The sequence below is a fragment of the Pseudogulbenkiania subflava DSM 22618 genome, from assembly GCF_900177275.1.
Taxonomy (GTDB): domain Bacteria; phylum Pseudomonadota; class Gammaproteobacteria; order Burkholderiales; family Chromobacteriaceae; genus Pseudogulbenkiania; species Pseudogulbenkiania subflava.
This window is the reverse complement of record NZ_FXAG01000006.1, coordinates 114,896-171,090: the sequence shown is the minus strand read 5'-3', so window position 1 is coordinate 171,090 and position 56,195 is coordinate 114,896. Positions and strand designations below refer to the sequence as shown.

53 protein-coding genes, 1 tRNA gene and 4 pseudogenes (2 of these 58 running past the window's edge) are annotated in these 56,195 nt (G+C 60.0%); 31 read left to right on the top strand and 27 right to left on the bottom strand.

Annotation, left to right across the window (positions count from 1 at the left end; translation table 11 throughout):
* Positions 1-465 carry the final stretch of an ADP-forming succinate--CoA ligase subunit beta gene (gene sucC, locus B9N72_RS07905; protein WP_085275877.1) on the top strand. It extends 705 nt beyond the left edge of the window, so the window shows 465 of its 1,170 coding nt (coding positions 706-1,170); the start codon falls outside the window, past its left edge; it ends in the stop codon at positions 463-465.
* A gap of 27 nt (positions 466-492) precedes the next feature.
* On the top strand, positions 493-1,377 hold the full coding sequence (sucD, locus tag B9N72_RS07900) for a succinate--CoA ligase subunit alpha (RefSeq protein ID WP_085275876.1): 885 nt from the start codon (positions 493-495) through the stop codon (positions 1,375-1,377).
* Positions 1,378-1,586: 209 nt separating this feature from the next.
* Here the strand turns inward: sucD and B9N72_RS07895 are convergent, their stop codons facing one another.
* A complete protein-coding gene (locus tag B9N72_RS07895) occupies positions 1,587-2,348 on the bottom strand; it encodes a sulfite exporter TauE/SafE family protein (protein WP_085275875.1) in 762 nt (253 codons plus the stop codon).
* 145 nt (positions 2,349-2,493) lie between these two features.
* Here B9N72_RS07895 and B9N72_RS07890 point away from each other — a divergent pair, with 145 nt between their 5' ends.
* Positions 2,494-3,399, top strand: coding sequence for a LysR family transcriptional regulator (locus tag B9N72_RS07890; RefSeq protein ID WP_234985919.1), 906 nt, complete (start codon positions 2,494-2,496; stop codon positions 3,397-3,399).
* 99 nt (positions 3,400-3,498) lie between these two features.
* Here B9N72_RS07890 and B9N72_RS07885 read toward each other — a convergent pair whose 3' ends face one another.
* The 4 genes from B9N72_RS07885 to B9N72_RS07870 all read right to left on the bottom strand — a co-directional run bounded on the left by B9N72_RS07885 (position 3,499) and on the right by B9N72_RS07870 (position 8,032).
* Positions 3,499-3,942, bottom strand: a complete 444-nt coding sequence (locus B9N72_RS07885; RefSeq protein WP_085275873.1) for an LEA/WHy family protein — start codon at positions 3,940-3,942, stop codon at positions 3,499-3,501.
* A gap of 13 nt (positions 3,943-3,955) precedes the next feature.
* Positions 3,956-4,846, bottom strand: a complete 891-nt coding sequence (locus B9N72_RS07880) for a LysR family transcriptional regulator (protein ID WP_085275872.1) — start codon at positions 4,844-4,846, stop codon at positions 3,956-3,958.
* Positions 4,847-5,343: 497 nt separating this feature from the next.
* Positions 5,344-6,000 (bottom strand): YiaD family glycine zipper/OmpA-like lipoprotein, encoded by a 657-nt coding sequence (locus B9N72_RS07875; protein WP_085275871.1) that lies wholly within the window; start codon positions 5,998-6,000, stop codon positions 5,344-5,346.
* A 247-nt stretch (positions 6,001-6,247) separates the two neighbouring features.
* Positions 6,248-8,032, bottom strand: a complete 1,785-nt coding sequence (locus tag B9N72_RS07870; RefSeq protein WP_085275870.1) for an ABC transporter ATP-binding protein — start codon at positions 8,030-8,032, stop codon at positions 6,248-6,250.
* 78 nt (positions 8,033-8,110) lie between these two features.
* On the opposite strand from B9N72_RS07870, the gene B9N72_RS07865 reads away from it, so the two are divergent.
* A complete protein-coding gene (locus B9N72_RS07865; protein WP_008953125.1) occupies positions 8,111-8,599 on the top strand; it encodes an acyl-CoA thioesterase in 489 nt (162 codons plus the stop codon).
* 65 nt (positions 8,600-8,664) lie between these two features.
* Positions 8,665-9,354 (top strand): TIGR01621 family pseudouridine synthase, encoded by a 690-nt coding sequence (locus B9N72_RS07860; RefSeq protein WP_085275869.1) that lies wholly within the window; start codon positions 8,665-8,667, stop codon positions 9,352-9,354.
* Here the strand turns inward: B9N72_RS07860 and B9N72_RS07855 are convergent.
* Genes B9N72_RS07855 through B9N72_RS20710 form a run of 5 tightly spaced genes read right to left on the bottom strand, consistent with a single transcriptional unit; the run spans position 9,338 to position 13,271 of the window.
* Positions 9,338-10,150 (bottom strand): ChbG/HpnK family deacetylase, encoded by an 813-nt coding sequence (locus B9N72_RS07855; RefSeq protein ID WP_085275868.1) that lies wholly within the window; start codon positions 10,148-10,150, stop codon positions 9,338-9,340. The two genes, B9N72_RS07860 and B9N72_RS07855, sit on opposite strands and share 17 nt — an antisense overlap.
* Positions 10,147-10,533 carry a GtrA family protein gene (locus B9N72_RS07850; RefSeq protein ID WP_085275867.1) on the bottom strand — a complete coding sequence of 129 codons (387 nt, stop codon included), beginning with the start codon at positions 10,531-10,533 and terminating at the stop codon, positions 10,147-10,149. Before B9N72_RS07850 ends, B9N72_RS07855 begins: the two co-directional genes overlap by 4 nt.
* Positions 10,523-11,539, bottom strand: coding sequence for a glycosyltransferase family 2 protein (locus tag B9N72_RS07845; protein ID WP_085275866.1), 1,017 nt, complete (start codon positions 11,537-11,539; stop codon positions 10,523-10,525). The genes B9N72_RS07850 and B9N72_RS07845 overlap by 11 nt, the downstream gene beginning before the upstream one ends.
* Positions 11,536-13,041, bottom strand: a complete 1,506-nt coding sequence (locus B9N72_RS07840; protein ID WP_085275865.1) for an ArnT family glycosyltransferase — start codon at positions 13,039-13,041, stop codon at positions 11,536-11,538. The genes B9N72_RS07845 and B9N72_RS07840 overlap by 4 nt, the downstream gene beginning before the upstream one ends.
* Positions 13,038-13,271 carry a hypothetical protein gene (locus B9N72_RS20710; RefSeq protein ID WP_143477776.1) on the bottom strand — a complete coding sequence of 78 codons (234 nt, stop codon included), beginning with the start codon at positions 13,269-13,271 and terminating at the stop codon, positions 13,038-13,040. Before B9N72_RS20710 ends, B9N72_RS07840 begins: the two co-directional genes overlap by 4 nt.
* A gap of 249 nt (positions 13,272-13,520) precedes the next feature.
* On the opposite strand from B9N72_RS20710, the gene B9N72_RS07835 reads away from it, so the two are divergent.
* Positions 13,521-14,909, top strand: a complete 1,389-nt coding sequence (locus tag B9N72_RS07835) for a tryptophanase (protein ID WP_085275864.1) — start codon at positions 13,521-13,523, stop codon at positions 14,907-14,909.
* 168 nt (positions 14,910-15,077) lie between these two features.
* Here B9N72_RS07835 and B9N72_RS07830 read toward each other — a convergent pair whose 3' ends face one another.
* Complete coding sequence (locus tag B9N72_RS07830; RefSeq protein ID WP_234985918.1) at positions 15,078-17,060, bottom strand: diguanylate cyclase; 1,983 nt, start codon at positions 17,058-17,060, stop codon at positions 15,078-15,080.
* A gap of 240 nt (positions 17,061-17,300) precedes the next feature.
* Between B9N72_RS07830 and B9N72_RS20705 the strand changes: the two are divergent.
* A pseudogene (locus B9N72_RS20705) lies at positions 17,301-17,501 on the top strand (IS3 family transposase); the annotation flags it as partial.
* 3 nt (positions 17,502-17,504) lie between these two features.
* On the opposite strand, the gene B9N72_RS07820 reads toward B9N72_RS20705, so the two are convergent.
* The 7 genes from B9N72_RS07820 to ccoN form a co-directional block, all read right to left on the bottom strand.
* Positions 17,505-17,906, bottom strand: a complete 402-nt coding sequence (locus tag B9N72_RS07820; protein WP_085275862.1) for a YbaY family lipoprotein — start codon at positions 17,904-17,906, stop codon at positions 17,505-17,507.
* Position 17,907: 1 nt separating this feature from the next.
* Entirely contained in the window at positions 17,908-18,432 is a 525-nt protein-coding gene (locus B9N72_RS07815; protein ID WP_085275861.1) for a FixH family protein, read from the bottom strand.
* A 3-nt stretch (positions 18,433-18,435) separates the two neighbouring features.
* Positions 18,436-19,887 (bottom strand): cytochrome c oxidase accessory protein CcoG, encoded by a 1,452-nt coding sequence (gene ccoG, locus B9N72_RS07810; protein WP_085275860.1) that lies wholly within the window; start codon positions 19,885-19,887, stop codon positions 18,436-18,438.
* A gap of 148 nt (positions 19,888-20,035) precedes the next feature.
* Complete coding sequence (gene ccoP / locus B9N72_RS07805) at positions 20,036-20,950, bottom strand: cytochrome-c oxidase, cbb3-type subunit III (protein WP_085275859.1); 915 nt, start codon at positions 20,948-20,950, stop codon at positions 20,036-20,038.
* Entirely contained in the window at positions 20,947-21,141 is a 195-nt protein-coding gene (locus tag B9N72_RS07800; protein ID WP_085275858.1) for a cbb3-type cytochrome oxidase subunit 3, read from the bottom strand. The genes ccoP and B9N72_RS07800 overlap by 4 nt, the downstream gene beginning before the upstream one ends.
* 3 nt (positions 21,142-21,144) lie before the next feature.
* Positions 21,145-21,759 carry a cytochrome-c oxidase, cbb3-type subunit II gene (gene ccoO, locus B9N72_RS07795; protein ID WP_008953112.1) on the bottom strand — a complete coding sequence of 205 codons (615 nt, stop codon included), beginning with the start codon at positions 21,757-21,759 and terminating at the stop codon, positions 21,145-21,147.
* Between the two features lie 20 nt (positions 21,760-21,779).
* Entirely contained in the window at positions 21,780-23,207 is a 1,428-nt protein-coding gene (gene ccoN / locus B9N72_RS07790; RefSeq protein WP_085275857.1) for a cytochrome-c oxidase, cbb3-type subunit I, read from the bottom strand.
* A 132-nt stretch (positions 23,208-23,339) separates the two neighbouring features.
* On the opposite strand from ccoN, the gene B9N72_RS20700 reads away from it, so the two are divergent.
* The 7 genes from B9N72_RS20700 (at position 23,340) to B9N72_RS07760 (ending at position 32,833) form a co-directional block, all read left to right on the top strand.
* On the top strand, positions 23,340-23,657 hold the full coding sequence (locus tag B9N72_RS20700) for a hypothetical protein (protein ID WP_143477775.1): 318 nt from the start codon (positions 23,340-23,342) through the stop codon (positions 23,655-23,657).
* Positions 23,654-25,438, top strand: coding sequence for a M61 family metallopeptidase (locus B9N72_RS07785; RefSeq protein WP_085275856.1), 1,785 nt, complete (start codon positions 23,654-23,656; stop codon positions 25,436-25,438). Before B9N72_RS20700 ends, B9N72_RS07785 begins: the two co-directional genes overlap by 4 nt.
* Before the next feature lie 149 nt (positions 25,439-25,587).
* Complete coding sequence (gene pepN, locus B9N72_RS07780) at positions 25,588-28,209, top strand: aminopeptidase N (protein WP_085275855.1); 2,622 nt, start codon at positions 25,588-25,590, stop codon at positions 28,207-28,209.
* A gap of 179 nt (positions 28,210-28,388) precedes the next feature.
* Positions 28,389-29,345, top strand: a complete 957-nt coding sequence (gene rlmF, locus B9N72_RS07775; RefSeq protein WP_085275894.1) for a 23S rRNA (adenine(1618)-N(6))-methyltransferase RlmF — start codon at positions 28,389-28,391, stop codon at positions 29,343-29,345.
* A 180-nt stretch (positions 29,346-29,525) separates the two neighbouring features.
* Complete coding sequence (locus tag B9N72_RS07770; RefSeq protein WP_085275854.1) at positions 29,526-30,155, top strand: 2OG-Fe(II) oxygenase; 630 nt, start codon at positions 29,526-29,528, stop codon at positions 30,153-30,155.
* Between the two features lie 103 nt (positions 30,156-30,258).
* On the top strand, positions 30,259-31,359 hold the full coding sequence (gene aroC / locus B9N72_RS07765) for a chorismate synthase (protein WP_085275853.1): 1,101 nt from the start codon (positions 30,259-30,261) through the stop codon (positions 31,357-31,359).
* A 58-nt stretch (positions 31,360-31,417) separates the two neighbouring features.
* Positions 31,418-32,833: an EAL and HDOD domain-containing protein gene (locus tag B9N72_RS07760; protein WP_085275852.1), complete on the top strand. Its 1,416-nt coding sequence runs from the start codon at positions 31,418-31,420 to the stop codon at positions 32,831-32,833.
* 79 nt (positions 32,834-32,912) lie between these two features.
* Here B9N72_RS07760 and galE read toward each other — a convergent pair whose 3' ends face one another.
* Entirely contained in the window at positions 32,913-33,938 is a 1,026-nt protein-coding gene (gene galE, locus B9N72_RS07755) for a UDP-glucose 4-epimerase GalE (RefSeq protein WP_085275851.1), read from the bottom strand.
* A gap of 226 nt (positions 33,939-34,164) precedes the next feature.
* Between galE and B9N72_RS21425 the strand changes: the two are divergent.
* A pseudogene (locus tag B9N72_RS21425) lies at positions 34,165-34,296 on the top strand (IS3 family transposase); the annotation flags it as partial.
* Positions 34,297-34,900: 604 nt separating this feature from the next.
* Here B9N72_RS21425 and B9N72_RS07750 read toward each other — a convergent pair.
* On the bottom strand, positions 34,901-35,815 hold the full coding sequence (locus B9N72_RS07750; protein ID WP_085275893.1) for a LysR family transcriptional regulator: 915 nt from the start codon (positions 35,813-35,815) through the stop codon (positions 34,901-34,903).
* A 631-nt stretch (positions 35,816-36,446) separates the two neighbouring features.
* Positions 36,447-36,536, bottom strand: a tRNA-Ser gene (locus B9N72_RS07745).
* Positions 36,537-36,712: 176 nt separating this feature from the next.
* On the opposite strand from B9N72_RS07745, the gene B9N72_RS07740 reads away from it, so the two are divergent.
* Positions 36,713-37,102: an aminotransferase class I/II-fold pyridoxal phosphate-dependent enzyme gene (locus B9N72_RS07740; RefSeq protein ID WP_234985917.1), complete on the top strand. Its 390-nt coding sequence runs from the start codon at positions 36,713-36,715 to the stop codon at positions 37,100-37,102.
* A gap of 104 nt (positions 37,103-37,206) precedes the next feature.
* Here B9N72_RS07740 and B9N72_RS21420 read toward each other — a convergent pair.
* Positions 37,207-37,599, bottom strand: a pseudogene (locus B9N72_RS21420) (transposase); the annotation flags it as partial.
* A gap of 220 nt (positions 37,600-37,819) precedes the next feature.
* Here B9N72_RS21420 and B9N72_RS07730 point away from each other — a divergent pair.
* Entirely contained in the window at positions 37,820-38,998 is a 1,179-nt protein-coding gene (locus B9N72_RS07730; RefSeq protein WP_085275848.1) for a pyridoxal phosphate-dependent aminotransferase, read from the top strand.
* A 189-nt stretch (positions 38,999-39,187) separates the two neighbouring features.
* Positions 39,188-39,379, top strand: coding sequence for a hypothetical protein (locus B9N72_RS07725; protein WP_143477774.1), 192 nt, complete (start codon positions 39,188-39,190; stop codon positions 39,377-39,379).
* A gap of 294 nt (positions 39,380-39,673) precedes the next feature.
* Here the strand turns inward: B9N72_RS07725 and B9N72_RS07720 are convergent, their stop codons facing one another.
* A complete protein-coding gene (locus B9N72_RS07720; RefSeq protein ID WP_085275846.1) occupies positions 39,674-39,997 on the bottom strand; it encodes a helix-turn-helix domain-containing protein in 324 nt (107 codons plus the stop codon).
* Between the two features lie 164 nt (positions 39,998-40,161).
* Complete coding sequence (locus B9N72_RS07715; RefSeq protein WP_085275845.1) at positions 40,162-40,500, bottom strand: hypothetical protein; 339 nt, start codon at positions 40,498-40,500, stop codon at positions 40,162-40,164.
* A 343-nt stretch (positions 40,501-40,843) separates the two neighbouring features.
* Here B9N72_RS07715 and B9N72_RS07710 point away from each other — a divergent pair, with 343 nt between their 5' ends.
* Together B9N72_RS07710 and B9N72_RS07705 are read left to right on the top strand one after the other, a co-directional pair.
* Positions 40,844-41,155: a helix-turn-helix domain-containing protein gene (locus tag B9N72_RS07710; protein ID WP_085275844.1), complete on the top strand. Its 312-nt coding sequence runs from the start codon at positions 40,844-40,846 to the stop codon at positions 41,153-41,155.
* A gap of 147 nt (positions 41,156-41,302) precedes the next feature.
* On the top strand, positions 41,303-42,142 hold the full coding sequence (locus B9N72_RS07705) for an endonuclease (protein WP_085275843.1): 840 nt from the start codon (positions 41,303-41,305) through the stop codon (positions 42,140-42,142).
* An 88-nt stretch (positions 42,143-42,230) separates the two neighbouring features.
* Here the strand turns inward: B9N72_RS07705 and B9N72_RS07700 are convergent.
* Positions 42,231-42,386: pseudogene (locus B9N72_RS07700) on the bottom strand (transposase domain-containing protein); the annotation flags it as partial.
* A 213-nt stretch (positions 42,387-42,599) separates the two neighbouring features.
* Between B9N72_RS07700 and B9N72_RS07695 the strand changes: the two are divergent.
* Positions 42,600-43,271, top strand: coding sequence for an SOS response-associated peptidase (locus B9N72_RS07695; protein WP_085275841.1), 672 nt, complete (start codon positions 42,600-42,602; stop codon positions 43,269-43,271).
* Between the two features lie 4 nt (positions 43,272-43,275).
* Here B9N72_RS07695 and B9N72_RS07690 read toward each other — a convergent pair whose 3' ends face one another.
* Positions 43,276-43,725, bottom strand: a complete 450-nt coding sequence (locus B9N72_RS07690) for a recombination protein NinB (protein WP_159453030.1) — start codon at positions 43,723-43,725, stop codon at positions 43,276-43,278.
* A gap of 334 nt (positions 43,726-44,059) precedes the next feature.
* Here B9N72_RS07690 and B9N72_RS07685 point away from each other — a divergent pair, with 334 nt between their 5' ends.
* The 10 genes from B9N72_RS07685 (at position 44,060) to B9N72_RS07640 (ending at position 55,686) form a co-directional block, all read left to right on the top strand.
* The gene (locus B9N72_RS07685; protein ID WP_159453029.1) at positions 44,060-44,455 is read left to right on the top strand and encodes a LexA family protein; all 396 of its coding nucleotides are present in this window, start codon (positions 44,060-44,062) and stop codon (positions 44,453-44,455) included.
* Complete coding sequence (locus tag B9N72_RS07680; RefSeq protein ID WP_085275838.1) at positions 44,452-44,976, top strand: Y-family DNA polymerase; 525 nt, start codon at positions 44,452-44,454, stop codon at positions 44,974-44,976. The genes B9N72_RS07685 and B9N72_RS07680 overlap by 4 nt, the downstream gene beginning before the upstream one ends.
* Before the next feature lie 43 nt (positions 44,977-45,019).
* A complete protein-coding gene (locus B9N72_RS07675) occupies positions 45,020-46,276 on the top strand; it encodes an IS256 family transposase (protein ID WP_143477780.1) in 1,257 nt (418 codons plus the stop codon).
* Between the two features lie 198 nt (positions 46,277-46,474).
* Entirely contained in the window at positions 46,475-46,666 is a 192-nt protein-coding gene (locus tag B9N72_RS07670; RefSeq protein ID WP_085275836.1) for a hypothetical protein, read from the top strand.
* Positions 46,663-49,053, top strand: a complete 2,391-nt coding sequence (gene hsdR, locus B9N72_RS07665) for an EcoAI/FtnUII family type I restriction enzme subunit R (RefSeq protein ID WP_085275835.1) — start codon at positions 46,663-46,665, stop codon at positions 49,051-49,053. The genes B9N72_RS07670 and hsdR overlap by 4 nt, the downstream gene beginning before the upstream one ends.
* A gap of 25 nt (positions 49,054-49,078) precedes the next feature.
* Positions 49,079-50,563, top strand: coding sequence for a type I restriction-modification system subunit M (locus B9N72_RS07660; RefSeq protein ID WP_085275834.1), 1,485 nt, complete (start codon positions 49,079-49,081; stop codon positions 50,561-50,563).
* On the top strand, positions 50,560-50,817 hold the full coding sequence (locus tag B9N72_RS21230) for a hypothetical protein (protein WP_085275833.1): 258 nt from the start codon (positions 50,560-50,562) through the stop codon (positions 50,815-50,817). Before B9N72_RS07660 ends, B9N72_RS21230 begins: the two co-directional genes overlap by 4 nt.
* Positions 50,810-52,534 (top strand): restriction endonuclease subunit S, encoded by a 1,725-nt coding sequence (locus B9N72_RS07650; protein WP_085275832.1) that lies wholly within the window; start codon positions 50,810-50,812, stop codon positions 52,532-52,534. The genes B9N72_RS21230 and B9N72_RS07650 overlap by 8 nt, the downstream gene beginning before the upstream one ends.
* A gap of 9 nt (positions 52,535-52,543) precedes the next feature.
* Positions 52,544-54,472, top strand: coding sequence for an AAA family ATPase (locus B9N72_RS07645; protein WP_085275831.1), 1,929 nt, complete (start codon positions 52,544-52,546; stop codon positions 54,470-54,472).
* A 239-nt stretch (positions 54,473-54,711) separates the two neighbouring features.
* Positions 54,712-55,686 (top strand): hypothetical protein, encoded by a 975-nt coding sequence (locus B9N72_RS07640; protein ID WP_085275830.1) that lies wholly within the window; start codon positions 54,712-54,714, stop codon positions 55,684-55,686.
* Positions 55,687-56,135: 449 nt separating this feature from the next.
* On the opposite strand, the gene B9N72_RS07635 is transcribed toward B9N72_RS07640, so the two are convergent.
* On the bottom strand, positions 56,136-56,195 hold the final stretch of the coding sequence (locus B9N72_RS07635; RefSeq protein WP_085275829.1) for a HigA family addiction module antitoxin. The gene runs 1,050 nt beyond the window's last position; the window shows 60 of its 1,110 coding nt (coding positions 1,051-1,110); the start codon falls outside the window, past its right edge; the stop codon is at positions 56,136-56,138.

Here is a 56,195-nt window from a genome sequence, read left to right as displayed (position 1 = left end):
AAGTCGCAGGAAAACGAGCGTGAAGTGAAGGCTTCCGAGTTCGACCTGAACTACGTGGCTCTGGAAGGCAACATCGGCTGCATGGTGAACGGCGCCGGTCTGGCGATGGCCACCATGGACATCATCAAGCTGAAGGGTGGCCAGCCGGCCAACTTCCTGGACGTGGGCGGCGGCGCCACCAAGGAGCGCGTGATCGAAGCGTTCAAGCTGATCCTGGCCGATACCTCGGTGAAGGGCGTGCTGATCAACATCTTCGGCGGCATCGTGCGCTGCGACATGATTGCCGAGGCGATCATCGCCGCCGTGAAGGAAGTGAACGTGACCGTGCCGGTCGTTGTGCGCCTGGAAGGCAACAACGCCGAGCTGGGCGCCAAGATTCTGGACGAATCCGGTCTGAAGCTGACCTCCGCCCAGGGCCTGAACGACGCAGCCGAGAAGATCGTTGCTGCCGTTGCCGCTCTCTAATCACCTGCACCGCATAAGGATTTCAAAATGAGCGTATTGGTCAACAAAGATACGAAAGTGCTGGTGCAAGGTTTCACCGGCAAGAACGGTACCTTCCACGCCGAACAGGCGCTGAAGGTCGGCACCAAGGTCGTCGGTGGCGTGACCCCGGGCAAGGGCGGTTCCGAGCATCTGGGCCTGCCGGTGTTCAACACCATGAAGGACGCCGTGCGTCAGACCCAGGCCGATGCCTCGGTGATCTACGTACCGGCAGCGTTTGCCAAGGACTCCATCCTGGAAGCCGTGGACGCCGGCGTGAAGCTGATCGTCTGCATCACCGAAGGCGTGCCGACCCTCGACATGCTGTACGTGAAGAAGGCCGTAGACGAAGCCGGCATCCGCCTGATCGGCCCGAACTGCCCCGGCATCATCACCCCGGGCGAGTGCAAGATCGGCATCATGCCGTGGCACATCCACAATCCGGGCCGCATCGGTATCGTGTCCCGTTCGGGCACCCTGACCTACGAAGCCGTGGCGCAAACCACCGCTCTGGGTCTGGGCCAGTCCACGTGTATCGGTATCGGCGGCGACCCGATCCCGGGTACCAGCCACATCGACGCCCTGAAGCTGTTCCAGGACGATCCGGACACCGACGCCATCGTGATGATCGGTGAAATCGGCGGTACCGCTGAAGAAGAAGCGGCCGAGTTCGCCAAGCAGTACGTGACGAAGCCGGTAGTCGGCTACATCGCCGGCGTTACTGCGCCGAAGGGCAAGCGCATGGGCCACGCTGGCGCCATCATCTCCGGCGGCAAGGGCACGGCCGAAGAGAAGTTCAAGGCCTTCGAGCGTGCAGGCATCGCCTACACCCGCAGCCCGGCCGAAATCGGCAAGACCATGTTCGAACTGCTGAAAAGCAAGGGCATGATCTAAGTCGTCAAGACTGGCTGATCCAAGCAAAACGCCACCGGAAACGGTGGCGTTTTTTTTATGGAAAACGAGGCCGGCGGGTTGACCGCTGGTTCTTCTTCAGATGGCTTTTCCGGCCCTGCCGTGTGTGCCTCCGCAGGATGCCTACCCGCTTGCTGGGAGGCTGCGTGGCCAGGAGCCGGTGAGGTCATGGCAAGGGCCGGATGCAGGGGTCAAGCCTTGATCATGTCGTAGCCGAGCTTGACGATCAGGATGGCCAGCAGGCACAGGAACAGCATGCGGATGAACGCGGTGCCGCGTTTCATGGCGATGCGGGTCCCGACCCAGGCCCCCAACATGTTGCTGAGTGCCATCGGAGCGGCGACGCCATACAGCACCTTGCCGGTGGGGACGAAAAAGCACAGCGCTGCAATGTTGGTGGCCAGGTTCACCAGTTTGGCAGAGGCGGAAGCCTGCAGGAAATCGAAGGCAAAGCAGCGGATGAAGAGAAAGATCAGGAAGCTGCCGGTGCCAGGGCCGAACAGCCCGTCATAAAAGCCGATCGCCCCACCGACCAGCAGCGACAGCAGGCGCTCGCGCCAGCCCACCGAGAGCGGGCGCCGCACCGCGCCGAAGTCCTTCTTGAAAAAGGTATAGAGCGCCATGGCGACGATGAGCACCAGTACCAGCGGACGCAGCACCGCCGTCGGTACCGCCGACACGGCGGCGGCGCCCAGGAACGCCATGGCAAAGGCACTGAAGGCGGCTGGCAGCACCAGGCTCCAGGGAATTGCCACTCTGCCGATGAAGGAACGGGCCGCAAGCGAGGTGCCGCAGGCCGACGCGAGCTTGTTGGTGCCGAGCAGTGTGGCGGACGGTACGGCAGGCAGAATGTTGAATAGCGCCGGAATCTGGATCAGCCCGCCACCGCCGACGGCGGCATCGATCAGTCCGGCACAGAAAGCAAAACCGCATAGCAAGGTCAAGGTCAGCATGGAGTCGCTCAGAACGGGGAAATGGCATGGCCCCGGCAGCAGAAGGCCGGGAACCGATTGACGGCGAGTATAGAAGAGCCGGATGGATTGTGTTGCAATATGGTGTTGCGTTAATTGCAATATGAGAGAGCCGATGCAGTTACCCTTGCTGTGGGAAATCAGTGTGTTCTGTGCCGTGGCAGAAAAGCGCAGCTTTGTCGCCGCCGCCCGGCTGTTGGGGCGCTCTCCCAGCGCCGTGACGCGGGCGATCCAGGCCTTGGAATACGAGGTTGGCAGTACTCTGTTGCAGCGCTCGCAGAAATTGGTGAGCCTGACCGCAGCGGGAGAGAGCTATTACGCCTACGCCAGGCAGATGCTGGATCTGCAGGCGGATGCTCAGGAGGAACTGGCCGGCCTCGGCGCGGCGGCGCAGGGCTGGATACGTTTTGCCGCACCGGAAAACCTCGCCATCGGCGTGTTGCCGGAGGTGATCGCCGAGTTCGCCATCCTGCACCCCGATGTGCGCATCGATGTGCGTTTCACTGACGAAATGCTGGACCCGATTCGGGAAAAGCTGGATTTTGCGATACGCGGGGCATTTCCCCAGGACAGCGAGCTGATCGGTTTCCCCTTGTGGGATTACCGCCGTCATCTGTTTGCCAGCCCGGACTACATTCGTCGGCGTGGGCTACCCGCGTTGCCCGAAGAGCTGGTGGAGCACGAGCTCATCGTGCATACGGCGCCTCGCATCCTGAAAGACTGGTATTTCGTGTCGGACGGGCGGCAGTTCCGCAGTAAGGTACAGCCCCGCTACCGCTTCAATTCGGGCGTGGCGGTGTATCAGGCGGCGCGGCATGGGGTGGGGATTGCCCGATTGGCCAGCTGGCTGGCGGCACCGGCGGTAAGGGAGGGGGCCCTCGTCAAAGTCTGCCCGGATTATCGGGTGACCTCTTCCCGTGGCCAGGATCCGCAAATGCACGCCGTCTATGCGACCAGCGGGCAGCCCAGGCGGGTTCGGCTGTTTCTGGAGCGGTTGCGTGCTTGGGCAAGCAAGGCCGACTCTCTCTTGTAAGGCTGGGCTTGCCCGGTGCTCGAGGCTAGGCGCTAGACAGGAGGGCGATAGCGCCGCCGCCAGGGAGGGCGCCCCCCGGCCACCTGGCGCCAACCTTGTTCAATGCGGGCGGCTCCATTCGCCCTTGCTGCTGAACGGCAGCGTGCCCAGGCCGTTGATATCTTGCAGCTGGCCGTTGATTTCGTAGTCCAGCGTGCTGTCCGGGTGTTCCAGCAGGCGGCCGACCTGTTTCAGCCAGTGGCGGGTGCTGGTGTGCAGTTCGACCTTGACCAGGCTTTCGCTCAGCGCCGCGACCTGGATCGCCTGGGGGCTGACCCCGCGCGCCAGTTTCTCGCCGCCGACGGCGACGTCGAATACCAGTCCCTTCGCCGAGAGGGCGTAGTTGTTCGGGTTTTGTAGCCGCAGCGTGAGGGTGAAGGTCTGCTCGAACAGCGTGCTCTTACCGGGCTCGATATCGGCGATCGACACCTGCGGCTTTTGCCAGGAGAGGGTCGAGCAGGCGGTCAGCAGCAGGCTGAGCAGCAGTAGTTTCAGGGTTTTCATCGTGCTTCCTTGTCTATTCCAGGCTACCCAGCATGTCGCGCGACATCTGGATCCAGGCACGCGCGGCGTGTGAGAGATAGACCTCCTTTTGCCAGATCAGTGCCAGATGCCAGATGATCTCCTTCTCGTCGAGCGGGATGACGTCGAAGGGGCGCCCGTACAACCGGGCCGCCACGCTTTCCGGCAGCAGCGCGATGCCGAGGCGGGCTTCCACCATGGCGGCGATGAAGTCCCAGTGGGCGCTGCGTCCGGCGATATGAATGGTTTTGCCCAAGCGGCGAAAGCCTTGGCTGACCAGGGTGGAGAGCGAGAAGTCCTCGGGGTAGAACACGATCGGTTCGTCGACGATGTCGGCGAGCTTGACGCTGCGCTTGCCGTGCCAGCGCGACTGGTCCGGGGCCACCAGGCACAGGCGGTCACGCACGAAGCTGAAAGTGTTGAACACCTGGCGATCGACCGGCAGCACCGCTACGCCGATTTCCAGCTGCCCGGAACGGATGTTGCTCTCGATCGAGCGCGCACCGTATTCGACCATCTTCAGTTCGACGTTGGGGTAGTGGGCCCGGAACGAGCTGACCACCGGCGCGAAGAAGGCGCCGCCGACCATCGGCGGTAGGCCGACGATCAGCTCGCCGCGGGTCAGGGCCGACAGGTCGGTCAGCTCGGTTTTCAGGCGGGCCATCGCGGCCAGCACGTCCTGCCCGCGCTCGTAGGCGACCTTGCCGGCATCGCTCAACTGGAAGCTGCGGCCTTCACGGATGATCAGTTGCGTGCCCAGTTCTTCTTCCAGTTGCTTGACCATCTTGCTGATGGTGGGCTGGGTCACGAACAGGGCATCGGCGGCGCGTGTAAAGCTTTGACGGCGCACTACTTCAATGAAATAACGCAGCGCTTTGACGTCCATGTTGGTGCATTCCAAAAGTGAATGGTAAGGATAATTTTAATTCATTTCTAGAATGAATTCGGGCTCACTATACTACGAGCTCTCCCTGTGTGTTGTGTGTGTTGTGCAGCAGGAGGGTGTGTGGGGTCGGTGCGGAAGACTGTCGCTGATCTTCCTCCTTGCTGTGAGTCGATACCTGCCAGCGCTGTTGCCCTTCTGGGGCATGCTTTAGCCGGGCACAGCCTGGCAAGGTTAGACTTGAACGAATTGTGTTCTGGCCCCATGTCTGGGGATAGGACGGGTGGCATGGCCACCCTGGATCTGCACATTGCCGCCTTGCGGTAGTGTGGTCAGGTTCCGCAAGGCGCTGCTTTGCGGGCGTGTTATTGTAGTTCCTCCATTACTGAGCGTTGTTAAGGCCGACTATTCGTCGGCCTTTTTTTTTTACACCCGCCGCGGTCGCAAACAAAAAACCGGAGGGCTCGCCTCCGGTTGGATTGTCATGCCGGGTGGGGTGATCAGCTGGCTTTCGGGTTGATCAGGATTTCCACGCGGCGGTTCTTGGCGCGGCCTTCGGCCGTGGCGTTGCTGGCGATCGGCTGGTTCTGGCCGTAGCCGACGGGGTTGATACGGCTGCCGGCGACGCCACGCGATTGCAGGAAGCCCGCGACGGACTGGGCACGGCGTTGCGACAGCGTCTGGTTGTAGGCCACGTTGCCGGTGTTGTCGGTATGCCCGGCGACGGTGATGGTGGTATCCGGGTACTGGGTCAGCACGTTGGAGACATCGGTCAGTGCCGTGCGTACGGAGGGCTGCAGGTCGGCGCTGTTGACGGCGAAGGTGACGTTGTCCGGCATGGTCAGCTTGATTTGGTCGCCGACGCGGTCGACGCCGACCTGGGTGTTGGCCAGCTTGTCGCGCAGCTGTTTTTCCTGGTAGTCCATGTAGGCGCCCACGCCGGCCCCGACGATGCCACAGCCCAGCGCCGCGTTGCGTGCGCCCTTGCTGCCGTGGGTGGCGGCACCGGCAATGCCGCAGGCGGCGGCGGCACCGAGGCCGTACATGGCGGTCTTGCTCATCTGGCTTTGGCCGGTTTGCGGGTTGGTGGTGCAGGCGGCGAGGCCGACGCTCAGGGCGACGGCGGCGGTGAGCAGGGTTTTCGAGTGTTTGAACATGAGTGCCTCCACGGAGTAACAGTCGGGAATCGGGACAGGTGTGCGCGTGGCCTTACCTGGGGATGATGGCAGGGTGGATGCAGCCGCGAGCACCGGACGGCCGGTCTGCGCGCGGCGCTGCCCGGGGCCAACTTGGGCAGGATTATAGACGCAGGGTTGCCGTGAATCCCGCCGTCTTAACAATTGTTAAACAATCACTTGATTCGCGTAACGCGGGCACGAGCCGTGCCTGAGCCCTGGCCGGGGCTCAGACCAGGCTCGGCGGACTGTCGAGAACGGGGCGTTCGCCGGTCTGCAGCCGCCACAGCGCGGCGTAGCTGCCGTTCTGTACCAGCAGGCTGTCGTGGGTGCCGGACTCGACGATGGTGCCGTGCTCCATGACGTGGATGCAGTGGGCGTGGCGTACCGTGGACAGGCGGTGGGCGATGACCAAGGTGGTGCGGTTGCGCGAGATGACGTCGAGCGAACGCTGGATAGCGGCTTCGGTTTCGTTGTCGACCGCGCTGGTGGCTTCGTCCAGCACTAAGAGCGGTGGGTTCTTCAGGATGGCGCGTGCCAGCGCCAGGCGCTGGCGCTGGCCGCCCGACAGTTTCTGGCCGCGCTCGCCGATCGGGGTGTCGTAGCCCTGTGGCAGGCGGACGATGTAGTCGTGCGCTTCGGCTGCCTTGGCGGCGGCCACGATCGCCGCGCGGCTGACTTGGCCCAGCCCGTAGGCGATGTTGTCGGCCACGCTACCGTCGGTGAGGAACACGTCCTGGCTGACGTAGCCGATGGCGCGGCGCAGGTCGGTAAGATCGAGCTGCTGGATGTCGTGGCCGTCGAGGCGGATTTGTCCGGTCTGGGGCTGGTAGAAGCGTAGCAGCAGTTTCACCAGCGTGCTCTTGCCGGAGCCGGTGGCACCGACGAAGGCGACGGTCTGGCCGGGCTCGATGGTGAGCGTGACGTCCTGCAGCGTGGGGGCGTCGGCGTAGGCGAAGGACAGTGCGTCGAACTCCAGCCGTCCGGCGACGTGTGCCGCCGGAAGATGACGGCCCTCGTAGGGGATGGTCTGAGGCGTGGCCAGCACCCCCAGTACGCGCTCGATCGAGGCCATCGAGCGCTGGTACAGGTCGGCGATGTCGGCAAGGCCGGTGAGCGGCCACAGCAGGCGCTGGGTCAGGTAGACCAGCACCGAGTAGCTGCCGACACCGATTTCGCCGTGGGTTGCCATCCAGCCGCCGTAGACCAGGGTGGCGACGAAGCCCGCCAGGATGGCCATGCGGATCACCGGGGTGATGGCGGCCGAGAGCTGGATGGCGCGCGCGTTGGTGCTGCGGTAGTGCTCGCTGGCGTCGTGGATGTGACCGGCTTCGAACTCTTCGGCGGTGAAGGCCTTGATGGTGGCGATGCCGAGCAGGTTGTTGTTGAGGCGGCCGTTGATCACCCCGGCGGCCTCGCGCACCTCGGCGTAGCGCGGCGCGAGGCGGCGCTGGAACCAGAAGGTGCCGTACAGGATCAGCGGCACCGGCAAGAGCGAGATCAGCGCCAGTTTGGGCGCCAGCAGGAAGAACACCGCGCCGACCATCAGCGAGGAGCAGAACACCTGGATGATGCTGTTGGCGCCACCGTTGAGGAAGCGCTCCATCTGGTTGATGTCGTCGTTGAGGATGGCCATCAGCTTGCCGATGCTCTTGTTCTCGAAGTAGGCGAGCGGCAGCTTTTGCACATGGCGGTAGGCGTCCAGCCGCAGTTCGTGTTGCAGGCTTTGCGCCAGGTTGCGCCACTTGACCTCGTAGAGGAACTGGAACAACGATTCTCCACCCCAGATCAGCACCGTGAGCAGGCCCAGCAGCAGCAACTGCTGCATGGTGTCGGTGATGCCGAAGCGTGCCAGGAACGAAGCTTGCTTGTTGACCACCACGTCGACGGCGACGCCGATCAGCACCTCGGGCAGGATGTCGAAGAACTTGTTGAGCACCGAGTACAGCGCGGCGAGGCGGGCGTCCCGCCGGTACTGGCGCGCATAGTCGAACAGTCGCGAAAGGGCGTTCATGGTATCGTCCGGGTAGCGGTAGACAGCGATTCTACTGCAGTACATAACAGATAGATAATGACCCAGGGAACACAGAAAATGACTGAAACGAGCAATCATCCGACGCAGCGCGAGCTGGTGATGTCGGTACTGATGATGCCCGATATGGCGAACTTCTCCGGCAATGTGCACGGCGGGGTGCTGCTGAAGTTGCTGGACCAGGTGGCCTACGCCTGCGCCAGCCGCTACGCCGGCTGCTACGTGGTGACGCTGTCGGTGGACCAGGTGCTGTTCAAGCAGCCGATCCACGTCGGCGAACTGGTGACGTTCTACGCCAGCGTCAACCACGTCGGCCGGACCTCGATGGAAGTCGGCATCAAGGTGGTGGCCGAAGACATCCAGCAGCGTACGGTGCGTCACACCAACAGCTGCTACTTCACCATGGTGGCGATGGAGCAGGGCAAGCCGGCGGCAGTGCCGGCGCTGTCGCTCGACACCGAGACCCATCGCAAGCGCTTCCGCGACGCGGAGATCCGCAAGCGCATGCGCATGGAGGCCGAGGCGCGCATGAACGAGGCGCTGTCCTGAGCAAGACTGAGAACCAGAGGCCGCTTCGCTGTTAGAATCGGCCTCTTTTTCATGGTGAGTGCGCCGTGTTCGACCTGATTGCCACCGATCCCCGTTTCTACGTCATCGCCAAGCATCCCGGCGTGAGTTTTCATCGTCAGGGCGACGAGGCCGGGCTGATGGAGGCGCTGCGCGCGCAACTGGCCGACGACGCCTTGTGGCCGGTGCACCGTCTTGACCGGCTGACCTCGGGGCTGTTGCTGGTGGCGCGCTCGGCCGAGGTGGCGTCAAGGTTGGCCGAAGCCTTCGCCGCACGCGAGATCGAGAAATACTACCTGGCGCTGTCGGATCGCAAGCCGCAGAAGAAACAGGGACTGGTGCGGGGCGACATGGTGAAGGGGCGTGGCGGTGCTTGGCGCCTGCTGCCGTCTTCGGCCAACCCCGCCATCACCCAGTTCTTCAGCTTCTCGCTGGCCCCGGGGCTGCGACTGTTCATCCTGCGTCCGCACAGCGGCAAGACGCACCAGCTGCGCGTGGCGTTGAAAAGCCTGTCGGTGCCGATTCTGGGCGACGAGCTATACGGCGGCACCCCGTCCGACCGGGGCTACCTGCACGCCTACTCGCTGGCGTTCCGCTTGGACGGCGAGCGCTTCCACTTCGTCTGCCCGCCCCGACACGGTGCGCAGTTCCTCTCCGTGGCGTTGCTGGCTGCACTGCAAAAACCGGAGTGGCAGCCCGAGGCGCTGCCCTGGCCGGTTCTCAACTTCCCAGCCTGAGCGGTTGGGCGAAGCGTTCCAGAACGACGCCGTTGCGCTGGCAGTCTTCCACGAAGGCGGCGCTGGCCAGATAGCGGTATTCCTGCTGCCGCGCCGCGCCGATCGGGTCACTGCTGTCCTCTGCCGGCAGTCCTGGGTGGCACATGATCAGGCCGCCGTCTTGGCAGCGCTGCAGCCAGCGCCGCATCAGACCGGGAAAATCCGCTTCCGCGGTCAAGGAGTACAGCCCGCCGAACCAGTCTGGAGTGCACAGGCCGCGATGGCGGGCCTTGCCGGCGAAGCCGGCGCACAGCGCCTTGAGCACCATCCCCTTGCCCTGGCTGTCTCCGCTGTCGCCGAGCCGATCCGGCGCCCGCAGATAGGGTTGAGCCCGCCCCCTCCAGCGCAGCGCCACGGCCTCGAGCAGAGCGTCGCGCACCACCGGCAGGGCATGCACATGCTGGTGTCCGTCGAGGTAGTCCGGGAGCCGGCCAAAATGCTCGGCGAAGGCGTCGATCTGGCGCAGCAGCGTGTCGCGCAAGGCCGGCCGCGACAGCAGACGGAGCCGGCTGTAGAGCAGCCAGTGGCCGAGCGGCCGGGCGCTGTCGTCGAACGGGTGGGTCAGGTTGCAGTGCAGGCCGATGTCGGCATGGGGGGCTCGTTGTGCCAGTTCACCGGCCAGCGCCGGCCACAGCGGCGAGAGGCTGAACACGCTGGTGGCGCTCAGGCGGCGCCGTTCCAGCAGGGTCAGGATGCCCTCGCTGATGGCGGGCGACTGCGCGAAATCGTCGGCGCACAGGGTCAGGCGGCGGCTCATGCCGGATGCTTCCCGGCAAAGGCCCATAGTTTGCTCAGCGCGAAGGTGAACACGGCCACCAGCACCAGCACCAGCAGCAGGGCGCTGCGGTAATCCAGCGCGGTGAAGCGCAACAGCACGAAGTACAGTGCCTCGTTCAGTCCAAAACTCAGGCTGGCCACGCCGAAAAAGCGGGGCAGCGACTGGCGGTGCGGGACATGGTGGGCCTGAAAGGTCAGCCGGCGGTGCCCCCAGTAGCTGATCTGGAACGCCAGCAGGAAGGCGGCGACGTTGGCCGCCAGCGGCGGCAGGCCCATCGGCACCAGCCACAGGCTGACGATGACGAAGTGCGCCAGCATGGCGCTGACGCCGACGCAGCCGAATACCAGCAGTTCACGTTTCATGGCGCGGGGCGTGTTCCTTGTCGGCCGGGGAGACAATACGGCTGATCAGGTAATTCGGGCGCTGCTTCACCTCGTCGAAAATCCGTCCGACGTATTCGCCGAGGATGCCGATCGAGAGCAACTGGATGCCGCCGAGGAAGGTCACCGCGACCGCCAGCGTCGGCCAGCCGTGCAGCGGGTTGCCAAAGACCAGGGTGCGGAACGCCTCATAGAAGGCATAGCCGATCGCCACCAGCGAAATGGCGCTGCCGACCAGGGTCCAGATGCGCAGCGGCATGGTGGAGAACGAGGTCAGGCCGGTCAGCCCGAGATCGAGCAGGCGCTTGAAGTTGAAGCTGCTCTGGCCCGAACGGCGGACGTTGGTATGGGTCTCCAGCCCGAGCCGGGTGAAGCCGACCCAGTTGTACAGGCCCTTCATGAAGCGGTCGCGCTCCGGCATGGCGCGCAGGGCGTCGAGGATGTTGCGGTCGAGCACGCGGAAGTCCTGGGTGTTTTCCGGAATCTTCAAGCGCGCCCCGGTATTCAGCAGGGTGTAGAACACGCGGGTGAAGCAGCGCTTCGCCAGGCTCTCGCCTTCGCGGCTGGAGCGCACGCTGTACACCATGTCGTAGCCGCGGCGCCACTGCGCCAGAAATTCCGGCACCAGCTCGGGCGGATGCTGGAAGTCCCCATCGATCAGCACCGCCACATCCCCCCCGGCCTGGTTCACCCCGGCGGTCAGCGCGATCTCCTTGCCGAAGTTGCGCGACAGCTGCACCAGGGTCACCGGTAGCGGGGCCGTTTCGCTCAGTACTTTCTCCACGGTGGCATCGCGGCTGCCGTCGTCGACCACGATCAGCTCGTGGCGGTAGCCATGCTCCTTGAGCAGGCCGTGCAGCGTCTGCAACAGCGGCACGATGTTCTCGGCCTCGTTGTAGGCCGGGATGATGCAGCTTACCAACGGATCGGCGGGACGCTCGGCCGCGTGCAGGCCAAGCAGGTAGGGAGGAACGATCTCTTCCTTCATGTCGGGCTCCGGAGAGGCTCAGTGGCTGGCGCAGCGGGGCGTGGTGGCTGGTGTTCACGCAGCAGCAGGGTAACGTCTTTCATGTTGCGGAAGCGGCCGACTTCTTCGAAGCCGGCCCGTACTACCGGCGGCAGTTCGGCGACTTCCTTGGCATCGACGGCGATGTAGTCGCGCGTCGTATTATGCAGCAGCGCCTCGAAACGTGCCGAGTCGGTACTGCTGCGGGCGCGGCCAGCAGAATAAAACTCCGCCGAAAACTCGCGGCGGCGGTCCCAGTACAGCAACTGGCTGTCCGAACTCGGCTGTTCGTGCTGCCATGCGTCGATCAACCGTTTCTGGCTGCGTCCGACCGCCTCGGGCCGCAGCACGAAGGCGGCGGTGGCTGCCAGTGCGATCACGGCGCTGACCAGCCCCAGGGCCGGCAGCCAGCGGCCGCGCTGCGGCAGGTCCGCACGCTGCCACAACTCGGCAAACAGCAAGGCGAAGCCCGGCAGCATCGGCATCGAATAGGGCCAGATGATGTTGCCGGAGAGGCTGAAGAACAGCAGCGTCATCAAGGTCCACAGGGCGATGTACAGCAACCAGCCGTCCTGGTCGCGACACAGGGCAGGCAGGCGACGGCGCTGGCGTGCCAACCAAGGCAGCATCGCCAGCGACCACGGCAGCAGGGCGGCCACGGTATAGGGCCAGATCATGCCGTGCGGGGTGGCATGGGCGAAGCCGTAGCGGTCGCCTTTCCAGCCCGGATCGAGGAAGCGGGAGACGTGCTCGCCCATGATGAAGTAATTGAGGAAGCCTGGGGTGCGGTGTTCTGCCAGCAGGTACCAGGGGGCGGCGATCAGCAGCGTGACGACGAGACCGCCGAACCAGGGCAGGTGCTGCCACAAAGGCTTCCATTGCTTGCGGGCGATCACCCACAGCCCGATCGGCATCGCCGCCAGCACGATGGCGACCGGCCCCTTGGCCAAGAGGCCGACCCCCATGCCGACGAAGAACGCATAGCCCCAACGCCGGCTACGTTGAGCCAACGCATGCCAGAAAGCAGTCTGGATCAGGGTGACGGAAAACATCAGCGCCGGGTCGGTCATTACTGTGCCGGCCGCGAGGTAGAACAGCAGGCCGCCGGACAGGACCAGCACGCAGGCCAGGGCGGCATCGCGACCGCTGCGTGCGGCGGCCAGCGAGGCGGTCAGCGCCACGGTACCGACGGAGAGCAGCAGGGCCGGCAGGCGTGCCGCCAGTTCGTTCACCCCGAATGCCCCCATGAACGCGGCAGACAGCCAGGTGGAGAGCGGCGGCTTGGCCCAGAACGGGATTTGGTAGTCGTGCCACAGTGTCACCCAGTTGCCGGTTTCCAGCATCTTGCGGGCAATCTCGGCGTAACGGGCTTCGGTAGTGTCATTGAGCGGGATCAGGGCCATGGCCAGCAGGCGCACCACGATCAGCGCCAGCAGCACAAAAACGGCTTGGCGCTGCCAGCCGGGTCGAGAAGAGGGTTTCATCCTGTATTTCTGGTGTCGTCCGGGTACTGCCTGGGCAGGTCCGCCCGGCAGGATTTGTCTGTTTTTAGAAAGCGCAATTCTACCGATGTTGGCGTCATTCCCTTAAGGAATCCTGACGACGGCACACTGCCCACCAGTATCGATGGCAAGGTGCTGCCGTTTTCCTGCAAAGCTTGCTGGCGCGGATGGAGTGGAGTAGTCTCGCCAAGCCATCCGGCAATGCTTTTCAAGGTGCTATTTTCATGAACACGTTGGCTTGCTTGACCCGGGCAGGGGCCAACCGCAGTCGCCTGCCCATGAACTGGTACACCCTCGACGTCGTCCTCGCTGACGACTTCCCCCGCGCCTGAGTTTCTCCGCCGCCGCTCGGTGGCATCCGTCTTTTTCCTGCATACCGTTTAAACTGAAGACAGAGGCTGTCGCTCTCGTCGCGTCTGGCGTTGTTGCGCCCGCGGCCGGCCGACAGCCGGGAGATTCTCATGGCACGTCGTATTCCCGAACCGTTCCGCATCAAGATGGTGGAGCCGATCAAGCAAACCACCCCCGAACAACGCCATCAAGCACTCGAGCAGGCCGGCTGGAACCCGTTCTTGCTGCGCGCCGAAGACGTCTATATCGATCTTCTGACCGACAGCGGCACCGGTGCGATGAGCGACCGGCAATGGGCCGGCCTGATGATGGGCGACGAAGCCTATGCCGGCAGCCGCAATTTTTACCACCTGGCCGATACGGTCAGGGAGGTGTTCGGCTACGCGCATACCATCCCGACCCACCAGGGGCGCGGGGCCGAGCAGATTTTGTTCCCGGAACTGGTCAAGCGCACCAAGGGCAAGTCGCCGGTGTTCCTGTCCAACTACCACTTCGACACCACCAAGGCGCATGTCGAAATCGCCGGTGCCCGCGCCATCAATGTGCTGACGCCACAGGCCTTCGATACCGAGACCGCTTACAACTGGAAGGGCGATTTTGACCTGCCGAGGTTGGCCGAAACGATCGCCGACGTCGGCGCCGACAACGTGGCCGGGCTGATCGTCACCATCACCTGCAACAGCGCCGGCGGCCAGCCGATGTCGATGCACAGCATCCGTGAAGCCAGCACGCTGGCGCGTGCCCACGGCATCCCGGTGATCATCGACGCTGCGCGCTTCGCCGAGAACGCCTGGTTCATCCAGCAGCGCGACCCGGATTACGCCGGCCATGCCATTGCCGATATCGTGCGCGAGATGTTCAGCCATGGCGACATGTTCACCATGTCGTCGAAGAAAGACGCACTGGTCAATATCGGCGGTCTGTGCTGCTTCAAAGACGATATCGAGCTGTTCCACGCGGTGCAGGTGCGCTGTGTGCCCATGGAAGGTTTCGTCACCTACGGTGGCTTGGCCGGTCGTGACATGGAGGCCATGGCGTTGGGGTTGAAGGAGGGCATGGACCAGGATTACCTGAGCTACCGGATCGGCCAGGTGGCCTACCTGGGCGAGCGGCTACGCGCGGGCGGTGTGCCGATCCAGACCCCGACCGGCGGACACGCGGTGTTCGTCGACGCGAAAAAGCTGTTGCCGCACATCCCGGCCGATCAGTTCCCCGCCCACGCGCTGGCGTGCGAGCTGTATCTGGAGGGCGGCATCCGCGGTGTCGAGATTGGCTCGCTGCTGCTCGGGCGCAATCCCCAGACCGGCGCCCAGGAGCCGTCGCCGTTCGAGCTGCTGCGTCTGACCATTCCGCGCCGGGTGTATACCAACGACCACATGGACTACATCGCCGACTGCCTGATCGACGTCAAACGGCGTGCCGCCTCGATCCGTGGCTTGCGCTTCGATTACGAACCGCCGATTCTGCGCCACTTCACCGCACGGCTGCGGCCCGTTTAAGGCTGGAATGAAAACGGGGAGCCAGGCTCCCCGAGGAAGTGAATGGGAGATTGGCTTGGAAGCCAAGAACGAAGGGCCTTGCAGCGATGTTAGGCCCTTTTTCTTTTGGAGCTGGGGTTACATGGAGGGGCAGCAGGGAGGGAGTGCAAACGCACTATCGAACCCTTCTTACGGAAATACACTACTTGTCACAACACAGTTCCTGCCCAGGTGCTTCGCTTCATAAAGCGCGGCATCACAGCGATTGTAGATGGTCGTGAAGTCATCCTCGGCCGCCAGTTCTGCAACACCGATGCTGATGGTGACGTGAATCTGTCCGCTCAGTGCTTGAATCGTACACTCTTCGACTTCGCGGCGAAGTCGCTCAGCCACCTCTTGTGCTTCGGGTTCAGGGGTATTGGGCAGCAGAACGGCGAACTCCTCCCCGCCAAGGCGGCCGATAGTGTCGCAGTTCCTGAGAGCCTGCTGAAAAACAACGGCGACGCGCTTCAGTGTTTCATCGCCACCGTGGTGGCCGAAGCTGTCATTGATGCGTTTAAAGTAGTCGAGGTCTATCAGGAACATGGACAGTCGGCCCCCATAGCGCTTCGCCCGACTGAATTCTTTCTCTGCAATCTCGGTAAAGTGGCCACGGCGCAGTACGCCAGTCAGTTCATCGGTTGTCGCTAGCGCTCTCAGCTTGCTGAGTGACCTTTCCTCGGCAATGACGCTGCCCACCCAGCGCCCCAGCAACCGCACGAACTCGATATCGCTACGATCGAACGTTCGGCCATAGGGTCTGGCCGAGGAAAAATTGACGGTGCCATAGAGTTGGCCACCAACCAGAACCGGGCTGCCGATATAACACTCCAGTTTGAAGGCATCGAAACAGGGGTGGCCGGCATAGTCGGAATCGCTCATGTGGTGGATCGCCACCACATCCGCGTTATTAAGCGTTATTGAACAGTAGGTCTGCGCGAGCTCGAATTCATCGCCCGCCTTCAGGTTGGTCGCCGGCGGCGTACAGCAGCTTTCGACTTGGTAGCAGTCACCAATCACATGGCTGACAATGCCAAATTCAACCCCTAGATGGCGGCATCCGAGTTCCAGTGCTTTCTGTAGCTGCTCTTGCAGGGTGTCGCTCGACTGGGTGGCGATATCGTTCAGAGTGCGCAGGCTGTCGTTGACGAACAGTAACCGGCTGCGGAATTGATGTTGTACGTGCAGGGCTCGCGCCAGCAACGCTCCGCCCAGTACCATAAGCAACGAGATGACCCCCGCGAGCAGGCGGTACCGGAACCAGCGCCGTTCATGCGCGGCGAAAATGTCCTCGACGGGTTGGGTGATCGACACGACCATCGGATAGCCATCCAAGCGTCGATATGTCACCAGCCGGTTGATCCCATCAATCACACTTTTCGCTTCAAAGCTCCCTTGCTGTGGAGCACTTGGGCGCAAGAACGGACGATCAGACGGTACCGCCGTGCCGATAGCCTGGGCATCGAGTTTCCGGCTGCTTCCGCGTGCTCGGAAAATCCCGTCCGTTCCGATCAGCCCGAGAGTGCCACGTGCGCCGAGGTCAATGGATTCAATAAATTGTCCAAAGTAATCGGGACTGAGCGAAATGACCAGGACGCCTTCAAAGCGGCCACCCTCGCCCAGGATGGGGCGTGTCATCTGAATGCTGTAGCGGCTGGAAACGCGCCCCTTTACGGGTTTGCTGATATGGAGCCTATCCTGGCGGCTGTCCCGATGCACCCGGAAATGCTCGCGGTCGCTCAGGTCGACCGGTTTCGCGTTTGGGTCGAGAGTGGAGTACGCGAGCTTCCCATCGGAACTGATGACCGAGACCTGGACCAAAAGTGACTTGGGATAGGCCGACTGGAGAAACTGGACTTTCCGATCGAAATCGGATCGATCGTCAAGCCATGCCTGGCGCAGAATCAGCAGCGCTTCGTCGACCTCATCGAAGGTTCGAGCGACGTGTTCCCCGAAGGCCCTGACAAGATTGGCCGACTCGGTCTTGGCATTGCGCTCGACAGCGGCGTGATTACGACCTTGTTCCACGCTTAGAACAAACCAGAGCGACACGACCATGAGCCCCACGATGGTCAGGATCGAAAGCGGGTGGGAGATGGTCCGGGTGGAACGTAATCGGCGTTCATATGGCATTGATGAGACCGCCAATTGATAAGATAGAAAATCAAGAGATTAAACGCTAGTTTGCTTCATCAAACAAGTAGAGTCCATGCATCTTTATGCATAAAGAATGGCTGAAGGCTCACAAACCCCGGCACCGACCGGGATTTTTCTACTCTGATGGTGCACCGATTTGCTCTTTGCTGGGTGCTTGATAAGTTCACGCTAAGGAATGCACCGCCATGGACATGTCCACCGAAGCCGTTGAAGACTTCAATCCGTACCCGCGAAGACCAACGCTTGCTGGGGCAAATCAAGCAGGCCTGGCTCGAGAGTGGCGGTGTCTATGGATACCGCAAGGTGTATGACGACCTGCAGGCACAGGGAGAGCGTTGCGGCAAACAGCGTGTGGCACAGCTGATGAGACAGGGGGGGCTGCGTTCGCAGACGGGCTACCATCGTCGCCCGGGGCATTGCTCAGCGTGCCACCGGCTCGGCGCTGATTTCCACCGTGGCACTGGAGCCGTCCAATACCCGGCGTGGCTCGCGGCTGGCCAGGCGCAGTTCGCCATCGACGAAGACCCGTGCTTCCACAACGTAGCGTCCATCGGCCTGGATGGCGTGGCGGTCATAGCACAGCGAGAATCCGGCGGGGAAGGCGGGCGGCTGTTCCAGGTATTGTTCCGCTAGAACGCGCGGCGGAGCATCGCTGTGGCTGACATCGAGCAGGCTGACCCGCACCATGCTGCCAGCGCGCTCGAGCGGACTGCCCGCCAGCGACACGGTGCCGTTGAGGTAGGCGGGGGTATAGCCGCCCTGGGTGGCGCAGCCGCTCAACACCAGTGCGGCCAGTCCCAACAGGGCGTATCGGCGCTTCATCTCAGTTCTCCACCGGGGTGAGGGCCGGGGTGCCGAGCAGAACCTGGTTGCCTTCGGCCGAGCGCCAATCGCCTTGCACTCGCCATTGCTTGTTCTTGTCTTCCAGATGCAGATACCAGTGGTTGGCCGGAGCAGGCTTGACCGTGCCCTGGTAGACGTTGTCGCTGGTGCGGTGCAGTGTGATGTGCTGGTCGAAATCGTCCTGGGCAGGGTGCAGGAGCTGCAGCTCCAGCTCGGCCGGCAGCGGCTGCTTGCTGCTGGTGATGACGCGCACCTGGCGCATGTCGTCACTGAACAGAACCTGGGCCGACAGCCCCATGGCTTGGGCCACCTCGTCACGATGCAGCTGCTTGTTGATCTCCTTGCCTTGCTGGTAGTAGTCGTCCACCACCATGCCGTCGTCGCTCTTGACCGCGATGCCGAAGGTGACGAAGGCCGCGATCACGACAATGATGGGACCTGCCATCAGCAGCCATGGCCAGCGCTCCCGATACCAGGGGCGCGAAACATTGAGGGCCTTCTGCATCTCTTATTCTCCGATGAAACTTGATTTTTCTTCCACGCGCAGCGCCTGGTCGTCGGCAGACTGGATCACGAAGTGGATTTCGTGGCTGCCCTTGGTGGCGTATTGCGGGTCGGCCTCAACACGCACCGGCACGGTTTCGGTTTCGGTACCCTTGACCGTGATGATCGGCTTGTCGCTTTCCAGCTTGATGCCCGGCAGGCCCTCGACTGAGAGCTGGAAGCGCTGGGTTCGTTCCGAGACGTTGATGATTTTCACGCTATAGCTGTTTTCCAGCCAGCCTTCATCCGTTTCCCTGACCAGCGAGGCACGGTCACGGATAATGTCTACCTTGAACGGCTTGCGTTGCGAGAACGAGACGACGGCCGCGATCAGAATGGTGAGCAGAAGCAGCGAGTACAGCACCACGCGCGGCCGTTTCAGGCGCGAGACGATCTCCTTCTCGCTGTATTTGCCTTCCAGGGCATTTTCCGTGGTGTAGCGGATCAGGCCACGCGGATAGCCCATCTTGTCCATGACCTCGTCGCAGCCGTCAATACAGGCGGCACAGCCGATGCATTCGTATTGCAGGCCGTTGCGGATGTCGATGCCGACCGGGCAGACCTGGACGCAGATGCTGCAGTTGATGCAGTCCCCCAACCCTTCGCTACGCGGATCGAGGCCTTTCTTGCGCGCGCCGCGCGGCTCACCACGCTTCTCGTCGTACGAGATGATCAGCGTGTCGGCATCGAACATCACGGCCTGGAAGCGGGCGTAGGGGCACATGTACTTGCACACCTGCTCGCGCATCATGCCGGCGAACAAATAGGTGAAGCCGCCGTAGAAGAACATCCAGAACGTTTCCCACGGACCGTAGTTGAAGCTCGGCGCAGCGACGACCAGATCCCGGATCGGCGTGAAATAGCCAACCAGGGTGAAACCGGTGACCAGGGAGAACAGCACCATCAGCGCATGCTTGGTGAACTTGATGCGGAACTTGGTGAGGTTCATCGGCTGCTTGTCGAGCTTCATGCGCTTGTTGCGGTCGCCTTCAACCCACTGCTCGATCCACAGCATGATCTCGGTGTACACCGTCTGCGGACAGGAGTAGCCGCACCACAGCCGGCCGGCGATGGTGGTCCAGGCAAAGAGGCCGAAGGCGCTGCAGATCAGCAGGGCTGCAAGGTAGACGAAGTCCTGCGGCCAGATGGTCAGACCGAACAGGTGGAACTGGCGGTTGATCAGGTCGAAATGCACGGCCTGGCGGCCGTTCCACATCAGCCAGGGGAAGCCGAAGAACACCAGTTGCGTGCCCAGTACGAAGATGGTGCGCCAGTTGTTGAACAGGCCTTTGACGCTACGAGGATAGATTTTCTGGCGCTCTTCGTACAACGACACTTCCGTGGTGTCCTGTGCCGCATTCTTCTGCGCGGCACGTTGTTCCACCTTGATGGGGATCTCTTTCAGTGATTCGGACATCGTGATTTCCTGCGAAAAGATTTTGGGAAAGCGGTGTATACCGATTTGCCGAAAGCTTCTGTTAAAAATTTTATATTATGTTTGCTTGCTAAGCATCGGTGCCAAGCAATACTGCCCGCGACGAGCGGGCAGTATTGCGAATCAAGACTTACTGAGCCTTGGTGTTGTTGGACAGCCCCCAGACGTAGGACGCCAGCAGGTGTACCTTGCCTTCGCCGAGGAAGTCCTTCCAGGCCGGCATCTGGTTGTTGCGACCGTTGGTGATGGTCTCGATGATGGTCTTTTCGGTACCACCGTACAGCCAGATGTTGTCGGTCAGGTTCGGAGCCCCCATGGCCTGGTTGCCTTTGCCGTCCGGGCCATGGCAGGCCGCGCACACGGCGGAGAAGGTTTCCTTGCCGCGAGCCGCACGGTCGGCGTCATGCTTCTTGCCGGACAGCGACATCACGTAGTTGGCCACGTCCTTGACCTTTTCCTCGCCGAATGCCGCACCCCAGGCCGGCATCTGACCGTGACGGCCGATGGTGATGGTCTCCTCGATCTTCTGCGGAGTGCCGCCATGCAGCCAGTCGTTGTCGGTCAGGTTCGGGAACCCCTTGGCGCCGCGGGCGTCAGAACCATGGCACTGTACGCAGTAGGTCTGGAACAGGCGCTTGCCCATGGCCTGGGCTTCCGGATTGGCCGCCACGGCCTGGATATCCTGCTTCAGGAACTTGTCGTACAGCGGCTGGTACTTGGCTTCGGCCTGGCTGCGCTCTTCGTTGTACTGGCCGACCGACGTCCAGCCGCGGATACCCTTGAAGGTTCCGAGGCCGGGGTAGAGCACCAGGTACACCGCGCCGAACACCAGGGTGATGTAGAACAGCATCATCCACCAGCGCGGCAGCGGGTTGTTGTACTCCTGCAGGTCGTCGTCCCAGACATGGCCGACGGTCTCGACCTTCTCGCCCTTCTTCAGGTTGGTCTTGGACTGGCTGAAGAGCAGGTAGGCGAGGCCTACGATGCCGACGATTACCACGACGGCGATGTACACGCCCCAGAAATCACTTACGAAATCACTCATTGTTTTGCTCCGTTGGAAGCCGGCGAGTCGTTGCCGGCCTCCTGCACCTTGTCGTCATCGAGGAACAGCTGGTTGGCTGCCTCCTCGTACCGTTTCTTGGATTTCTTGCTGTAGGCTCCCAGCAGGATCACGATGAACACGACGAAGCAGAACACCGTGAACAGGCTGCGCCCCAGATTGGTCCAATCCATGGCTTAACGTACGTTCTTGAGTGCAAGACCGAGACCTTGCAGGTAGGCGATGACAGCGTCCAGTTCCGACTTGCCTTGCGCCTGGGCGGTTGCCTCGGCGATGTCCTTGTCGGTGTACGGTACGCCTACCTTGCGCAGTGCGGCCATCTTCTTCGGCAGCACTTCGGCGTCGACCAGATTCTTGGCCAGCCACGGGAAGGCCGGCATGTTGGATTCCGGTACCACGTCACGCGGGTTGGTCAGGTGTACGCGGTGCCATTCATCGGAATAGCGGCCGCCGACACGGGCCAGGTCCGGGCCGGTGCGCTTGGAGCCCCACAGGAACGGGTGGTCGTATACCGACTCGCCGGCCACGGAATAGTGGCCATAGCGCTCGGTTTCGGCTCGGAACGGACGGATCATCTGCGAGTGGCAGACGTGGCAGCCTTCGCGGATGTAGATGTCACGCCCCGCCAGTTGCAGCGCATTGTACGGTTTGACGCCGGCGACCGGCTCGGTGGTGGATTTCTGGAACATCAGCGGTACGATTTCCACCAGGCCGGCCACGCTGATCACCAGGACGGTCAATACGATCAGGTAGCCGACGTGCTCTTCAACCAGTTTCTGAATCTTTTCCATGTTCTTCTTGCCCTTTCCGCTTAAGCGTGTGCCGAGGCGGTAACTGCCGGAATCTTGGCGTCAACGGCGCGACCGGCGGTGACGGTACGGAAGGTGTTGTAAGCCATGACCAGCATGCCGGTCAGGTACAGCGAGCCACCCAAGAGACGTACGAAGTGGTACGGGTAGGTCGCCTTGACGACTTCGGCGAAGGCGTAGGTCAGGGTGCCGTCCGGGTTCAGGGCACGCCACATCAGGCCTTGCATCACGCCGGAAATCCACAGTGCAGCGATGTACAGAACGACGCCGACGGTGGCGAGCCAGAAGTGAGCTTCGATCAGCTTGACGCTGTGCATTTCTTCACGGCCGAACAGGCGCGGCAGCAGGTAGTACATCGAGCCGATGGTGATGAAGCCGACCCAGCCCAGTGCGCCGGAGTGCACGTGGCCGACGGTCCAGTCGGTGTAGTGCGACAGGGCGTTCACGGTCTTGATAGCCATCATCGGGCCTTCGAAGGTGGACATGCCGTAGAACGACAGCGATACCACCAGGAACTTCAGGATCGGGTCGGTGCGCAGTTTGTGCCAGGCGCCGGACAGGGTCATGATGCCGTTGATCATGCCGCCCCAGGACGGTGCGAACAGGATCAGGGAGAACACCATGCCGACGGACTGGGTCCAGTCAGGCAGGGCGGTGTAGTGCAGATGGTGCGGACCGGCCCACATGTAGGTGAAGATCAGCGCCCAGAAGTGCACCACGGAGAGGCGATAGGAGTACACCGGACGGCCTGCCTGTTTCGGCACGAAGTAGTACATCATGCCGAGGAAGGCGGCGGTCAGGAAGAAGCCCACGGCGTTGTGGCCGTACCACCATTGCACCATGGCATCGACCGCACCGCTGTACACCGAATAGGACTTCCACATCGTCACCGGAATTTCCAGGTTGTTGACGATGTGCAGCAGCGCCACGGCCAGGATGAAGCCGCCGTAGAACCAGTTCGCCACGTAGATGTGCTTGACCTTGCGGATGGCGATGGTGCCGAAGAACACGATGGCGTAGGCGACCCAGACCACGGTGATCAGGAGGTCGATCGGCCATTCCAGCTCGGCGTATTCCTTGCTGGAGGTGAGTCCCAGCGGCAAGGTGATGGCCGCAGCCAGGATCACCAGTTGCCAGCCCCAGAAGGTGAAGGCGGCCAGTTTGTCCGAGATCAGGCGGACGTTACAGGTACGCTGTACCACGTAGTACGACGTGGCGAACAGGCCGCAGCCGCCGAATGCGAAGATGACGGCGTTGGTATGCAGCGGGCGCAGGCGGCCGAAGTGGAAGTAGGGCCCAAAATTGAGCTCCGGCCACACCAGCTGGGCGGCGATGACGACGCCCACCAACATGCCAACAATGCCCCATACGACGGTCATGATGGCAAACTGGCGCACCACCTTATAGTTATAAGTGGATTGCGATTCCATTTACGATTCTCTCCAAGGTTGCTAACTCAGAACTTTTTTACAATCCGTGGCGACTTGAAGCCCGGTTTTCCGTCCCCATGTGGAAAGGGACTTCAACTCGCTGAAATTCCGAACTTGAGATAAATCAAGGGCATGATCGTTGCCCGGGGCGCGCCACTGCGCGCTCATGGCGGCAACAGACGCAGTTTCCCCATTTATTTATCTGATCATTCTAAAACAATTGCATTGGCCGGACCAGCCGTGGCATGTGCTTTTGGCGGCTATCGTCCGGCATTTCGGTCCGCGGAATTCTCCTCCCGGGTGCTCTCACCCGATGCTGCGACTGTTCCGGATTATATTGTCATCAGGCAAGCGGCTTTTGATTTGGATCAACTCGGCTTGCCGGGCAGCATTCCGCGCAGTGCAATGCTAGAATCGGCGCTTTTCGTCACGACAGGTAATTCGCCATGACCGTGCCCGTCCGCTACCAGATATCCCCCCTCTCGCCCGAAGCCCATCTGTTCGAGGTCGTCATGACGGTGGAGCGTCCGGCCAGTGAGGGGCAGATCGTGCGTTTGCCGGCCTGGATTCCGGGCAGCTACCTGATTCGTGAATTCGCCCGCCAGATCGTGACGCTGCAGGCCGAGTCCGCCGGACGGGCGGTGGCGTTGACCCAGCTCGACAAGCATAGCTGGCAGGCGGCGCCGGTGACGGGGAGGTTGACCCTGCGCTACCAGGTCTACTGTTTCGACCTGTCGGTGCGGGGCGCCTACCTCGATGGCGAGCGCGGCTTTTTTAACGGTAGCAGCGTGTTCCTGATGGCGGAAGGCTACCAAAGTAGCCCCTGCGAGGTGGCGATCCTGCCGCCCGCGGGCAAGGCATTCGCCGACTGGCAGCTGGCCACCAGCCTGCCGGCGCACGAGGTCAAGAAGAAATCCGGGTTCGGCGTCTATCGTGCGGCCGATTACGATGAGCTGATCGATCACCCGGTGGAGATGGGGGAGTTCGAACGCGTCAGCTTCAAGGCCTGCGGCGTGCCGCACGAGTTTGTCGTCGCCGGCCGTTTCCGGGCCGACCTCAAGCGTCTGGCACGCGACGTGAAGAAGATCTGCGAATGGCAGATCGCTCTGTTCGGCCAACCTGCGCCGTTCGAGCGCTATGTGTTTCTGCTCTACGTCGGCAAGGACGTTTACGGCGGGCTCGAGCATCGCGCCTCGACCGCGCTGTTGGCCAACCGCGACGACCTGCCGCAAGCGGGCGAGAAGACCATCGGCGACGGCTATCTGCGCCTCTTGGGCCTGATCAGCCACGAATACTTCCACAGCTGGAACGTCAAGCGCCTGAAGCCGGCGGCGTTCTCCCCCTACGACCTGAGCCGGGAAAACCATACCCGTCTGCTGTGGGCGTTCGAGGGGGTGACCTCGTACTACGACGAGCTGACCCTGGTGCGCTGCGGGCTGATCGACGAGAAACGTTACCTTGGCCTCCTCGCGGAGACCATCAGCGGTGTCGAGCGTGGCGCCGGGCGGCGCAAGCAGACCTTGGAAGAATCCAGTTTCAACGCCTGGACCAAGTACTATCGTCAGGATGAGAACAGCCCCAACAGCCTGGTCAGCTACTACACCAAGGGTGCCTTGGCGGCCTTGGCGCTGGATTTGCTGATCCGGCGCGAGAGCGGCGACGCCAAGTCGCTCGACGACGTGATGCGCGCGCTGTGGCAGAAGTGGCTGGCCGACGGCCAGGGCCTGGCTGAGGACGAGTGGGAGCGCCTCGCGGCGCAGGCCACCGGGCTCGATCTGCGCGGCTTCTTCGACCTGGCGCTGCGTTCCACCGCCGACCTGCCGCTGCCGGAACTGCTGGCGAGCCAGGGGGTGGAGATGGCGCTGGCACCGGCCGAGGGGGCGAACGACCGCGGCGGCGTGGTCGACGCACTGACGGCCAAGCCGGTGCGTGCGGTGCTGGGCGTGCGCAGCGCCAGCGACCCGCTCGGGGTGAAGCTGACCCACGTGCTGGATGGCGGCGCGGCGCAGCTGGCCGGCCTCTCCGGTGGCGACGTGGTGGTGGCGCTCGACCGCCTGAAGGTGAGTGATCTGGACAAGGCGCTGGTGCGCTTCCAGCCTGGCGAGGCGGTCAAGCTGCACGCCTTCCGCCGTGACCAATTGATGACGTTCAGCGTGCTGCTGCAGGCGGCCCCGGCCGATACCTGCCGGCTGGTGCTGCAACCTGCCGGCGCGCGCTGGCTCAAACACTGAAACACGGATTCCGCCAGGCCCGCCATCGCCGGGCCGAATTGTCGCTGCGGCGCTATCCCGCCGTAGTGGTGTCTGCGCGGCTGGCCGACCACGCCAGCGAGCAGCAGCAGGGCGGAATCACCTGAAACGGCCCTTGATTAGGTGAAAACATGGCCCAGCAACCCGAAGTGAAATACCTGAAAGATTACCAGGCCCCCGCGTTCAACCTGGACCGCGTAGACCTGAAGTTCGACATCTTCGACGAGGTGACGCGCGTCTATTCGCGCCTGCTCGTGCGGCGCCATAACGGTCATGACGATACCGAGCTGCGGCTCGACGGCTGCGCCAAGCTGGTGGCGGTGACGCTCGACGGCGAAAGGTTGGCCGAAGGCCGCTATCGCCTGGGTGACGAGACGCTGGTGATCACCGACGTGCCGGACAGTTTCATCCTGGAGATCGAGACCGAGCTCGATCCGGCCGCCAATACCAGCCTGATGGGGCTCTACGCCTCCAACGGCAACCTGTTCACCCAATGCGAGCCGGAGGGCTTTCGCAAGATCACCTATTACCTCGACCGTCCGGACGTGATGTCCAAGTTCACCACCACCATCGTCGCCGACAAGCAGAAGTACCCGGTGCTGTTGTCCAACGGCAACAAGGTGGGCGAAGGCATGGTCGACAAGAAGCGCCACTGGGTGCGCTGGGTCGACCCCTACCGCAAGCCGGCCTATCTGTTCGCGCTGGTGGCGGGGCGGCTGGCGGTGCGGCGCGACAGCCACACCACCCCGGGCGGGCGCCAGGTGACGCTGGAGGTGTGGACCGAGCCCGCCGACCAGGACAAGGTGGCGCACGCCGTGGAGTCGCTCAAGCGCGCGATGAAGTGGGACGAGGAGCGCTTCGGCCTGGAGTATGACCTCGACATCTATATGATCGTGGCGGTCGGCGACTTCAACATGGGGGCGATGGAGAACAAGGGCCTCAACATCTTCAACACCAAGTACGTGCTGGCGCGCCAGGAAAACGCCACCGACGACGACTTCCACAACGTGGAAGGCGTGATCGGCCACGAGTACTTTCACAACTGGACCGGCAACCGCGTCACCTGCCGCGACTGGTTCCAGCTGTCGCTGAAGGAAGGGCTGACGGTGTTCCGCGACCAGGAGTTCTCGGCCGACATGTCGAGCCGCGCGGTGTGCCGCATCAGCGACGTCAAGCAGCTGCGCGCCTTGCAGTTCCCGGAAGACGCCGGCCCGACCGCGCACCCGATCCGTCCCGAGTCGTACATCGAGATGAACAACTTCTATACCATGACGGTGTACGAGAAGGGCTCCGAAGTGGTGCGCATGTACCAGACCCTGCTCGGCCGCGAAGGCTTCAGGAAGGGCATGGACCTGTACTTCAAGCGCCATGACGGGCAGGCCGTCACCTGCGACGACTTCCGCGCCGCCATGGCCGACGCCAACGGTGTGGATCTGACGCAGTTCGCTCTGTGGTACAGCCAGGCCGGCACGCCGCTGTTGAGCGTGAGCGGTCAATACAGCCCGGCCGAGCGGACCTACACCCTGACGGTGAAACAAAGCTGCCCGGCCACGCCGGGGCAGGAGCACAAGCAGCCGTTCCACATCCCGCTGGCACTGGGCCTGTTGGGCGAGGACGGTGCCGACCTGCCGTTGCAGCTGGAAGGCGAGAGCGACGCGGTGGGCACGTCACGCGTGCTCGACGTGACGTTGGCCGAACAGCGCTTCGTGTTCGTCGATGTGCCGGTCGAGCCGGTGCCGTCGCTGTTGCGTGGCTTCTCGGCGCCGGTGCGGCTCGACTTCGCCTGGCGCGACGACGAGCTGGCCTTCCTGATGGCGCACGACAGCGATCCGTTCTGCCGCTGGGAGGCGGGCCAGACCCTGGGGCAGCGCCTGTTGCGCCAGCAGCTCGCCGAGCGTCAGGCCGGGCGCCAGGGTTCGTCGTCCGAAACGCTGGTGGCGGCGTTCCGGGCCGTACTGAAGGACCACGCCGCCGATCCGGCGTTCAAGGCGCTGATGCTGACGCTGCCTGCCGAAGCGGAGCTGCTGGAGCTGGTCGACGACGCCGATCCGGCGCTGATCCACGAGGTGCGCGAGACGATGCTCGACGGTCTGGCGCAGGCGCTGCGCGGCGAGTGGCACGAGGCCTACGATCTGAACCAGACGCGCAGCTACCGTCCGCAGGATGCCGGCAAGCGGGCACTGAAGAACCTGGCGCTGGCCATGCTGTGCCGTCTGGACGACGTCTGGCCGGCCGAAGCGGCGGAAACGCAGTGCCTGCAGACCGACAACATGACCGACCAGATGGGCGCGCTGTCGGCGCTGCGCGACCGTGCCGGGGCGGAGCGCGACAATTGCTTCGCCGAGTTCGCGCGGCGCTGGCGGGACGACGCGCTGGTGATGGACAAGTACTTCATGCTGGTGGCGAGCTGCCAGCTGCCCGACACGCTGCTGCGCGTGCGCGAGGCGCAGGAACACCCGGCTTTCTCGCTGAAGAACCCCAACAAGGCGCGCGCGCTGCTGGGCAGTTTCGGCCGCAACCAGCTGCACTTCCACGCCGCCGACGGCTCGGGCTACCGCTTCCTGGCCGAGCAGGTCGTCACCATCGACGCCTTCAACCCGCAGGTGGCGAGCCGGCTGGTGCAGCTGTTCAACCGCTGGAAGAAGCTCGAACCGGTGCGCCGCGGCCTGATGAAGGCCGAGCTGGAGCGTCTGCTGGCGCTGCCGCTGTCGCGCGACGTGTACGAGATCGTGTCGAAGAACCTGGAAGCCTGAGTCCCGCGGGCCCCGGCTCTCGCGGACGACAAAAAACCGTACGGCCAATGGCCGTGCGGTTTTTTTTTGTGCCCGGGCGTGGGTGGGTTCTGGCCGCGTTCTGGCCCGGGGAAACAGGACAGTGTTGAGGTGGGCGCAAACCCCGTACAATCCGCCGCATCCTGTTGGTGACCGATTTCATGACCCACCCTAAAACCACGCCGCCCAAACCCGGGCTGCATCCGCGCAACGCTCATCGCCAGCGCTACGATTTTGCGGCGCTGATCGCCGCCTGTCCCGATCTGGCACGCTTCGTCACCCGTAACGCCAACGGCGTCGACAGCGTCGACTTTGCCGACCCGGTGGCGGTGAAGATGCTCAACCGGGCATTGCTGGCGCACCATTACGGCATCGCGCACTGGGACATCCCACCCGGCTACCTGTGTCCGCCCATCCCCGGCCGCGCCGACTACATCCATCACCTGGCCGATCTGCTGGCCGCCAGCAACGGCGGGGAGCTGCCGGCGCGCGTCAACGTGCTCGACGTCGGCGTCGGCGCCAACTGCGTCTACCCGATCATCGGCCGTGCGGTGTACGGCTGGTGCTTCGTCGGCTCGGACATCGACCCGCTGGCGCTGCGCTCGGCGCAGGCCATCGTCGACGCCAATCTGGCGCTGGTCGGGGCGATCCGCCTGCGCCGCCAGGCGTCTTCGGCCAACGTGTTCCAGGGGGTGATCAAGCGCAACGACTATTTCGACCTCACGCTATGCAACCCGCCGTTCCACGCCTCGGCGCAGGAGGCGGAGGCGGGCACGCGCCGCAAACTCACCAACCTGACCGGCAAGCGGCCGGCCAAGACCGTGCTCAACTTCGGCGGTCAGCACGCCGAACTGTGGTGCGATGGCGGCGAGGCGGGTTTTCTACGCACCATGGTCAGCGAGAGCGCCGGCTTCGCCCATCAGTGCTGCTGGTTCTCGTCGCTGGTGTCGAAGGAGGCCAACCTGCCCGGTCTGTACCGCGCGCTCAAGCAGGCCGGTGCCCGCCGAGTGGAAACCATCGCCATGGCGCAGGGGCAGAAGACGAGCCGGCTGGTGGCGTGGAGCTATCTGGACGAGGCTGGACTGGCGGCGTGGCGCGAGGCTCGCTGGGGGCGTTGAGGCGGGGTTTCCGACTCGCCCCGTGGGCCGGCCGCCATCCCGACGATGGCCACGCAAGCCCGTTGCCGCCCCGACCGGTCGCCGCACACGGCTGATCTTCCCGCCTTGATCTGGCGCATTGGCCAGGGCTGGGGGGCTGTGGTAGAAAACGCAGCAAACCGACAATGCCGAAAGACCCGCATGAGCACGCTGAATTTTGATCTCGACACCGCCATCGATACCCTCGCCGAGCAGGGCTGGATCGTCATCCCCCACGCCCTGCCGGCCGCACTGACCGCGGCACTGCGTGAATCCTGCCTGGCCGTGTGGGAGGAGGGGCTGTTCCACGAGGCCGCCACCGGCCGTGCCGACGGCCAGGCGCGGCGTGCCGAAATCCGTTCCGACTCGGTGCTGTGGCTGGATCAGGTGGCCGAGCGGCCGGCCGTGGCGGCGTACAACGCGGCGATGGACGACGTGATGCGGGGTGTGAACCGCGGCCTCTACCTGGGGCTGGCCGAGCTCGAGTCGCACTTCGCGGTCTACCCGGAAGGCGCGTTCTACAAGAAACATCTCGACCGCTTCCGCGACGACGACGCGCGCACCCTGACCACGGTGTTCTACCTCAACGAAGGCTGGCCGAAGGACGCGGGCGGGCAGATCCGGCTCTATCTGGACGATGAATGCCAGGAGTTCGTCGACATCGAGCCGGAAGCCGGCACGCTGGTTCTGTTCCTGTCCGACTGCTTCTGGCACGAAGTGCTGCCGGCACGCCAGCAGCGCCTGTCGGTGACCGGTTGGTACCGCCGCCGTGGCAACAGCGTGCCCTGGTAGTGGGTGAGCGGTGTCCCACGCTGGCCGAACGTGCCGCAGAAGCAAACCGCCTCCCGTGCTAAAATCGATCGCGATCACCGAAAAATAAGCAAGGGATGAAGCGATGTCTGGCAATAGCATGGGCCTGCTGTTTACCGTTACCTCTTTTGGCGAAAGCCACGGACCGGCCATCGGCTGCGTCGTCGACGGCTGCCCGCCCGGCATGGAGTTGTCCGAGGCGGACATCCAGCAGGAGCTCGACCGCCGCAAACCCGGCACCAGCCGCCACGTCACCCAGCGCCGCGAACCGGACACCGTGGAAATCCTCTCCGGCGTGTACGAGGGCAAGACTACCGGCACCCCGATCGCGCTGTTGATCCGCAATACCGACCAGCGCTCCAAGGACTACGGCAACATCGCCGAGACCTTCCGCCCCGGCCATGCCGACTACACCTACTGGCACAAGTACGGCATCCGCGACCCGCGCGGCGGCGGCCGCTCCTCGGCGCGCGAGACCGCGGTGCGCGTCGCCGCCGGCGCCATCGCCAAGAAATGGCTGAAGGAAAAGCACGGCATCGTGATCCGCGGCCACATGAGCCAGGTCGGCGAGAAACTCATCCCGTTCACCGGCTGGGAGCATGTTTCGGCCAACCCCTTCTTCGCCCCGGACGAGGCCATCGTGCCGGAGCTGGAAGCCTACATGGACTCGGTGCGCAAGAGCCTCGACTCGGTCGGCGGCAAGGTGCGCGTGGTGGCCGAGAACGTGCCGGTGGGCTGGGGCGAGCCGGTGTACGACCGCCTCGACGCCGACATCGCCTACGCCATGATGAACATCAACGCCGTCAAGGGCGTGGAGATCGGCGCCGGCTTCGCCTCGGTGGCGCAGAAGGGCAGCGAGCACGGCGATGAGCTGACACCCGAGGGCTTCGCCTCCAACCACGCCGGCGGCATCCTGGGCGGGATTTCCACCGGCCAGGACATCGAGGTCAACATCGCCATCAAGCCGACCTCCAGCATCGCCACGCCGCGCCGTTCCATCGACAAACAGGGCAACCCGATCATGGTCGAGACGCACGGCCGCCACGACCCGTGCGTGGCGATCCGCGCCACGCCGATCGCCGAGGCCATGCTGGCGCTGGTGCTGATCGACCACGCCCTGCGCCATCGCGCCCAATGCGGGGACGTGCACGTCGATACCCCGCGCATTCCCGGGCGGATCGGCTAGAGTGGTATGAGGCGGGATGCCTCGTGCATAGCGTGCGGTTTTCAAGGATGTTCTGATCATGCTGAAAAATCTGCTGGGTAGCCTGACGGGGGGGTCTTCCAAGGAGGCGGAGGCCTCTCCCGCCGAGGTGGTTTCCTCTCCCGACACCGAGATGACCCTGGCGGCGCACGAGCAGCCGGTCTCGCTGCCGCCGACGCTGGGTTTCGTGTCCCATCAGCCGATCATGGACCGGCAGCAGCACGTGGTGGCGTACGAGTTCGCCGTGCGCAAGGCCCAGCAGGCGGCGATGACCGGCAAGAAGCAGTGCGAATTCGATCGCCTGATGCTCTCCACGCTGCAGAACATGGACGTGTTCCGTCTGCTGGCGTACCGCCGCGCCTTCGTCAACATCTCCATCGCCTCGCTCGACGAGCCCCTGCTCGACGAGCTGCCGGCCAAGAGCGTGATCCTGGTGCTCGACCCGATCAGCGACGAGCCGCTGACCGAGGCGCTGCTGCCGCGACTGGATGCCCTGAAACAGAAGGGCCTGCGTTTTGCCGTCGAGCCGGCGCGCTACGACAGCCAGGCGTTGGCCGAGCGGCTGCAGCCGGAACTGTTCAGCCGCATGGATTTCATGGTGCTCGATTTCGCCGCACCGTCCACGCGCGTGCTGGCGCCGATCCTCGACCAGCTTCCCAAGCGCTACCCGCAGGCACGCTGGCTGGCGCGCAACGTCGGCACCGCCGAGGAGCTGGACGTCTGCCTGCACGCGCCGGGCAGCCATCGCTTCGCGCTGTTCCACGGCTCCTTCGTCACGCTGGTACGCGGCATGGAGACCGGCAAGAGCGACGCCAGCCAGGTTCGGGTGCTGGAACTGATGCGTCTGTTGCGCGCCAACGCCGATACCCGCGAGATCGAGGCGCAGTTCAAGCTCGATTCGGTACTGTTGTTCAAGCTGCTGCGCTTCATCAACTCGCCGGTCAACGGCCTGAGCCGCAAGGTACAGAGCATCGAGGAGACCCTGATGCTGCTGGGGCGCGACACGCTGTTCAAGTGGCTGTCGATGCTGCTGTTCACCGCACGCAAGGACGACGGCCGCTCGGTGGCGCTGCTCGAGAAGTCGCTGATCCGTGCCCGCTTCATGGAAAAGCTCGGCGCCTACCGGGGCAACAAGCTGGAGGCCGAGCACCTGTTCCTGACCGGGATGTTCTCCTTGCTGGATGCCCTGCTGAACATCCCGTTTCCCGACACGCTGAACGCGATCGAACTGCCGGCGCCGGTGCGCGAGGCCATCGTCAACCACAAGGGGCTGTTCGCGCCGCAGTTGCTGTTGGCCATGGCTTGCGAGCAGGGCGACACGGCGCGGGTGCATACCATCGCGAAGATGCTGGAGTTCGACGACGGGTTGATCAACCGCTACCACACCGACGCGGTACTGTGGGCCCAGGAAGTGCTGCACCAGAGCGAGGTACACAGCAACGTCGAAGCGGTATGAGCGGCCGTGGTGTCGCCATCCGTGCCAAGCAAGAGGCCCGGCAGATGCCGGGCCTCTTGTCATTCGTTCGTTGGCGAGCTTATCGAGTGACGTCGTCGTCGGGGTAGCCGGCCGGATTCTGCTGCTGCCAGCGCCAGCTGTCGCGGCACATGGCCGCCAGGTCGCGGCTGGCGCGCCAGCCCAGCCTGGCCTCTGCCTGGGCCGGGTCGGCGTAGCAGCAGGCGATGTCGCCGGCGCGGCGCGGTGCGAAGCGGTAGGGGATGTCGCGTCCGCTGGCGCGGCTGAAGGCGGCCACCAGCTCCAGCACCGAGTAGCCGCGCCCGGTGCCCAGGTTCAGTGTCAGCACCCCGTCGTGGGCGCTCTCCACCGCGCGTGAGTGGGCGACGGCGAGGTCCACCACGTGGATGTAGTCGCGCACCCCGGTGCCGTCAGGGGTCGGGTAATCGTTGCCGAAGACGCTCAGCGCTTCGAGCTTGCCCACGGCGACCTGGCTGATGTACGGCATCAGGTTGTTGGGGATGCCGTTGGGGTCTTCCCCGATCAGCCCGCTCTCGTGCGCCCCCACCGGGTTGAAGTAGCGCAGCAGGGTGATCTGCCAGCCGGGCTCGGAGGCGGCCACGTCACGCAGCACCTGTTCCATCATCAGCTTGCTGTGGCCGTAGGGGTTGCTTGGACCGAGCGGAAAGTCCTCGCGGATCGGCACCGTGTGCGGGTCGCCGTAAACGGTGGCGGAGGAACTGAACACCAGGCGGCGCACTCCGGCCTCGCGCATGCACTCGAGCAGGCACAGCGTACCGGCGACGTTGTTGTGGTAGTAGGTCAGCGGCAGCGCGACCGATTCGCCCACTGCCTTGAGCGCGGCAAAATGGATGACCGCGTCGATGTCGTGCTCGCGGAACACGCGGGTGAGTGCCGCACGATCACGGATATCCGCCTGGTAGAAGCATGGTGCCTTGCCGCTGATGCGCGCCACCCGCTTGAGCGCTTCGCGCTTGCTGTTGCACAGGTTGTCGATGGCGACGATCTCGTGCCCCGCGGCGAGGAGTTCGACGCAGGTGTGCGACCCGATGTAGCCGGCAGCGCCGGTGACCAGAATGGTGGCCATGCTTGGCTGTATTCCCTGCTTGTTTGTCAGAAGGGTATTTTATGCGGAAACTCCGTCGGCGAGGGAGTTGTGCGGCGGTTAACAAAAAATCCCTTTGCTCATCAAGTGCTTAGTTTGTCTGGCTGATGGGGGAGGCTGCCGCTTTTGTGGCTGTCTATGTCCATCTGCATCCCCATTGGACTGCCCCGGCTCCAGTAGGCAGTCCGGTCCTATGGTTTGAGCATAGGAGGACGCCCGTCGTGACATCTTCGATTGCATCGAGCTGTTCTACAACCCGAAGCGCCGGCACCGTTCTGCAAACCGGCTATCGCTGGTAGAGTTTGAGAAGCAATATTTCCAACGGCTCAAGAGTGTCTAGAGAAGTTGGGGCGATTCAGATACCCTGACTGTAGTCGCCGACTCACTATTTGTCAGGGTTGACACGGAAGCTCTGAAAATAAAGGCACATGGTTCAGTTATTTAACTGGGCAGCCACATATTTTGGCGGTCGCAAAGGCATTGTTGCAGAAGATCGCCAGATCTGAAGGGTCCGAAGAGCTTCGGTAGGCTTGCCACGTGAGTAAGCCGCCCCCCGCCAAGTATCACTCGGCCAACTGGAAGAACTGCAACACAGCACCAAGGGCACGGGCTCGCAATGAGCTTCTGCGTACGACGTGCTACCTCGCTTTAGTCATCCTGAAGAGATGGCGCAGCAGCTATCGCCGGTGCAGCCTGGTTGAAATCAAGATGGAGTGCTTCAGGCGGCCGAGGGAGTGAGGGATGGCAGGGGGGATCGTCATGCCGGTGCGAGCAGTGATCCTGAATCGATTCACGTTGCTTGGAGTACCGGCGACGGTCCGCATGGGGTTGTTCTATCTGGGGAAATAAGAGCCCATCTTGCTTCAGTTTTTTTGCAATAATGCCAATCCTAACCGACAGCTGGCAGGCCTCGATTTGTGTCGCCATGTTAATGGCTACACAAATTAGTTATTTATAGATAATTGCTCTAAAAAGCGCTCCAGCACCAGATTAGGGCGCCTGCCTTTGCGCGTAACCACACTAAGTGGTACGTCATAGTGAAGACGATGAGGGTGGAGTGTTCTCATCATTTCCTGTGTCACCCATGTATTGGCATAGTGGTCTGGAAGAAAGCCGATAAAACTGCCGGTGAGAATCAAAAAGGCGATGCCCTCCCGATCAGATGCCGTTGCTGTGCAGTTCAATGTCTGATGAGTGTCTATGGCGTCCGCTGGTAGTCGGTAGCTAGGCGCCACGGCATCGGCATTGCGTAGTTCCTCGTCGCTTATCTCAGCATCAGGGCGCTCAAAAAATGAATGTTCCCGGCTGCAATAGAGCAAGGAGCGTTCTTCGTAGAGTGGCATGTATTCCAGTCCCGCCAGGGGGCTGATTAATGGGACCACACCCACATTGAGGTGCCCATCAAGAACCCCTAGCTCAATATCGCTAGGTGTCATCATCCCGATATTGATATGTACGCTAGGGCCTTGTGCTCGTAGCGACTTCAAGGCATGGGTGATGCGCATGTGCGGCTGGGTCACCATATTGTTGATGATGCCGATGTTGAGCTCGCCGCGCAGTTGACGGTGCAGCTGGTTGACCTCGCTGCGGAAACCCTCGATGGCGGCGAGCAGAGTCTGGCTCGCGCGCAACACCTCGCGTCCCTCGTCGGTGAGCGCGAAGCCGGCGCGGCCGCGTTGGCACAGACGCATTCCCAGCCGTTTCTCCAAGTCTCCCATGTGCAGGCTGATGGCCGATCGGCTGATGCCCAGTACCCCTTCGGCGGCCGTGAAGCTGCCACATTCCACCACGGTCTTGAACAGGCGGAGCAAACGGATTTCGAAATCGCTTACTTGGCTGAGTGTCTTCTTTGCAGTCATTTGGTGAGTTAAATCTAATCTAAACGTGAATACGATGCTATTTAACTCATCATACAACCTGATGCAACCTATGGCTGTCAACACATCAACCACTGGGAGACATGTATGAACTCTCCGAAAGAGGATGGGTAAAAATATCGACATGCAGCCGTCGTCGTTGTAGCTGTTCATTCGTGGGAGAGATGAAGCTTGGCACGGTGATCGTGCTCGTGACGGCGTGCAAGCGGTGGTAGCGCGCTGAGCCTTGGCGACGGCAGGTCAGGCAAACCGGAATAGTGCAGCAGGGGGGGGGGGGCACCAGCGCGGCCTAGCGCTTAGCTGGATCGGGAAGCCAACCCGCTATCCTGGCGTAGGTGGTCTTGTAGTTAATTTTTTTTCAAACTGGGTCTGTGGTCAGTCGCATCAGGCGGCAAAACGGTCTCGTGACAGCGGTGTGGCGCGCAGCGTGCCGACAATCGTGCTGCCCTGGCTTCTGTTCCTTCACTCTACGCTGGAGTGTCATCCACCATCTGGGTTTGCTTTCCAGGCGACACCCGGAGAAAGCTACGAGGGCACGGCATACTCAATGGCATGCCAGTAAAATGAAAAAACAAAAAAGCCCTTGATTTCTCAAGGGCTTAGTTGTGTTGACTGGCGGAGAGGGAGGGATTCGAACCCTCGGTACGCTCGCACGTACGCCTGATTTCGAGTCAGGTACATTCGACCACTCTGCCACCTCTCCGCGGTCAATGAGAGGCGGATTATATGGATGAGATTCGGACCTGTCAACAGTTTGGTATCGCTCTGCCTTTCCCCGTCGCGCTTGGTACACTGCTCTCATGAAACCCGGCCGATGCCATCGGTCACCTACCTTATATATCCTGACTGACCACAGTCGCTTCAGCAGCAGAGGGCAGAGTGAAACTAGCGTCCCGTCTCGACAGCATTTCCCCGTTCCAGGTCATGGCCATCCTGGAGAAGGCCCGCGCCTTGCAGGCGCAGGGACACGATGTGATCCATCTTGAAGTGGGGGAGCCGGACTTCGCCACACCGCCCGCCATCGTCGAAGCCGGACGACAGGCGTTGACCCAGGGGGATACCTTCTACACGGCAGCGCAGGGGCTGCCCGAGCTGCGTCAGGCGATTGCCGGCTTCTACGCCAGCCGCCACGGCGTGGATCTCGACCCGTCGCGCATCATCGTCACGCCGGGGGCCTCCGGTGCCTTGCAGATCGCGCTGGCCTTGCTGGTGGAAGAGGGGGGCGAGGTGGTGATGGCCGATCCGACCTATCCGTGTTTTATCGACTGACAATTTTTTTGATGTCAATTGATAGGGAGTGCCGCCGGTCGCGTACCGACGGTTTTGGGTTTCTCCTATGTAGGTAGGAACAGTAGTAGCTTGCCCAGCGACTAGACGCCGCCGCTGGCACGCCAGGAGTCCCTAATCAGGGACAAAAGACGGGCATCCTCTTTGGCATGGTCAGATTCGGGGTGATGCAGCCATTGGTAGAATCCGGCGCACCTGCAGCAAGCTGCACATGGTCGTCAGGGGCCAAGTGTGGCGGTGTTCGTTCATGAAGCGGCACTTCACTCGGACTTCCTGGCAAAGTACCGCGCGTCTTTTTTGAGAATATCTCGCTCTTCCTCTGTACGGCGTAGTTGAGCCTTCCCGCGAAGAATTTCACTCTTGGCCTCGATCAACTCGGCTGCGTGCTTCTCTGAATTGTCAGGGGTAACGGCTTTCCCCCACTTGTACAGGCTGTGGCTGGAAACGCCAGCCAGGGGCACCGAGACGTTAGCGGATGAAGGTCAATCTTGTCATCCTGGCACGACGGAGTGAGCCGCTAGAGGGTGTGGCAACTCAGATCCGGCCGCGTGCGGTCGTTCATGCCACGACGGTTGTTTGCGATATCACCACCCGGGCGTGAGTTTGCTCTGGCCGCATACCCGCAGCCCGAGATCCTGGTGGATAATATGGATGAATTCTTCACCTTGCCGACGGGCCGCTACAATTGGAAATGAAGTTATGAAATTTGCTAAACGCACGGAGCTGGTTGCCCCATTCTTCGTAATGGAGTTTGCCAAGCGTGCTGCTGCACTTGAAGCCCAGGGGCATCACATCGTCAAACTGAGCGTTGGTGAGCCTGATTTCGGTGCGCCGCCTGCCGTTGCCTCGGCGATGGTTGACGTGGTGTGCGGTGGCAAGCTTCCCTACACCGACTCGCTCGGTTTGCCCGCTCTCAGAAAAGCCATTGCAGGTTTCTACGAGACCGCACACGGGGTGAGCATTGATCCCGGTCGTGTGGTAGTGACGGCTGGCGCATCAGCCGCCCTGTTACTGCTCGCGGCTGCGCTCGTTGATTCCGGCGACGAAGTGATCGTCGGTGATCCGTCGTATCCCTGTAATCGCCACTTCTTTGCCAGCTTCGGCGCAGAGGTAAAACTCGTCCCGACAACAGCAGCGACACGGTTCCAGCTAGATGCGTCCCTGGTCGAGGCACATTGGACGGACCGCACTCGGGGCCTGATCATTGCGACTCCATCGAACCCGACGGGAACGTCGATCGCTCCTGGCGAGTTGCACGCGATCTGTGATTTTGCGCGAGCGCATGGGGCCTGGCGTATCGTCGATGAGATCTACCTGAGCCTCAGTGATGACAGTGAAGCCGGACATCTGCCGCAAACGGTGCTCGCATCAGACCCGGGAGCGATTGTCATCAACAGTTTCTCGAAATATTTCGGGATGACCGGGTGGCGCCTCGGGTGGTGCGTTGTTCCCACCGAGATGGTTCCAGTGCTGGAGAGACTGGCGCAAAATTATTATATTTGCCCGTCGACACCGGCTCAGCACGCGGCGCTTGCCTGCTTCCATGCCGAGACCATCGCCATCTGTGAAGATCGCCGAACTGAACTTCGCAGGCGCCGGGTACTCGTTCTTGGGCGGCTACAGACGATGGGCCTCCCGGTGCCGGTCGAGCCTGATGGGGCTTTCTTCGTCTACATTGATGTGAGCCAGACGGGTCTCAGTGCTTGGGAGTTCTGTGAGCGGGTGTTGAATGAAGCGCATGTCGCGCTGACACCGGGTAAGGATTTCGGTAGCATCGGCGCCGATATATATGTGCGATTGTCATATGCGACCTCACTGGCCGAGCTGAACGAAGGGCTGGATCGACTAGGGCTGTTCATGTCGCGACTGATGGCGTAACTGCTCGGACTTGTGCTTGTAAGATGCAAATTGTTGAGCACACCATAGTTGTCAGCACACGCATGGCAGTAATACGAAGAACCGGCACTGGAGAGGGTTGATTTCATCGTGCTCCCGGGGCGGGTTGCGACTTGGCTGGAGCTGCAGCACATCGAAGCTGCTGCAGAGGCTCAGCCTGGTAATAAAGTGGTGATGGTGGCCAAGGCTAAGGCTGAACAATACAAGTCCAATCTGGAAGACCTGCAGGTAGAGCTGGATGCATCGCTGGCCAGGGAGGTCAGCCTTCTGAGCCAACTATTGGATGCGCGTCGCAGGATTGAGGCGCTGACGGGTGAGAGGGTGATTCCATTTCCTTCGGCCCGGGCCTGCTCGGAGGAATGAAATCACGGATGCTTCCCGCCAGAGGTTCAGGCAGACGCGCAAACGCCCTACATTCGTCCTCGGTAATCTTGGGGTAACGCGAGAAAACGGCTTCGGCGCGGGCACCAAACCTTTTTAGGGCCCGTTGACGTAGTTCCATTGCTTCCTGGTGGCGATCCATCTGGTCCACGCTTGCCGTCCTTTAGTGCAAGTCACAAAAATTAAGAGTTCACGACAGTACCGCTTCAATTTGATTGGATCTTCGGCCGGTCATTTCCACCCAAGGGCCACTTGATGGCCGTGGAGTCTGCAGGCTTACACCTTCTTCCTTGGCTTAAAGACTCGCTGTCGCTGTTTTTTCAGGCGAGCGGATCGCAGCATCTGCATTGGACTGACCGTGATCAGGGGAGCGAACGACTTCAGCCAGTCTTCACGCCGCAGGGCGCGAACAACTTTGATGAGACTCGACAAGCTGGAACCCTTGCCGGACTCCAGGTTTTTCACTGCGCCGACACTGATGCTCGCGCGCCGAGCCAAGCTCTGCTGGTCCAAACCCGTGCGCATTCGTTGCTCCCGCACCTGCTCACCAAGGTAGGCCATCCATTCAGAGTCAGTCCATAGCCCGTCTTCAATAGTCACAAATATATCTCTTAGGAGTATTTTTCATCATAATAGCCACAAATATGGCTTTTATAGACTGTCATCCTGACAGGGGATCGACACAGGTATCATTTTCGTTTTTCATGAGTGTGATCTGGTTTGGCTTGGTGTTGAGCGTACCTAATAGCTTGAAAAGTGAGACGTTACCTTAGAAAAGAATTTGAGAACCCTAAATCAGCCTGATTAATCGATGGTTCAACATCTCGAAAGGGCTGCGCTTCATTGCCAACACGGGGAGCCTCAGCTCGATGTTCTGCCAACAAGACTCCGTAGCGGTCTGCTCTGGCCTGCGCCTTCTCAATCTCTGCCCAGAGCTTATTGATTACTCCATTTAGATGCTCTTCGTATCCCGCTTTCAGCTGCGCTACCTTCTCTTCTACAGACTGAGCAGCCCTGTTGCTTGCAGCAAGTTGGTTCGTCAAGGCGACAATGATTGACGCTTGGCGTTGGATCACTACCTTAGCTTCTTGAAGTTCACTCATCAAATTTCCGCCCCTTCCTTGTCATTTTTGGCATGAATTACATCACTCCTGTTCCCACAAGGTGTTGCCACCTCAACAGAACGCTCCTCCCACCAGTGTTGCGTCAATGGCCACGCATCTTCCGTTGCTTATCCGAGGTGATCCAATCCGACGGATAACGGCCGCAGTGTGTCTAGTGACCTGAGGGTAATTCAGCCCTCTCTAGGTGCCGCAGCACCTCAACTCTGAAGTGGTTCGAGTACGAATTTTTTATTGACGCTTGCTTACTAAGAAATCCTTAGTATACCTTACGAGGTGGCGCTAAGAGAATCTTAGGCATGACGACCTTGCCCCAAGCTCCTTCATGTCTCTGATCAGCCCGATACCTGTACGCCTGAAAGAGGCACGTACCCGAAAAGAATTGACCCAACAACAGCTTGGTGAGTTGCTGGGCCTAGAGCCTAATAATGCGAGTGCACGCATGAACCAGTACGAGCGAGGAAAGCACACGCCGGACTTCGATACACTCAAGCGCCTCGCGGATATCCTCGAGGTACCTGTTGCGTACTTCTACTGCGAGGACAAGTTGGAAGCCGCAATCGTCGAGGCCGTGCACCGGTTGGGGCCCGAGCAAAAACTGGCCCTTCTAGCTTTCATCGAAACGCTCAAATCGTAATGTTGGCCTCATCGTCGGTAACTAAGTGAACTGCCCCGGACTTTCCTGGACCTAGCGGTCTGCTGGTTGTCAAAGTAGGTCAGGGGGCTCGTATATGCTTGCTGCTGGTGATTGTCTCGCCGCCGCCGGCTGAGTAGACTCCGCCCGATGCGCTACTTCTTCCTATTGATTTCACTGCTGCTGGTCGGCTGTGATGCCGGCCAGGTCAATTCGTTTGCTCACTCCCCGGAGGTCAAACAACTGGCCCAGCTGGGTCAGACCCTGCTAGGCCCCTCGGGTCCGGCGAATCCCTCCGCCGAGTCATCCTTGCCAGGTGACGCCGTCCTAGTCAGCGGCAAGTCGGCTGTCGGCCACCGCAACTTCAATGACGCCAAGAAAGTGCTCCCCCGTGTCTTCGCCGGCATGGAACAGGACTTCTACTGCGGCTGCCAATACACTGGCAAGGACGTGGACTTCGCCTCGTGTGGCTATGTGCCGCGCAAGAACGCCAATCGCGCCAGCCGCATCGAGTGGGAGCACGTGGTGCCGGCCTGGGTGTTGGGCCATCAGCGCCAGTGCTGGCAGAACGGCGGAAGGAAGAATTGCACGTCGACTGATCCGGTATTCCAGATGGCCGAGGGCGACCTGAACAACCTGGTACCGGCCGTGGGCGAGGTTAACGGCGACCGAGGTAACTTCTCCTATGGTGCCTGGACCCGCAACCCCGCGCCGATGTACGGCCAGTGCAAGAGTGTCACAGACTTCAAGATGAAGCGCTTCCAACCTCGCGAGGAAGTGCGGGGGCGGGCCGCCCGGATCACGCTGTACATGCACGATCGCTACCAACTGCGCATGAGCAGCCAGGACCGCAAACTGATGTGCGCCTGGGCCACGCAGTACCCGGTCGACGATTGGGAGCAGCGCCGCAATGAGCGCATCGTGAAGCAACAGGGCGAGGGAAACCCGCTGGTGGCTGATCCAGCCAAATTGGCTGCGGTGTGTGGTTGAGTACTGCCCACTTCGTCAGCGAAGATGCGCGAGATGATTTACCTACATGGTAAGCATCCAGCCTGCCCACCTACTTTTCAACCGTTGTTCAGAGTTTTAGCGGCAGCAGCTCGTCGATGCGGTTATTCGGCCAAGCAGGCAGGTTTTCGGGGGTGTCTTTGAGCCAGGCCGCAGGATCCAGGCCCTTGAGCTTGGTGGTGGCCAACAGGCTTTGAAGCGCGGCAGCCCGCCGCCCAGCGCATTGCTGCGGTAGGCCCATAGATTAGGCCAGTTTAGTCTTGCCTTTGCCGGGGTCGAGCTGCTGTCGGCAAGCAGGCTACCCAGTTCGCGCAGCTTGTCGGCCAGCCTGTCCGTCAGCGGCTGCAGCGCCACTACCTCCAAACCTTGCCATGGGTTTGAATCAGACTCTGGTGCTAGTCTTCACTTGAAGCCTCGCCCTTCCTGAGAAGGTATATCCATGTGTGTGAACTACATCCCTCCTTCCCTTAGAACGCTGGTGGACTTCTTCCATGTTGACCCGCCTGAGGGAGACTGGAAGGCAGAAGCCTACAAGGACTACGCAGCGCCATTCATCATTGCAGACGGCAACGGGGGAAGGCGTGCACTTATGGGGAGTTACGGCATGGTTCCCCGCCGCAAGATTCCGGAGGGCGTGAAACCCTTCGACACCATGAATGCCCGTCTTGAAACCATTGGGGAGAAGCGAAGCTACAAAGGCGCTTGGCATCGTGGGCTGTTTTGCCTTGTCCCGTGCATGGGCTTCTTTGAGCCCTGCTATGAAACGGGAAAGGCGATGCGATGGCAGATAGGTATGGCTGACGGAGCTCCGTTTGCTGTGGCTGGCTTATGGCGCCCCTGGAAGGAACCTGATGGTGGGGTGAGCTATTCATTCACCCAGATTACGGTAAACGCCGACCAGCACCCGCTGTTGAGTAGGATGCATAAGCCAGGTGACGAAAAACGCTCCCTCATCATCTTACCGGAAGCATTGTACGATGATTGGCTGAACTGCAAGGACCCGGAGCTAGCCCGTAACGTCTATGGCAGGCTCTACCCTGCGGAATTGATGCGTGGATGGCCCGACCCCAAGCACCCCGGCGCGGAAGTTGGCCAAACCTCTCTCTTCTAGGTTTCTACGCGGAAAGTTTGGTTTGCTCCGGGGGTGGGGCGTCCCTGCCAGGCTCCGAGAATTGCACTCCCTCCTGTATGCCGAACGCATCCATAAGTTCTAGCAGCGCTGAGGTTTCCTTGGAGCTCAATTCACGCGTTTGTTCCCCTAACACGACGAATCCGGTGCTCTCGATGTTGGGAACCACGTCCTCCAGTGTTAGGCTCGCCGTAAAGACAATCTTCCATTCCTTGCTCGATAAGTAGCGACCGTACCAATTTACTTGCTTGCTGATGTCCTTCAACCTAGCCCACATACGCTTGCGTTGTGCCGCCGTACGTATGCTGACAGTCTGCACGGTCACGCGCACGCCTTTTCGCTCGGAATGCACAAGCTCGGTGACAAGCGCCAGGACAACACGCATGACGCTGCGTATCTCATCGGGGCTGGTTATCGTGAATTGCCGTTTGCTCATGTCAGCACCTGTACTGTTACTTGCCCCCAGGGGGTAGAGGCAGGCAAAACGCTGCCTTACTCCCTTGGATTGGTATGGCACGAGCAGGGTTCTCCCAGCGCTACAGTGCATAGCCCCCTCAGTATGGCTAGCTGCCACTTCCGCCCTGCATATCTAGCACTTTTACGATATTCCACTTCCCCTTCCGGGGTTATTGAGCTAATTTTGATTATGTACGAAATCAAGATTGACTCTATACGTTATGAGCAGTTCCAGCAAATCCACAGCCACCGTAGCGGACCTTGCGCGTAGCTTCCCTGGCCAGGTTCGACAAGTTGCGTTGTCTCCCCCACCCATGACCATCCCGTTGCTAGCGCGTGTGGCGCATGCCGGTTTTCCATCGCCTGCTAGTGACTATCTAGACCAGAGCCTGAACCTGCATGACTTTTTAGTAAGTGACAGACCGGCGACCTTCTTCATGCGTGTGGCGACGGATGACATGCGGGGCTTTGGTATCCAGCGGGGGGATATTCTGATTGTGGACCGGGGCCGTACCCCTGCACATGAGCAAATCGTGGTGGCGGAGCTGGATGGGGGATTTGTTGTGCGCCAGTTCCGCCAACGCGGCAACCGCATGGCGCTTGTTTCTCATGGTGAGCACCAGCGAGCAACGCTGTTCGAGGAGGGGCAGGAGCTACGTGTATTCGGCGTGGTAACCAGCTTCATCCATCAGTTCGTGAGGACACGATGAAGAAACCGCTGTTCGCCCATGTTGATGGGAACAAGTTTTACGCGAGCTGCGAAAAGATTGGTAGACCGGACTTGCGGGATAGACCCGTGGTTGTACTCTCTAATAACGATGGCTGTGTTGTCGCTGCCTGTGAGAGAGCTAGGGCTTTAGGCATCCCTATGTTTGGCCCCTTCTTCGAGGTTGAAGCTCTCTGCAGGCGCCATGGTGTAGCGGTGTTCTCGTCCAATTACACTTTGTATGGGGACATCAGCTGCCGCATGATGATGGTGTTGGCGGAGCATGCACCTAACCTGGAAATCTATTCGATAGATGAAGCTTTCTTGGACATGACTGGGGTACCGGACATTGAAGACCGCACGCATCGTATCCGGCTAGACGTGCTACAGCGCGTCGGCATCCCTACTTGCGTCGGGGTAGGAGCTAGCAAGACACTCGTAATCCAATCGAGTGTAAGGCATCATGTGCGCCCCGCCCGAAATAAGGTAGAGCGGCCGAGCCTGTCAGATTTCTTGTGTGACTGAGGTCATGAGATGATACCGAAAGGGATGCTCCATGACCGTTGTGATGACCACCAAGAAGACCAAGAAACCCAAGGCCCCCAAGCTCGTTCCTGATGAGTTGATCGACCAATTGCTGGCTCAGGTCGAGAACAAAGACGCCGAATCGATCCTCGGTGAATCGGGCTTGGCCGGCCTCCTCAAGAAGCAGCTAGCCGAGCGTATGCTAGCCGCTGAACTGACCCACCACCTGGCTAACGAAGCATCACAAGGCAAGGCCGGCAACCATCGGAACGGCACCAGTTCCAAGACCGTTCTTACGCCCAACGGCGAGCTGGAGCTCGATATCCCACGCGACCGGCTGGCCACCTTCGAACCGCAGCTGGTTGCCAAGTATCAGCGCCGTCTACCCGGCTTCGACGACCACGTCATCAGCATGTATGCGCGCGGGATGAGCGTGCGCGAGATTCAGGGGCACCTGCAGGAACTGTATGGGCTGCAAGTCTCGCCCGATCTGATCTCCACCATCACCGACGAAGTGCTGGCCGAGGTCGAGCAGTGGCAGCAGCGTCCGCTCGAAGCGATGTACCCGATCGTCTATTTCGATGCGCTGCGCCTGAAGATTCGTGACGAAGGCACCGTCAGGAACAAGGCCGTCTACCTGGCGCTCGGCATTCGTGCCGACGGGCGCAAGGAAGTGCTGGGGCTGTGGATCGAGCAAACCGAGGGCGCCAAGTTCTGGCTCAAGGTCTTCAACGAGCTGAAGAACCGTGGCCTGGACGACGTTCTGATCGCCGTCGTCGACGGCCTGCGCGGCTTCCCGGAAGCGATCGAAGCCGTCTATCCGCAGGCGCAAATCCAGACCTGTATCGTCCACCTGATCCGCAATTCGCTCAATCTGGCGAGCTGGAAGGATCGCAAGGGGTTGGCTGCCGCGCTCAAGCCGATTTACCAGGCCGTCACGGCCGACGCCGCAGCCGACGCGCTGAACACCTTTGCCGAGAGCGACTGGGGCCAGAAATTTCCGACGGTGGCCGCCATGTGGCGGCGGCAGTGGGAGCAGGTCATCCCGTTCTTCGCTTACCCGCCCGAAGTGCGCAAGATCATTTACACCACCAACGCGATCGAGAGCATGCATATGCAGTTGCGCAAGATCGTCAAAAACCGGGGTCACTTCCCGAGCGACGAAGCGGCCAGCAAGCTGTTGTACCTGGCCTTGCGCAACATTGAGAAAGACTGGAAGATGCCGCCCATCACCTGGAAGCAGGCGGCCAACCAGTTTGCCATTCTGTTCGACGAACGCTTCACGAACGCCTTAGGCTGAGATTTGTTTAACCGACCTCAGCACACAGAATTACTGACACCTCCGAGCGGCCACTCAAAGGCCTGTCCGTCATGCCTTCATCAGGTATTGGCACCCCCACTTCTTGACAACTGCTGGCCCAATCAGCCTTTTGATCAGCATTGCAAATATGATGCAAAAGGCAGTACATTGGCGTTACACCCTTGACGAGACGCCGCCATGTCACGCCTGAAAGACGAAACCCTCTCCATCCGCACCTCCTCCGAGATCAAGCAACTACTTCGCATGGCCGCTGATCGTGAGCGGCGGTCCGTAGCATCGATGATCGAGATCCTGATATTGGAGTACGCACGGGCGCACAACATCAAGGCCGTTGAGTCGCTCCAATCAGAAGGCGCAGGGAAAGCATGAATAAGAAGGCGCTCTCCGAACGTGACATCTGTACCAAGTTCATCACTCCCTCGCTGGAGCAGGCCGGCTGGGATGTCGCTACCCAAGTCCGTGAGGAGTTTCCCCTCACCAAAGGGCGCATCATCGTGCGCGGCAAGTTGCACACCCGCGCCCAACACAAGCGGGCTGACTACGTTCTCTTCCACAAGCCAAATCTACCCATCGCGGTCATCGAGGCGAAGGACAACAACCACAGCTTGGGTGACGGCATGCAGCAGGCGTTGGGCTACGCAGAGTTGCTGCAAGTGCCATTCGTGTTCAGCAGCAATGGCGATGGCTTCCTGTTCCACAACAAGATTGCCTCAGATGGTGTCGTCGAACGTGAACTGGGGCTTGATGAGTTCCCAAGTGCAGAAATGCTCTGGCACTGGTGGGCCGACCACCAAGGACTGAACACGCAGCAGCAGGAGCTGGTGAGCCAGGACTACTACAGCGACGGCAGCAACAAGACGCCCCGTTACTACCAGCTGCTTGCCATCAACAAGACCATCGAGGCCATCGCCAAAGGCCAACAGCGCATCCTGCTGGTGATGGCAACCGGCACTGGCAAGACCTATACCGCCTTCCAGATCATCTGGCGGCTGTGGAAGTCGCGGGCCAAGAAACGCATCTTCTTTCTAGCAGACCGCAACATTTTGGTCGATCAGACCATGACCAACGACTTCAAGCCCTTCGGCTCGGCCATGACGAAGATCCAAAAGCGGCAGGCCAACAAGTCGTATGAAATTTATCTTTCCCTGTATCAGGCCGTCACTGGTACCGAAGAAGAGCGGAACATCTACAAGCAGTTCAGTCCAGATTTTTTCGACCTGATCGTCATCGATGAATGCCATCGGGGTAGCGCTGCAGCAGACTCAGCATGGCGCGAGATCCTGACGTACTTCCATTCAGCCACCCAGATTGGTCTGACCGCAACGCCTAAGGAAACGAAGGACGTTTCCAACATCGATTACTTCGGTGAGCCCATCTACACCTACTCGTTGCGCCAGGGCATCGACGATGGCTTCCTTGCGCCCTACAAGGTGGTGCGCATTGACCTGGACAAAGACCTTACCGGCTGGCGCCCCGACAAGGGAATGCTGGACAAGCTCGGTAACGAGATCGAAGACCGCATCTACAACCAGCGCGACTTCGACCGCAATCTTGTGCTGGAGCAGCGCACGCTGATGGTGGCCAAGAAAATCAGCGACTTCCTCAAAGCCACCAACCGCTTCGACAAGACCATCGTTTACTGCGACAACATCGATCACGCCGAGCGCATGCGCCAGGCCTTGGTCAATGAGAACGCCGATCTGGTCGCGCAAAGCAGCAAGTATGTTATGCGCATTACCGGCGACAACGAAGAGGGCAAGCTAGAGCTCGACAACTTCATCTTTCCCGAGAGCAAGTACCCGGTCATCGCTACCACGTCCAAGCTAATGACGACTGGTGTTGATGCCCAGACCTGCAAGTTGATCGTGTTGGATCAACGCATCCAGTCCATGACCGAATTCAAGCAGATAATTGGGCGGGGAACACGCATCAACGAAGACTTCGACAAGTACTACTTCACCATCCTCGACTTCAAGAAGGCCACCGAGCTATTTGCTGATCCTGCTTTCGATGGCGATCCGGTCCAAATCTATGAACCCAAAGGTGATGCATCGCCCGTGCCGCCAGACAAACAGGACGGCATGCTAAATGAGGGAGACGAAGCCCAGGAAGGCTTCACCTATCCCACTGAGGGCGAATCACGTTGGACAGGTATGTCTGAACCGGGTGACGACGATGGCCGCGTGCGCCGCTACGTGGTGGCCACCGTCGAAGTAAAGATGGTCGCCGAGCGTGTGCAGTACTTTGACGCCAACGGCAAGCTGATCACAGAGTCTCTGAAGGACTACACCCGCAACACGCTGGCCAAAGAGTTTGCCTCACTTGACGATTTCCTGCTCCGCTGGAGCAGCGCCGAAAAGAAACAAGCCATCATCGACGAACTGGCCAGTCAGGGCATCTTTTTTGAAGCGTTGGCTGAGGAAGTTAGCAAGCAATTTGGCAAGGCGTTTGACCCATTCGACCTTCTCTGTCACGTGGCCTGGGATCAGCCCCCACTCACCCGCAAGGAGCGGGTCGAGCAGGTCAAAAAACGCCACTACTTTGCCAAGTATGGCGAACAGGCGCAGGCAGTCCTTGAAGCCTTGCTCGACAAATATGCTGACGAAGGCGTTGCAGCCATAGAGGAAACGCAAATCCTCACCATTGCCCCGTTCAACCGGCTGGGGACCCCCATCGAACTCATCCGCGCCTTTGGCGGCAAGGCTCAATACGAGCAAGCCGTCAACGAGCTCGAACAAGCGCTTTACAGCGCCTGAGAAGAACTAGAACCAGGACACCGATATGTCACTCGCCACACTCATTAAATCCATTCAGGACATCATGCGCAAAGATGTCGGCGTCGATGGTGACGCCCAGCGCATCAGCCAGATTTGTTGGTTGCTATTCCTGAAAATCTATGACGACAAAGAGCAGGAATGGGAGCTCACGCTAGCCAACTACAAGTCACCGCTGCAAGGCCGTTTTCGCTGGAGCAACTGGGCCAAAAACCCCGAAGGCATGACCGGTGAAGAGCTGATCGACTTCGTCAACAACGACCTGTTCCCCTCGCTCAAAAAACTGGCCACCTCAGCAGGGGTCTCCGCGCACGGCCGCGTGGTCGGCTCGGTGTTTGAGGACGCTTATAACTACATGAAGTCCGGCACTTTGCTGCGGCAAGTGATCAACACCATTGAAGAGGATGTGGACTTCAACTCGTCCAGTGACCGCCACGTCTTCAACGACATCTACGAGAAGATCCTAGCGGACCTGCAGTCGGCCGGCAATGCAGGTGAGTACTACACCCCGCGAGCCGTCACCCAGTTCATGGTTGATATTCTCAATCCGCAACTGGGTGAAAGCATTCTTGATCCGGCCTGCGGTACAGGGGGTTTCCTCACCTGCGCGATCGAGCACCTGAAAAAGCAAGTCAAAAACCCGGGTGACGACGAACGGCTGCAAAACAGCATCCATGGCGTGGAGAAAAAGCCGCTGCCGCACATGCTTGCCATGACCAACATGATGCTGCATGGCATCAATGTGCCAACCAACATCCGTCACGACAACACGCTCTCTCGTCCGTTTAAGGATTACGGCCCGCGTGACCGGATGGACATCATTATCACCAACCCACCGTTTGGTGGGATGGAAGAAGACGGCATCGAAAAGAACTTTCTCGCCAAGCACCAGACCCGCGAGACCGCCGATCTTTTCATGGCGCTTATCATGCACCTGCTCAAGTATGACACCGGCCGTGCCGCTGTAGTGCTGCCCGATGGCTTCCTGTTTGGTGAAGGGGTGAAGACCACACTCAAGCGTGAGCTGCTGGAAGAGTTCAACCTGCACACCATCGTGCGTTTGCCCAAAGGCGTGTTCGCGCCCTATACCAGCATTGCCACCAACATCCTGTTCTTCGAGAAGGGCGGCCCCACGCAGGATGTCTGGTTCTTCGAGCACCCCTACCCGGAAGGTTACAAGAGCTATTCACGCTCCAAGCCCTTGTCCATTGAAGAGTTCGACCTTGAAAAGGCATGGTGGGGCGGACCGCAGCGCAAGGGTCGCAAGACCACGGAATACGCGTGGATGGTGCCGGCCAAAGAGATTGCCGAGAAGAACTACAACCTGGATGCCGTGGGCAAGAACCCGCACCAAGTGGCCGTCCACCACGGAGACCCAACCGAGCTGATGGCGGAGTATCAGGATATCTCTCGCCAGTTGGCAGCCGCCCAGCAGGTGCTCAAGACCGAATTGCTGAATGCGCTACGGGCCACGAGCGGGGAGCAGGCATGAGCCAGATCACAACCATGCCTGACCAGCTGCTGAACGCTCTGCGCGAGCTGATCCAGCAAGGCCGCCAACGTGCCCTGCGGGCGGTGGACATGGTGCATGGGAAGTACCGCCACATCGTCGAGTTTGAGCAAGGAGGGCAACTGTTTGCCAGCAAGTACCGGCTGATCCTGCCCAGCGAGGCCGAACTGTGTGCCGAACTGGAGCGCGAACGAGCTGCGCTGGAACAAGGGGCAGAGGGACCTAAAGATGAATAAGCACACTGCTGCTCTGCTGGAAGCGCACTTTGATACTACCTTTGCCGCGCCCGAAGGCGTCCAGAAACTGCGAGAGCTGATTTTGACACTGGCCATGCAAGGCAAGCTCGCTCCACAAAATACGAATGATCAGCCAGCCAGTGAATTGTTGGAAGAAATTAAGGTCGAGAAGAAGCGGTTGGCCAAGGAAGGCAAGATCAAGACACCTAAGCAGCTTCCGCCAGTCATGGCGGAGCAAATTCCCTACGCGCTTCCACAGGGGTGGGAGTGGATAAGGCTTGGGAGCATTGGTAATGTTTTTAACGGCAACAGTATCAACGCATCCGAAAAGGATGCAAAGTATGCTGGCGCAAAGGGATTGCCATATATCGCGACCAAGGATGTGGGTTACGGACTGGACCCGCTTGATTACGATAATGGCATCTGCATTCCCCTCAATGAGGAGAAATTTAGAGTTGCGCACGCAGGCGCGGTATTGATCTGCGCAGAAGGTGGTAGTGCCGGCAAAAAATGCGGTCTGACAGAGCGCGACATTTGTTTTGGCAACAAGCTATTTGCCAATGAATTATTTGGGAAAATTCCTTCTCGATTCATTCTCTTTGCGTATTTATCGCCGTTTTTTGCAAAATCATTCGCAGATTCAATGACAGGCATTATTGGTGGCGTTTCCATTGCCAAATTTGTAGAGATACTGATCCCGCTTCCTCCTCTTGCAGAACAAAACCGCATCGTCGCCAAAATCGACGAACTGATGGCGCGTTGCGATGCATTGGAAAAGCTGCGCACTGATCACGAAGAAAAGCGGCTGGCCGTCCACTCCGCCGCCGTCAGGCAACTGCTGAACATCGCCGAGCCCGACGAGCATCAACGCGCCCAAGCTTTCCTCGCCGAGCACTTCGGCGAACTCTACACTGTCAAAGAAAGCGTCGCCGAATTGCGCAAAGCCATCTTGCAACTGGCTGTGATGGGCAAACTCATCCCGCAAGACCCTAATGATCAGCCCACCTGCGAATTGCTCAGGGGGATCGAATTCGAGAAAAAGCGACTCGTTAAGATCGGCAAGATCAAGGCACCAAAATCGCTGCGGCCAATTCCTGAGAAGGAAATGCCCTATCCGTTGCCAATTGGCTGGTTATGGGTCCAACTACAAGACTTGATAGTCTTCGGGCCCACTAATGGTTTTTCCCCAAAAGCAGTTGACTACGAAACCAATGTCCGCTCCCTCACCCTGAGTGCAACCACCTCCGGAAAATTCAGAGGCGAGTTTTACAAATACCTTGACATTGAGGTTCCCTCGGAGTCTGACCTGTGGCTACAAGACGGAGACATCCTCATTCAAAGAGGAAACACAATTGAATATGTTGGCATCCCCGCTATTTATCGCGGCGAGCCAAATCAATACATATATCCAGATTTGATGATGAAGATTCGCTTGTCTGATTCAGTCGACAAGAACTATGTTCTTTACGCCATGAGTTCAGATTCATGTCGCGACTATTTGCGAAAGAATGCATCTGGAACGTCTGGCACCATGCCAAAAATAAATCAAGGGGCATTAAACAGCCTACCGATTCCTCTGCCACCGCTAAACCTACAAAAGAAAATTGTCTCCAAGATCGATCAGCTAATGGATTTATGTGAATCTCTCGAAGAACAAATATACTCAGCCACAACCCAAAAAACTTTACTGCTCAATGCAGTGATGGCACAGATGTGAGGTTTCCACGTGCGCTTGAAACACCTTCACATCAGTCAATACAAGAACCTGCGTGACTTCTCTCTAAATTTTGATGGCAGCAGTTTCATAGACATATTCGTCGGTAAGAACGGCAGCGGCAAATCTAACCTATTCGAGGCCTTGATTGAGATCTTTCGCCATCTCGATCAGCTCGGTCGAGCTGATAACGATATTGGCTTCGATTATACGTTGCGCTACGAAATCAATGAGCAAGAGACCGAGATCGAATGGAAAACCAGCAAGCTGCGTATTAACCAAGATAATGATCGAAAATCGCTGGGCCAGACACCATTTCCTGACAATGTGCTGATTTATTACTCTGGCCACAATACTACGGTGTCTAGCTTGGTTGCGGACTACGAGAAAAATTTTCGTGGGCGCATCAAGGGCGCAAACCTTGAAGATTCACGTCGCTTCATCTGCATCGGCCCGGGATACAAAGCACTGCTTCTGGCAGTGCTGCTGGTGCAGCCGGAAGGTGGCCGAGCTCACACATTCATTCGTCAAAAGCTCGGGATCGATAAACTTGGCATCACCAAACCGGGGACCGACGAAGTTGCGGAGCCCGTGCTTCGGGTCGAGCTGCAACGTCCGGAGTATGCGCGAGGGAAAAAAGACTTCGACATTGAGCTTAACGACGAGTCCGACAGATACTGGAAAGCCGACGGCATTACCAAGGATTTTCTCGATACATTGAGCCATTGCATCTGGAGTAATGTCGATGCATTGACGGTAACCGAGGGTTATCTCTCCGGCGATGATCGATACGTGCTGTACTTGACTATCAGCAAGTTGCAAGAGTCATTCAGCGGTAAGTGGCAGGAGTTGTTCCGCCAGTTCGATAACTTGAAAACGCTGGGTATGCTGGATGGCATCTCCGTACCTCTTCGTCTTACTTCTGGTCTGGAAGGCAATATCAACCACTTCAGCGACGGCCAGTTCCAGTCGGTCTACATCTACTCCATCGTTGAACTGTTTAAGGACCGTAACTGCCTCACATTGCTGGATGAGCCGGATGCCTTCCTACACCCGGAGTGGCAGTTCGATTTCCTCAAGCAGGTATTTGAAATAACAGACACGGAAGCGAGGCAAAACCACGTACTGATGAGTAGCCATAGCGCTGTGACGCTCATCCCCCATGAGAAGCAGAAAATCAAGTTCTTCGACATCAAGGAAAACAAGGCTAACTGCTATGACCTGCCAAAAACGATTGCCATCAAGAAACTCAGCTCTGACCTAATCAAGTTTTCAGAGCAGGAGCAACTGCTCAGCATCATCAACGCTGTCCAAATCGAGAAAAAGCCCGTGCTCTTCACCGAGGGCAGTACAGACCCCATCATCCTCAAGGAAGCTTGGTACAAATTATTCGAGGAGGATATGCCTTTCATCCCCTTCTATGCGTTCAGCTGCACGTACATTAACCAGCTGCTGACGGATAACCGCATCCATGGGGAGATGGGCGGATTACCGGTGTTTGCTCTTTTTGATTTCGACAAGGCTTATGATCAATGGAATGGTTTGAATGGCGATGTGTTAGCTACGGATCCAATGCGGGGGCTCATCAAGAAGTGGAAGAACGGGGAGTCGTACGCTCTGATGCTGCCGGTGCCGCAACATGCCGATATCCTGAGGCAGGTCATTAAAAATTCGGAGACAAAGGAGACTTTTGGTGGCGACTCTTCCTGCGAGATCGAGCATCTCTTCTATGGTCAAGCCGCTACTGCAGAGTATTACCACCAGGAGCCTTGTCCCGGGGGAAGCAAGGTGACGTTCAAGTCAGACAAGGACAAGACTCATTTTGCCAAGACGGTCGTGCCACAGTTACCAGCAGAATGCTTTGAACCATTCAAGCCAATCTTCGAGTTCATAGCTGCCAAATGTCGTGCACAAGAAGAGGCTCAGACACAGCCTACGTGACGGCCCACTGAGTTGCCACGGATTTAATAGACGGATTCTGATCGCAAAGAAACCCTAAGCAGACTCAGGAATGACTATTGGCAATGGCCACTTTGACCGAATTGCACGCATAAACTGTACGGCAGGTGTTGGAGTCAAGCTGTCATCTGGATGGCTGCTCCACCTATCTCCGGGAGGGTGACTCCTGGCCGATAGCACTCACTTGGTAACTGTCACTAAGGCCGAGATAGGATTAGCTCATGAAGTTCGTCAATGCCACGCGCAAGCAGCACTTTGTCTCTCAGACGGAGCAAAGGCTAAATGCTTACTCTGGCGATAAAATCTACGAATTTTCGATTCTGCAGCGGGGTGTTGCCAAGGATATCCGCTTGTCGGAACCGAAATCGAGGCCGATTGGCGGTAACCTCAAGATTGATGATTTGTTCAGCTTTGACATTGAACCGAAGGCAAAACTTCGAGAGAACTTCGAGGAGTTGTTTCAGCAGTACGAAAACACGGTATCTACACTGACACAGTGCCTGCTAGAAAAGGCCGCTGCGAAGTCATCAGATGTAGTGGCCGAACTGGTAGATCTATTCGTGGCGAAGCTAATGAATTTCGCGCGAAACCCCTATTGCGTGCCGAAAATGCTGAACACATTCCCTGCCTTCAAATGCATGCGTCCTACCGATCCAGAGCAGAATCGCCTATTGGAGAAGGTGCTTACCGGACGCAAGCCTCATCAGAAGTACATCTGTAAGCAGCTCGGACTTTCAGAGGTTCAGTATCGTGAATGGCTTGCGACACTCTTCATGCTGCTGGCGGATTTTCAGCAAGGTCAGCCGAATTTCTTGGGCCAGGCTGTTGCCGGGCTATTCAATTCCACGGAGACATCCGCCTGTGCCATGGTTAGCACCTACACGACTGAGAAGGTTCTTCTGTCCGACAGAGCGATGACATCAAATCTTGAAAACGCTAGTGGCAGCGGCTTTGACTCCAACCTGTCCGACTCGGCATTTGTGCGCTACGTGTTCATGGATAAGGCTACTGTACTTAAGGGGAGAGCACATCCGTCCTATATTGAGTCCATGCTCGAGTTCAATAAGACGCAGAAGCCTGAGCTGTATCTGCGATACGAGCACGACAACCTAGAACTGCTGAGGAACTATAACTGGCACGTTATCAACCAAAGCCATGAGCGAGTTTTCTGTGCTTCGAAGACGGTGCTACTTTGAGCGCCTCACAAATGTAGGCGTTTGGTACCAATAGCACACGCTCATTGGGCTTCGAAAAACTTCATCTACGTCGTTTACCTCAACTACCTGGACGGGAAACATTGGCGCCGATCAACCTATGATGGCTCTCTGCCCATGGAGTATTGGACGCTGTCCAAACAAAACAGTTACGTCGCGTTTTTCGATTGTTGTATCCCTTTTGCAACGGCAGCTGCCGGGCGGCTTTATTGTAACTATCTAAGTCCGCTTGGGAGCGGACGCTCCTGCCCGTAGGACCGAGAAGCTGCCATTCAACTTGTTTTACCGCTGAACGGCAGGTAACCAATACATTTCCGACCGATTAGGGCCAAAACTTCAAGGTCGGCGATGCCCGAACTGCTGCCGAAGGGGGGGCTCGCCTAGAGGCATGTTCCAGCATCCACAAAAACATGAACATCAGAAATAACCATCTAATCCTCCGCCCAAGCCAAGGCAACCTTTAAGTCATTTAACTTACTTCCGAAACTCAC

Coding starts and splice junctions, on each gene's coding strand:
- B9N72_RS07760 (WP_085275852.1), top strand. CDS start 31,418: ATGCTGAAAAATCTGCTGGGTAGCCTGACGGGGGGGTCTTCCAAGGAG.
- B9N72_RS07715 (WP_085275845.1), bottom strand. CDS start 40,500: ATGAGTGAACTTCAAGAAGCTAAGGTAGTGATCCAACGCCAAGCGTCA.
- rlmF (WP_085275894.1), top strand. CDS start 28,389: ATGACCCACCCTAAAACCACGCCGCCCAAACCCGGGCTGCATCCGCGC.
- B9N72_RS07710 (WP_085275844.1), top strand. CDS start 40,844: ATGTCTCTGATCAGCCCGATACCTGTACGCCTGAAAGAGGCACGTACC.
- sucD (WP_085275876.1), top strand. CDS start 493: ATGAGCGTATTGGTCAACAAAGATACGAAAGTGCTGGTGCAAGGTTTC.
- B9N72_RS07800 (WP_085275858.1), bottom strand. CDS start 21,141: ATGGATTGGACCAATCTGGGGCGCAGCCTGTTCACGGTGTTCTGCTTC.
- galE (WP_085275851.1), bottom strand. CDS start 33,938: ATGGCCACCATTCTGGTCACCGGCGCTGCCGGCTACATCGGGTCGCAC.
- B9N72_RS07750 (WP_085275893.1), bottom strand. CDS start 35,815: ATGACTGCAAAGAAGACACTCAGCCAAGTAAGCGATTTCGAAATCCGT.
- B9N72_RS07820 (WP_085275862.1), bottom strand. CDS start 17,906: ATGAAGCGCCGATACGCCCTGTTGGGACTGGCCGCACTGGTGTTGAGC.
- B9N72_RS07880 (WP_085275872.1), bottom strand. CDS start 4,846: ATGGACGTCAAAGCGCTGCGTTATTTCATTGAAGTAGTGCGCCGTCAA.
- B9N72_RS21230 (WP_085275833.1), top strand. CDS start 50,560: ATGAGCCAGATCACAACCATGCCTGACCAGCTGCTGAACGCTCTGCGC.
- ccoG (WP_085275860.1), bottom strand. CDS start 19,887: ATGTCCGAATCACTGAAAGAGATCCCCATCAAGGTGGAACAACGTGCC.
- B9N72_RS07830 (WP_234985918.1), bottom strand. CDS start 17,060: ATGCCATATGAACGCCGATTACGTTCCACCCGGACCATCTCCCACCCG.
- B9N72_RS07865 (WP_008953125.1), top strand. CDS start 8,111: ATGACTGAAACGAGCAATCATCCGACGCAGCGCGAGCTGGTGATGTCG.
- ccoN (WP_085275857.1), bottom strand. CDS start 23,207: ATGGAATCGCAATCCACTTATAACTATAAGGTGGTGCGCCAGTTTGCC.
- hsdR (WP_085275835.1), top strand. CDS start 46,663: ATGAATAAGAAGGCGCTCTCCGAACGTGACATCTGTACCAAGTTCATC.
- B9N72_RS07675 (WP_143477780.1), top strand. CDS start 45,020: ATGACCACCAAGAAGACCAAGAAACCCAAGGCCCCCAAGCTCGTTCCT.
- B9N72_RS07705 (WP_085275843.1), top strand. CDS start 41,303: ATGCGCTACTTCTTCCTATTGATTTCACTGCTGCTGGTCGGCTGTGAT.
- B9N72_RS07695 (WP_085275841.1), top strand. CDS start 42,600: ATGTGTGTGAACTACATCCCTCCTTCCCTTAGAACGCTGGTGGACTTC.
- B9N72_RS07845 (WP_085275866.1), bottom strand. CDS start 11,539: ATGAAGGAAGAGATCGTTCCTCCCTACCTGCTTGGCCTGCACGCGGCC.
- B9N72_RS07670 (WP_085275836.1), top strand. CDS start 46,475: ATGTCACGCCTGAAAGACGAAACCCTCTCCATCCGCACCTCCTCCGAG.
- B9N72_RS07875 (WP_085275871.1), bottom strand. CDS start 6,000: ATGTTCAAACACTCGAAAACCCTGCTCACCGCCGCCGTCGCCCTGAGC.
- B9N72_RS07640 (WP_085275830.1), top strand. CDS start 54,712: ATGAAGTTCGTCAATGCCACGCGCAAGCAGCACTTTGTCTCTCAGACG.
- B9N72_RS07895 (WP_085275875.1), bottom strand. CDS start 2,348: ATGCTGACCTTGACCTTGCTATGCGGTTTTGCTTTCTGTGCCGGACTG.
- pepN (WP_085275855.1), top strand. CDS start 25,588: ATGGCCCAGCAACCCGAAGTGAAATACCTGAAAGATTACCAGGCCCCC.
- ccoO (WP_008953112.1), bottom strand. CDS start 21,759: ATGGAAAAGATTCAGAAACTGGTTGAAGAGCACGTCGGCTACCTGATC.
- B9N72_RS07835 (WP_085275864.1), top strand. CDS start 13,521: ATGGCACGTCGTATTCCCGAACCGTTCCGCATCAAGATGGTGGAGCCG.
- B9N72_RS07690 (WP_159453030.1), bottom strand. CDS start 43,725: ATGAGCAAACGGCAATTCACGATAACCAGCCCCGATGAGATACGCAGC.
- B9N72_RS07660 (WP_085275834.1), top strand. CDS start 49,079: ATGTCACTCGCCACACTCATTAAATCCATTCAGGACATCATGCGCAAA.
- B9N72_RS07730 (WP_085275848.1), top strand. CDS start 37,820: ATGAAATTTGCTAAACGCACGGAGCTGGTTGCCCCATTCTTCGTAATG.
- B9N72_RS07685 (WP_159453029.1), top strand. CDS start 44,060: ATGACCATCCCGTTGCTAGCGCGTGTGGCGCATGCCGGTTTTCCATCG.
- B9N72_RS07815 (WP_085275861.1), bottom strand. CDS start 18,432: ATGCAGAAGGCCCTCAATGTTTCGCGCCCCTGGTATCGGGAGCGCTGG.
- B9N72_RS07770 (WP_085275854.1), top strand. CDS start 29,526: ATGAGCACGCTGAATTTTGATCTCGACACCGCCATCGATACCCTCGCC.
- B9N72_RS07785 (WP_085275856.1), top strand. CDS start 23,654: ATGACCGTGCCCGTCCGCTACCAGATATCCCCCCTCTCGCCCGAAGCC.
- B9N72_RS07840 (WP_085275865.1), bottom strand. CDS start 13,041: ATGAAACCCTCTTCTCGACCCGGCTGGCAGCGCCAAGCCGTTTTTGTG.
- B9N72_RS07855 (WP_085275868.1), bottom strand. CDS start 10,150: ATGAGCCGCCGCCTGACCCTGTGCGCCGACGATTTCGCGCAGTCGCCC.
- B9N72_RS07850 (WP_085275867.1), bottom strand. CDS start 10,533: ATGAAACGTGAACTGCTGGTATTCGGCTGCGTCGGCGTCAGCGCCATG.
- B9N72_RS20700 (WP_143477775.1), top strand. CDS start 23,340: ATGATCGTTGCCCGGGGCGCGCCACTGCGCGCTCATGGCGGCAACAGA.
- B9N72_RS07680 (WP_085275838.1), top strand. CDS start 44,452: ATGAAGAAACCGCTGTTCGCCCATGTTGATGGGAACAAGTTTTACGCG.
- aroC (WP_085275853.1), top strand. CDS start 30,259: ATGTCTGGCAATAGCATGGGCCTGCTGTTTACCGTTACCTCTTTTGGC.
- ccoP (WP_085275859.1), bottom strand. CDS start 20,950: ATGAGTGATTTCGTAAGTGATTTCTGGGGCGTGTACATCGCCGTCGTG.
- B9N72_RS07650 (WP_085275832.1), top strand. CDS start 50,810: ATGAATAAGCACACTGCTGCTCTGCTGGAAGCGCACTTTGATACTACC.
- B9N72_RS07885 (WP_085275873.1), bottom strand. CDS start 3,942: ATGAAAACCCTGAAACTACTGCTGCTCAGCCTGCTGCTGACCGCCTGC.
- B9N72_RS07870 (WP_085275870.1), bottom strand. CDS start 8,032: ATGAACGCCCTTTCGCGACTGTTCGACTATGCGCGCCAGTACCGGCGG.